This window comes from Achromobacter sp. RW408 (assembly GCF_003184165.1).
GTDB classification, from domain to species: Bacteria; Pseudomonadota; Gammaproteobacteria; order Burkholderiales; family Burkholderiaceae_B; genus Achromobacter; species Achromobacter xylosoxidans.
In genome coordinates this window covers 566,264-613,672 of the sequence record NZ_QHHO01000022.1, presented here as the reverse complement: position 1 = coordinate 613,672, position 47,409 = coordinate 566,264, and the positions used below count along the sequence as shown (strand labels likewise).

42 protein-coding genes are annotated in these 47,409 nt (G+C 68.3%); 18 read left to right on the top strand and 24 right to left on the bottom strand.

What is annotated here, in order from left to right; all coding sequences use genetic code 11:
- On the bottom strand, positions 1-3,134 hold a 3,134-nt coding region (locus tag DK459_RS05095; protein ID WP_233256759.1), incomplete at its 3' end, for a molybdopterin-dependent oxidoreductase.
- A gap of 405 nt (positions 3,135-3,539) precedes the next feature.
- On the opposite strand from DK459_RS05095, the gene nirB reads away from it, so the two are divergent.
- The 3 genes from nirB to DK459_RS05080 are packed head-to-tail and all read left to right on the top strand — an operon-like array spanning position 3,540 to position 7,776.
- Positions 3,540-6,092 (top strand): nitrite reductase large subunit NirB, encoded by a 2,553-nt coding sequence (gene nirB, locus DK459_RS05090; protein ID WP_053498649.1) that lies wholly within the window; start codon positions 3,540-3,542, stop codon positions 6,090-6,092.
- Positions 6,092-6,496 carry a nitrite reductase small subunit NirD gene (gene nirD, locus DK459_RS05085; protein ID WP_024070305.1) on the top strand — a complete coding sequence of 135 codons (405 nt, stop codon included), beginning with the start codon at positions 6,092-6,094 and terminating at the stop codon, positions 6,494-6,496. The genes nirB and nirD overlap by 1 nt, the downstream gene beginning before the upstream one ends.
- 11 nt (positions 6,497-6,507) lie before the next feature.
- The gene (locus DK459_RS05080) at positions 6,508-7,776 is read left to right on the top strand and encodes a nitrate- and nitrite sensing domain-containing protein (protein ID WP_053498652.1); all 1,269 of its coding nucleotides are present in this window, start codon (positions 6,508-6,510) and stop codon (positions 7,774-7,776) included.
- Positions 7,777-7,800: 24 nt separating this feature from the next.
- Here the strand turns inward: DK459_RS05080 and DK459_RS05075 are convergent, their stop codons facing one another.
- On the bottom strand, positions 7,801-8,613 hold the full coding sequence (locus DK459_RS05075) for a metallophosphoesterase (RefSeq protein WP_024070303.1): 813 nt from the start codon (positions 8,611-8,613) through the stop codon (positions 7,801-7,803).
- A gap of 71 nt (positions 8,614-8,684) precedes the next feature.
- On the opposite strand from DK459_RS05075, the gene DK459_RS05070 reads away from it, so the two are divergent.
- From DK459_RS05070 to DK459_RS05065, 3 genes are all read left to right on the top strand, one after another.
- The gene (locus tag DK459_RS05070) at positions 8,685-9,662 is read left to right on the top strand and encodes a GNAT family N-acetyltransferase (RefSeq protein ID WP_006387352.1); all 978 of its coding nucleotides are present in this window, start codon (positions 8,685-8,687) and stop codon (positions 9,660-9,662) included.
- Positions 9,663-9,828: 166 nt separating this feature from the next.
- Entirely contained in the window at positions 9,829-9,987 is a 159-nt protein-coding gene (locus DK459_RS30705; protein WP_020926500.1) for a hypothetical protein, read from the top strand.
- Between the two features lie 39 nt (positions 9,988-10,026).
- Positions 10,027-12,270, top strand: coding sequence for a phosphocholine-specific phospholipase C (locus DK459_RS05065; protein ID WP_110134507.1), 2,244 nt, complete (start codon positions 10,027-10,029; stop codon positions 12,268-12,270).
- 136 nt (positions 12,271-12,406) lie between these two features.
- Here DK459_RS05065 and DK459_RS05060 read toward each other — a convergent pair whose 3' ends face one another.
- Positions 12,407-13,108, bottom strand: coding sequence for a pentapeptide repeat-containing protein (locus DK459_RS05060; RefSeq protein ID WP_006387354.1), 702 nt, complete (start codon positions 13,106-13,108; stop codon positions 12,407-12,409).
- Positions 13,109-13,133: 25 nt separating this feature from the next.
- Entirely contained in the window at positions 13,134-13,784 is a 651-nt protein-coding gene (locus tag DK459_RS05055; protein WP_035183054.1) for a response regulator, read from the bottom strand.
- A 423-nt stretch (positions 13,785-14,207) separates the two neighbouring features.
- Between DK459_RS05055 and DK459_RS05050 the strand changes: the two genes are divergently transcribed.
- Positions 14,208-15,005, top strand: coding sequence for a hypothetical protein (locus DK459_RS05050; protein WP_054445762.1), 798 nt, complete (start codon positions 14,208-14,210; stop codon positions 15,003-15,005).
- A gap of 60 nt (positions 15,006-15,065) precedes the next feature.
- Here the strand turns inward: DK459_RS05050 and gvpU are convergent, their stop codons facing one another.
- Positions 15,066-15,509 carry a gas vesicle accessory protein GvpU gene (gvpU, locus tag DK459_RS30700; RefSeq protein WP_006384571.1) on the bottom strand — a complete coding sequence of 148 codons (444 nt, stop codon included), beginning with the start codon at positions 15,507-15,509 and terminating at the stop codon, positions 15,066-15,068.
- 176 nt (positions 15,510-15,685) lie between these two features.
- Here gvpU and DK459_RS05040 point away from each other — a divergent pair, with 176 nt between their 5' ends.
- A complete protein-coding gene (locus DK459_RS05040) occupies positions 15,686-16,051 on the top strand; it encodes a hypothetical protein (RefSeq protein ID WP_020926507.1) in 366 nt (121 codons plus the stop codon).
- 19 nt (positions 16,052-16,070) lie between these two features.
- Here DK459_RS05040 and DK459_RS05035 read toward each other — a convergent pair whose 3' ends face one another.
- Positions 16,071-17,075, bottom strand: a complete 1,005-nt coding sequence (locus DK459_RS05035) for a YafY family protein (RefSeq protein ID WP_054437620.1) — start codon at positions 17,073-17,075, stop codon at positions 16,071-16,073.
- Between the two features lie 117 nt (positions 17,076-17,192).
- On the opposite strand from DK459_RS05035, the gene DK459_RS05030 reads away from it, so the two are divergent.
- On the top strand, positions 17,193-17,801 hold the full coding sequence (locus DK459_RS05030) for a glutathione S-transferase family protein (RefSeq protein ID WP_070541831.1): 609 nt from the start codon (positions 17,193-17,195) through the stop codon (positions 17,799-17,801).
- Between the two features lie 13 nt (positions 17,802-17,814).
- On the opposite strand, the gene DK459_RS05025 is transcribed toward DK459_RS05030, so the two are convergent.
- Positions 17,815-19,140, bottom strand: a complete 1,326-nt coding sequence (locus DK459_RS05025) for a ParB/Srx family N-terminal domain-containing protein (RefSeq protein WP_082406020.1) — start codon at positions 19,138-19,140, stop codon at positions 17,815-17,817.
- 139 nt (positions 19,141-19,279) lie between these two features.
- Between DK459_RS05025 and DK459_RS05020 the strand changes: the two genes are divergently transcribed.
- Positions 19,280-19,978, top strand: coding sequence for a metalloregulator ArsR/SmtB family transcription factor (locus DK459_RS05020; protein ID WP_026384122.1), 699 nt, complete (start codon positions 19,280-19,282; stop codon positions 19,976-19,978).
- Positions 19,979-20,016: 38 nt separating this feature from the next.
- Here the strand turns inward: DK459_RS05020 and DK459_RS05015 are convergent, their stop codons facing one another.
- Positions 20,017-21,183: an MFS transporter gene (locus DK459_RS05015; protein ID WP_053498631.1), complete on the bottom strand. Its 1,167-nt coding sequence runs from the start codon at positions 21,181-21,183 to the stop codon at positions 20,017-20,019.
- A gap of 90 nt (positions 21,184-21,273) precedes the next feature.
- On the opposite strand from DK459_RS05015, the gene DK459_RS05010 reads away from it, so the two are divergent.
- Positions 21,274-22,062 carry a helix-turn-helix transcriptional regulator gene (locus DK459_RS05010; protein ID WP_053498629.1) on the top strand — a complete coding sequence of 263 codons (789 nt, stop codon included), beginning with the start codon at positions 21,274-21,276 and terminating at the stop codon, positions 22,060-22,062.
- On the opposite strand, the gene DK459_RS05005 is transcribed toward DK459_RS05010, so the two are convergent.
- The 8 genes from DK459_RS05005 to cyoA form a co-directional block, all read right to left on the bottom strand.
- Positions 22,059-23,165, bottom strand: a complete 1,107-nt coding sequence (locus DK459_RS05005) for a porin (protein ID WP_020926513.1) — start codon at positions 23,163-23,165, stop codon at positions 22,059-22,061. The two genes, DK459_RS05010 and DK459_RS05005, sit on opposite strands and share 4 nt — an antisense overlap.
- 270 nt (positions 23,166-23,435) lie before the next feature.
- Entirely contained in the window at positions 23,436-24,617 is a 1,182-nt protein-coding gene (locus DK459_RS05000; RefSeq protein ID WP_026384123.1) for a porin, read from the bottom strand.
- A gap of 114 nt (positions 24,618-24,731) precedes the next feature.
- A complete protein-coding gene (locus DK459_RS04995; protein WP_054442823.1) occupies positions 24,732-25,901 on the bottom strand; it encodes a porin in 1,170 nt (389 codons plus the stop codon).
- A 495-nt stretch (positions 25,902-26,396) separates the two neighbouring features.
- Positions 26,397-27,188 carry an SURF1 family protein gene (locus tag DK459_RS04990; RefSeq protein WP_054442982.1) on the bottom strand — a complete coding sequence of 264 codons (792 nt, stop codon included), beginning with the start codon at positions 27,186-27,188 and terminating at the stop codon, positions 26,397-26,399.
- Positions 27,189-27,192: 4 nt separating this feature from the next.
- Entirely contained in the window at positions 27,193-27,591 is a 399-nt protein-coding gene (cyoD, locus tag DK459_RS04985) for a cytochrome o ubiquinol oxidase subunit IV (RefSeq protein ID WP_053498620.1), read from the bottom strand.
- The gene (gene cyoC / locus DK459_RS04980; RefSeq protein ID WP_026384126.1) at positions 27,588-28,229 is read right to left on the bottom strand and encodes a cytochrome o ubiquinol oxidase subunit III; all 642 of its coding nucleotides are present in this window, start codon (positions 28,227-28,229) and stop codon (positions 27,588-27,590) included. The genes cyoD and cyoC overlap by 4 nt, the downstream gene beginning before the upstream one ends.
- Positions 28,222-30,225, bottom strand: coding sequence for a cytochrome o ubiquinol oxidase subunit I (gene cyoB / locus DK459_RS04975; protein ID WP_006387368.1), 2,004 nt, complete (start codon positions 30,223-30,225; stop codon positions 28,222-28,224). Before cyoB ends, cyoC begins: the two co-directional genes overlap by 8 nt.
- Positions 30,226-30,299: 74 nt before the next feature.
- Positions 30,300-31,343, bottom strand: a complete 1,044-nt coding sequence (gene cyoA, locus DK459_RS04970; RefSeq protein ID WP_035183065.1) for a ubiquinol oxidase subunit II — start codon at positions 31,341-31,343, stop codon at positions 30,300-30,302.
- Positions 31,344-31,567: 224 nt separating this feature from the next.
- On the opposite strand from cyoA, the gene DK459_RS04965 reads away from it, so the two are divergent.
- Positions 31,568-32,902, top strand: a complete 1,335-nt coding sequence (locus tag DK459_RS04965) for an MFS transporter (protein WP_045953003.1) — start codon at positions 31,568-31,570, stop codon at positions 32,900-32,902.
- A 56-nt stretch (positions 32,903-32,958) separates the two neighbouring features.
- Here DK459_RS04965 and DK459_RS04960 read toward each other — a convergent pair whose 3' ends face one another.
- Positions 32,959-33,975, bottom strand: coding sequence for an amino acid ABC transporter substrate-binding protein (locus DK459_RS04960; RefSeq protein ID WP_110134506.1), 1,017 nt, complete (start codon positions 33,973-33,975; stop codon positions 32,959-32,961).
- A 44-nt stretch (positions 33,976-34,019) separates the two neighbouring features.
- Complete coding sequence (locus DK459_RS04955) at positions 34,020-35,348, bottom strand: aspartate aminotransferase family protein (RefSeq protein WP_070543197.1); 1,329 nt, start codon at positions 35,346-35,348, stop codon at positions 34,020-34,022.
- A gap of 159 nt (positions 35,349-35,507) precedes the next feature.
- Here DK459_RS04955 and DK459_RS04950 point away from each other — a divergent pair, with 159 nt between their 5' ends.
- Positions 35,508-36,407: a LysR family transcriptional regulator gene (locus DK459_RS04950; RefSeq protein ID WP_006387373.1), complete on the top strand. Its 900-nt coding sequence runs from the start codon at positions 35,508-35,510 to the stop codon at positions 36,405-36,407.
- Here the strand turns inward: DK459_RS04950 and DK459_RS04945 are convergent.
- Positions 36,395-37,438 carry a histone deacetylase family protein gene (locus DK459_RS04945; protein WP_054499136.1) on the bottom strand — a complete coding sequence of 348 codons (1,044 nt, stop codon included), beginning with the start codon at positions 37,436-37,438 and terminating at the stop codon, positions 36,395-36,397. The genes DK459_RS04950 and DK459_RS04945 overlap by 13 nt on opposite strands.
- A 31-nt stretch (positions 37,439-37,469) precedes the next feature.
- Entirely contained in the window at positions 37,470-38,045 is a 576-nt protein-coding gene (locus tag DK459_RS04940; RefSeq protein ID WP_024070289.1) for a YdcF family protein, read from the bottom strand.
- 112 nt (positions 38,046-38,157) lie between these two features.
- On the opposite strand from DK459_RS04940, the gene DK459_RS04935 reads away from it, so the two are divergent.
- From DK459_RS04935 to DK459_RS04925, 3 genes are all read left to right on the top strand, one after another.
- Complete coding sequence (locus DK459_RS04935) at positions 38,158-38,709, top strand: sigma-70 family RNA polymerase sigma factor (protein WP_223308604.1); 552 nt, start codon at positions 38,158-38,160, stop codon at positions 38,707-38,709.
- Positions 38,710-38,749: 40 nt separating this feature from the next.
- Positions 38,750-39,688 carry a FecR family protein gene (locus DK459_RS04930; RefSeq protein ID WP_024070288.1) on the top strand — a complete coding sequence of 313 codons (939 nt, stop codon included), beginning with the start codon at positions 38,750-38,752 and terminating at the stop codon, positions 39,686-39,688.
- Between the two features lie 215 nt (positions 39,689-39,903).
- Complete coding sequence (locus DK459_RS04925; protein WP_024070287.1) at positions 39,904-42,276, top strand: TonB-dependent siderophore receptor; 2,373 nt, start codon at positions 39,904-39,906, stop codon at positions 42,274-42,276.
- Here the strand turns inward: DK459_RS04925 and DK459_RS04920 are convergent.
- Entirely contained in the window at positions 42,254-43,624 is a 1,371-nt protein-coding gene (locus tag DK459_RS04920; protein WP_024070286.1) for a hypothetical protein, read from the bottom strand. The genes DK459_RS04925 and DK459_RS04920 overlap by 23 nt on opposite strands.
- A gap of 116 nt (positions 43,625-43,740) precedes the next feature.
- Here DK459_RS04920 and DK459_RS04915 point away from each other — a divergent pair, with 116 nt between their 5' ends.
- The gene (locus DK459_RS04915) at positions 43,741-44,142 is read left to right on the top strand and encodes a hypothetical protein (protein WP_006387380.1); all 402 of its coding nucleotides are present in this window, start codon (positions 43,741-43,743) and stop codon (positions 44,140-44,142) included.
- Between the two features lie 102 nt (positions 44,143-44,244).
- On the opposite strand, the gene DK459_RS04910 is transcribed toward DK459_RS04915, so the two are convergent.
- From DK459_RS04910 to DK459_RS04900, 3 genes are all read right to left on the bottom strand, one after another.
- Positions 44,245-44,847, bottom strand: a complete 603-nt coding sequence (locus tag DK459_RS04910) for a hypothetical protein (protein ID WP_024070284.1) — start codon at positions 44,845-44,847, stop codon at positions 44,245-44,247.
- Positions 44,848-44,899: 52 nt separating this feature from the next.
- Positions 44,900-45,301: a hypothetical protein gene (locus DK459_RS04905; protein ID WP_006387382.1), complete on the bottom strand. Its 402-nt coding sequence runs from the start codon at positions 45,299-45,301 to the stop codon at positions 44,900-44,902.
- Positions 45,302-45,387: 86 nt separating this feature from the next.
- Positions 45,388-46,281 carry a LysR family transcriptional regulator gene (locus DK459_RS04900; RefSeq protein ID WP_006387383.1) on the bottom strand — a complete coding sequence of 298 codons (894 nt, stop codon included), beginning with the start codon at positions 46,279-46,281 and terminating at the stop codon, positions 45,388-45,390.
- Between the two features lie 106 nt (positions 46,282-46,387).
- On the opposite strand from DK459_RS04900, the gene DK459_RS04895 reads away from it, so the two are divergent.
- Positions 46,388-47,386 carry a TerC family protein gene (locus DK459_RS04895; protein WP_006387384.1) on the top strand — a complete coding sequence of 333 codons (999 nt, stop codon included), beginning with the start codon at positions 46,388-46,390 and terminating at the stop codon, positions 47,384-47,386.
- Positions 47,387-47,409: the final 23 nt, after the last annotated feature.

The window sequence follows — 47,409 nt, the reverse complement described above, 5'->3', positions numbered from 1 at the left end:
GCGAGCGGCTCGGGCGGCGCGACGCGGACCGCCACGGTGGGCGGGGCGTCGGCCGCCAGCGCCGCCGCGATGTCGTCCGGCATCAGGCCAGTGGCCGGATGGCCATGCTGATCGGCCTCGGCCGCATGGATGGTGGCGATGGCATTTTCCAGCCAGGCGTCGGCCGGCGCCTCGTAGTCCGTATCGCAATCGACCCGCGCCAGCAAGGGCTGCGCGCCCAGTTGCGCCAGCCGCTGGTCGAGCCGGCGGCCGTGGCCGCAGAAGGCGTCATAGTTGCTGTCGCCCAGCGCCAGCACCGCATAGCGCAGCGATGCCAGCCGCGGCGCATCGGTGGCCGACAGGGCGCGCCACAGGCCCTGGCCGTTGTCCGGCGCGTCGCCGTCGCCGAAGGTGCTGGTGATCAGCAGCAGGTACTGCGTGCGAGCGAGGGCGTCGATCGCATAGTCGGCCATGCATGCGGTGCGCAACTCGAAGCCGGCCGCGGCCAGCGCGCTGGCGCTGCGTTCAACCAGCGATTCCGCATTGCCGGTCTGCGAGGCCCACAGCAGCGTCACGCGCGGGCGCGGGCCGATGATGCGGACGGTGGCCTCCCCCGCGTCGGCGCCAGGCGTGATCGCCAGCGGCAGCGGTGCGCGGCTGTACAGGCCATGCAGCAGGCCGTTGAGCCACAGGCGGATTGCCTCGTCGAAAGGGGCGTGGACGGGTAGCTCCGGCACGCCGGGGGCGCCGCCGGCCTGCCGCAGGCCGTTGAGAAAGCCCGACAGGTAATGGCGCTGGCGCGCATCCAGCGCGGGCGGCCCGCCGCCATTCGTCAGACCGAGCAGCGCGGCCATGGCCTCGGCGGGGGCGGCGCCGCCGGCCGCCGTCAGCCTCGGAACCGCGTGCGCCCTCAGCAAGCCGGCAACGCTGTCGGCCGCCGTCGCCGCCATGGCCAGCGCGGCTGGTTCCGTGTCGTTCGCCGTCCTGTCCGCGGGCGCCGCCACGCGGCACAGCGCCACCGCGCAGAACTTCAGCTCCGGCTGCTGCGACACCGGGTCGACGGCGTCGCTGGTGACGGCGTTGATGCAGAGTTCATCGCCATACACGTCGTTCCAGTGCATGGGCGCGAAGCAGTTGCCCGGCCGCACCCGGTCGGTGACCACGGCGGGCAGCACCGCGCGGCCGCGGCGCGAGCGGATCTCGACGCCGTCGCCAGCGCCGATGCCCAGCGTTGCCGCGTCGTCCGGGTGAATCTCCACGAATGGCGCGGGATTGAGCTTGTTCAGCATCGGCACCTTGCCGGTCTTGGTCAGCGTATGCCATTGATGCTGCAGCCGCCCCGTGTTGAGCACCATGGGATAGTCGGCGTCGGGCAGTTCGGCCGGATCGACGTGCGGCCGCGCGTGGAACCGCGCGCGGCCGTTGGCGGTGGCGAACGCCAGGCGCGGACGGGCGCCGTCGTCCGCCAGGAGCGATGGCTGGCTGACGCCGTCGTTGAGATAGCGGATCGGGTTGCGGTCCGGCCCGTCGGCGCGCGCGCAGGGCCATTGCAGCGGCGTCTCGCGCAGCCGCGCATGGCTGGCGCCGCGCAGGTCGTAGCCGGTGGCGGGGTTGGCGAAGGCGGCGATCTCGTCGAACACCTCGGCCGCGCTGGCGTACTGGAACGCGTGGCCGTAGCCCATCTCGCAGGCCACGCCGGCGATGATGCGCCAGTCGGGCAGCGCGTCCCCGGGCGGCGGCACGGCCTGTGGCATCAGCGTCAGGGTGCGTTCGGAATTGACCATCACGCCCTCGGCTTCGGCCCACAGCGCGCCCGGCAGCAGGATGTCGGCGTAGCGGTTGGTCTCGGTGTCCAGGTAGGCGTCCTGCGCGATCACCAGTTCCGCCGCCCGCAGCCCCGCCACCACATTGGCGCGGTTGGCCACGCTGGCCACCGGGTTGGTGCAGATGATCCAGCAGGCCTTGACCTCGCCCGCCGCCATGCGCTGGAACAGGTCGATGGTGCCTTGCCCGAGCCGCGTATGCAGCGTGCCGGCCGGCACGCCCCAGCGCGCCTCGACAAAGGCGCGGTCGGCGGCCGACAGCACGCTGCGCTGGCCCGGCAGGCCGGGACCCATGTAGCCCATCTCGCGCCCGCCCATGGCGTTGGGTTGGCCGGTCAGCGAGAACGGGCCGCTGCCGGGCCGGCAGATGCGGCCGGTGGCCAGGTGCAGGTTGCACAGCGCGTTGGTGTTCCAGGTGCCGTGGGTGCTCTGGTTCAGCCCCATGGTCCAGCAGCTCATCCATTCGGGCGCTGCGCCGATCCAGTCGACGGCCTGGCGCAGTTGCGCGGCGGGGATGCCGGTCAGCGCCTCGACCCGCTCGGGCGCGTAGTCGCGCAGGAAGTCCGGCATCGCCTCCCAGCCGTCGGTGTGGGCGGCGATGAAGGCCGCGTCGGTCTTGCCGGCCTGGTGCAGCAGGTGCAGCAGGCCGTTGAGCAGCGCCAGGTCGGTGCCCGGCCGGATCGCCAGGTGCAGGTGCGCCTTCTCGGCGGTGGTGGTGCGGCGCGGGTCGACCACGATCAGGCGCGCGCCGGCCTTGACCCGCTCCATCATGCGCAGGTACAGGATCGGATGGCAATCGGCCATGTTGGCCCCGATCACCAGGAACAGGTCGGCGCGGTCGATGTCCTGGTACGAGCCGGGCGGTCCGTCGGCGCCCAGCGACAGCTTGTAGCCGCTGGCGGCGCTGGCCATGCACAGCCTCGAATTCGATTCAATGTTGTTGGTGCCGATGAAGCCCTTGGCCAGTTTGTTGGCCAGGTATTGGGCCTCGATCGACATCTGCCCCGACACGTACAGCGACACCGCGTCCGGGCCATGCGCATCGATGATGGCGCGCAAGCGCGTGGCGGTGTCGCGCAGGGTGTCCGCCATCGGCCGCGGCGCCAGGTCCTGCCCGCGGCGGGCGCGCACGTAGGCGTGTTCCAGCCGTCCCGACTGGCGCAGGGCGATGTGGGCCGAGGACCCCTTGGTGCAGAGGCGGCCGAAGTTGCTGGGATGGTCGCGGTTGCCGGTGATCTTCACCACCTGTTCCCGTTCCACGTGCAGGGTCATGCCGCAGCCCACGCCACAGTAGGGGCAGACGGTGTCCACGGTGCGCGGCGTGCCGCTCATGCTCGGCTCCAAAAAAGAAGGCGCCCTGCCTGCGCGGCCAGCGGGCCGGGCGGGCAGGGCGCCATTGCCCTGGTTCCCGGCGCGGCCGGGTCGATGTCCTGCCGATGCAAGTTCCATGCCAATCGCTTGCCACGGGCGGGCAGCGGGGCGCGGGGACTGGCGGCGTGCGCGGTGGTGCGCGGCCGCACCGGATTGGTGCGGCGCGGAACCGTTTGGGTGCGCGGCGGGTGCGGCGGCGCCGCGCCGCGCGGGCGTCAACGGGATGGCACGCTTATTGCTTTGATCGCCATACCGGGCCCGTGTCCGGCCAGACAACGCAAGCATTGCAGGCAACGGCGCCCGGACCCAACAGTCCCGGGCGCCGTTTGTCTTTTGAAACCCGAACGGCCCAGCCTGGATAGACCCATGAGCACAGCGACCTCCACGACTTCCATGCAGACCCTGATCGTCATCGGCAACGGCATGGTCGGCCATCACTGCGTCGAGCAACTGATCGAGCGCGGCGCGCTGGCGCGCTACCGCATCCTGGTGTTCGGCGAAGAGAGCCGGCGCGCCTACGATCGCGTGCACCTGTCCGAGTACATGGGCGGGCGTGACGCCGAGTCCATGGCCATGAGCGATGCCGCGTTCTATCAACGGCCCGGCCTGTCGCTGCGGCTGGGCGCGCCGGTGCTGCGCATCGACCGCCACGCGCGCCAGGTGGTGACGGCCGACGGCAGCCATGGCTACGACAAGCTGGTGCTGGCCACCGGCTCCTATCCCTTCGTGCCGCCGATCGCCGGCGCCGAAGGAGCCTCGCGCCTGGTGTACCGCACGCTCGACGACCTGGACCAGATCCGCGCGGCGGCCGATGGCGCCCGGCGCGGCGTGGTGGTGGGCGGCGGCCTGCTGGGCCTGGAGGCCGCCAACGCGCTCAAGTCGCTCGGGCTGGAGGCGCACGTGGTCGAGTTCGCGCCGCGCCTGATGCCGGTGCAGCTGGACGAGGCCGGCGGCGCGGCGCTCAAGGCGCGCATCGAGGCGCTGGGCGTGGGCGTGCACCTGTCGCGCGCCACGCAGGAAATCAAGCAAGGCACGCAATACCGCTACCGCATGCGCTTCGCCGAAGGCGCGCCGCTGGAGACCGACCTGATCGTGTTCTCGGCCGGCATCCGCCCGCGCGACGGCCTGGCGCGCCAGGCGGGCCTGACGGTGGCCGAGCGCGGCGGCGTCGCGGTCGACGGCCACTGCCGCAGCAGCGATGCGTCGATCTACGCCATCGGCGAATGCGCCGCGTTCGACGGCGCCATCTTCGGCCTGGTCGCGCCCGGTTACCAGATGGCGCGCGTGGTCGCCGCCGACCTCTGCGGCGAGGCCGGCGCGCCGTTCGCCGGCGCCGACATGTCGACCAAGCTCAAGCTGCTGGGCGTGGACGTGGGCTCGATCGGCGACGCCCACGGCGCCACGCCGGGCGCGCGCAGCTACCGCTACATCGACGAGGCCGGCGCCTCGTACCGCCGCCTGGTGGTGTCGGCCGACGGCAAGCGCGTGCTGGGCGCGGTGCTGGTGGGCGACAACAGCTACTACGACACCCTGCTGCAATACGCGCAGAACGGCATTGCGCCGCCAGCCGATCCGGCCAGCCTGATCCTGCCCGTTGGCCAGGGCGCGCCCGTACTGGGCGCCGGCGCGCTGCCGGCCAGCGCCACCATCTGTTCGTGCCACAACGTCAGCAAGGCCGCCATCTGTGACGCGCTGGACGGCGGCTGCGCCGACGTCGCCGGCGTCAAGGCCTGCACCAAGGCCGCCACCGGCTGCGGCGGCTGCGCGGCCCTGCTCAAGCAGGTGGTGGAACACGAACTGGCGAGCCGCGGCGTCGCGGTGGACAAGAGCCTGTGCGAGCACTTCGCCTACACCCGCCAGGAGCTCTACGCCATCGTGCGGGTGCAGGGCATCGAATCGTTCGAGGAACTGCTGGCGCGCCACGGCCGCGGCCACGTCGGCTGCGACCTGTGCAAGCCGACCGTGGCGTCGATCCTGGCCTCGTGCTGGAATCGCCCGATCCAGGATCCTCACCTGGTGCCGCTGCAGGACACCAACGACACCTTCATGGCCAACATGCAGAAGAACGGCACCTATTCGGTGGTGCCGCGCATCCCGGGCGGCGAGGTCACGCCCGACGGCCTGATCGCGATCGGCGCCGTGGCCAAGAAGTACAAGCTCTACACCAAGATCACCGGCGGCCAGCGCATCGACCTGTTCGGCGCGCAGCTGCACGAGCTGCCGGACATCTGGGCCGAACTGATCGCCGCCGGCTTCGAGACCGGCCACGCCTACGGCAAGTCGACCCGCACCGTGAAGTCCTGCGTGGGCAGCACCTGGTGCCGCTACGGCGTGCAGGACAGCGTCGCCATGGCGCTGCGCATCGAAGACCGCTACAAGGGCCTGCGCGCCCCGCACAAGCTCAAGTTCGCGGTCTCCGGCTGCACCCGCGAATGCGCCGAGGCGCAAAGCAAGGACATCGGCGTAATCGCCACCGAGAACGGCTGGAACCTGTACGTGTGCGGCAACGGCGGCATGCGGCCGCGCCACGCCGAACTGTTCGCGCAGGACCTGGATGACGCCACCCTGATCCGCTACATCGACCGCCTGCTGATGTTTTATATCCGCACCGCCGACAAGCTGCAACGCACCTCGGTCTGGCGCGAGTCGCTGGAAGGCGGCCTGGCCTACCTGAAGGCCGTGGTCATCGACGACAGCCTGGGCCTGGGCGCCGAGCTGGAGGCGCAGATGCAGCTGGTGGTGGACCGCTATGAATGCGAATGGGCCAACGCCCTGTCCGACCCGGAAAAGCTCAAGCGTTTCCGCACCTTCGTCAACGACGCCGCGGCGGATCCGGATATCCGCTTCGTGCAGGAGCGCGGCCAGCCGCGCCCGGCGCCGGCCGCGCGCGTGATTCCCATCGCCGAGGAGCTTGCCTGATGCGTTCGAATGCCGTGATTGCCCTGCGCCCGGAGACCGCACGTGACGCCACGCCCGACGCCGCGTCTTGGCGCCCCGCCTGCACCCGCCGCGACCTGGTCGCCGATTCCGGCGTGGTGGCGCTGGTGGACGGCCGCCAGGTGGCCCTGTTCTATCTGCCCGCCGTTGCCGGCGAAACGCTCTACGCCCTCGACAACCGCGACCCGAAATCGGGCGCCAACGTCATCGGCCGCGGCATCGTCGGCCACCTGGCCGGCGAGCTGGTGGTGGCCTCGCCGCTGTACAAGCAGCACTTCCGGCTGCGCGACGGCGCCTGTGTCGAATACCCCGAACAATCGCTGCGGGCCTGGCCTGTGCGCTTCAATGGCGACGCCGTTGAAGTCCGGCCGCCCGCCGCGCGGTGAGGATGCCCGCCATGTCCGAACACGCCATGCCCTCGACCCTGCGCTTCCTGCTGGCGGCGCGCCGCAGCGAGCTGCACGGGCTCGAGGCCCTGGCGGCCACCTGCGAACTGGCCACCCTGGTCAGCAAGCTGGTGCACGTGCTGCAGAAGGAACGGGGCTCGTCCAACCTGTATCTGTGCGGCGGCCAGGAAACGCTTCGCCAGACGCTGGCGGGCCTCAGTTCCGACGCCTGCGCGGTCGAGGAAGAAGTGCGCCGCTTCCTCGACCGGCTGGAGCCGGATGCCACCCGCAGCGCCGGCAAGGCGCGCCTGCTCAACTGCATCGCGTACGCGCTGTACCGCCTGGACGAACTGCCGCGCACGCGCCGCGCCATCCGCGACCGCCGCGTGGCGGCGGAAGACGCCGGCGCGGTCTTCACGCGGCTCATCGCCAGCCTGTTCGCGCTGGTGTTCGAAGCCGCCGATTCGTCGCTGGACGCCGGCGTCACGCGCCTGTTGGTGGCGCTGCTCAATTTCATGCAGGGCAAGGAGCTGTGCGGCCAGGAGCGCGCCTATGGCGTCATGGGCTACACCGCCGGCTACTTCACCGAATCGCAAAAGGCCCGCCTGCTGGAACTGGCGGACCTGCAGAAGCGCTGCTTCGACAGCTTCGCGCAGTACGCCGGCGCGGATGCGCTGGCGGCGTGGGAGCGGCTGGAGCAGGGTGGCGGCCCGGTGCTGCGCTTGCGCGACATGGCGCTGCGCACCTCCGAGGCCGAACGCGTCGACGCCGGCCTGGCCGAGCTGTGGTTCGGCCTGTGCACCGAACGCATCGACGCCATGCGCGCGGTCGAGAGCCTGCTGGCCGAGGCCCTGACCCTGCAATGCCATCGCCGCATCGTCGAGACTCGCGCCGAGCTCGACAACCACCGGCTGCTGCTCAGCCGTTTCGCCGACCACGCCAGCGACGCGGCGCCGGCCATGCTGTTCCAGTTGCAGGGCCGTATTCTCGACGTGCCGCCGCAGGATGGCGTGGGCGAGGCCATGGAACGGTCCATCCTCGACCTGATGCGGGAACAGGCGCAGCGGCTGCGGCAGTCGGACGATGCGCTGGCGCTGGCCCGCGGCGCGCTGGAGGAACGGCGCCGCGTCGAGCGCGCCAAGTGGTTGCTGGTCAGCCGCCACGGCCTGAGCGAGCAGGCCGCGCACGATCAATTGCAGCGCGTGGCGATGGACCGGCGGCGCTCGCTCGACGACGTCGCGCGGCAGGTGCTGGCCGAGCTGGACGAGGCCCCGGGCTGAATGGCGGAAAGGCGCGCTGCGCGGCTACGCCGCCGGCACCTCCCACAGCGCGTCGGGCAGGAAGCCGTCCTGTTCGCCCTTCCTGGCGTAGCCCAGCGGATTGGCCACCACGCGGCAGCCGTCCTTCACGTAGTCCAGCGGACAGTGCAGGTGGCCGTGCATCCAGACGTCCGCCAACGGTAGCAGGCCGTCCAGCGCATTGCAGAAGCCGGCCGTGCCCGGCGTGACGCCGTAGCGCGGATCGGCGCTGGCCAGGCTGGGCGCGAAGTGGGTGATGGCCAGCGTCGGGCCGTCGAAGGGCGTGCGCAGCGCCTGTTCCAGCCAGGCCTGGCAGGCCAGGCCCTGTTCGCGCATCTGCTCGGCCATGAAGGGCGCGCCATGGCGCCGCATCTGCGCCTTCTCCAGGTAGAAATCGGCGGCCCGGAAGGCCTTGCCGCGCTTGGCCAGCACCTGCGTCAAGGTGTCGCCGGGCGCGGCCAGCGCGTCGAAATCGGTCCACAGCGTGGTGCCCACCAGGCGCACGCCATCGATGACCCGCGTTTCGCGTTCCAGCCACTGGATTTCCAGTTGTTGGCAAAGCGTTTGCAGGCGTTCATGGGTTTCGTCGAAATCGAGGTTGTCGTATTCATGGTTGCCGGGCACGTAGACCACGGGCGTGGGCCAGCCGTTGCGTGGCGCATAGCGGCCCAGGCCGAAGTCGTCCGTGGTCAGCCGGGACCGCTGCTGGTACGAACCGATGTCGCCGGCCAGCACCAGCAGGTCCGCGCCGGGGATGGGATGGGCGACGAAGCCGGGATCGGACTCCAGGTGCAGATCGGACAGCAATTGAATTTTCATGGGGCGGGGCTTGTTTTGGTTGCGATTCGCAAGTAAATTGGTTGCGACCCGCAACTTCAGGACGCGCCATCATGGATCTTATCGATTTTCCCACCCGATCCCGGGAACAGACCATCCGCGACCTGCGGGAATTCTCGCGCAAGCTGGTGCGCGAACTGGGTTTCATGCGGCCGTCGCTGGCCGGCAGCGACCTGGCGCCCTCGGCGGTGCACGCCATCATCGAGATCGGCCTGCAGCCCGGCATCCAGGCGCGCGACCTGGCGCTGGTGCTGCGGCTGGACAAATCCAACACCAGCCGCCAGGTGGCCAAGCTGGAAGCGGCCGGCCTGGTGGCGCGCGAGAGCGACAGCGGCGACGCGCGCGCCTCGCGCCTGTCGCTCACGCCCGCCGGCCTGGACCTGCGCAACCGCATCGACCAGTTCGCCACCGAGCAAGTCTCGCGTGCGCTGCGGCAACTGGCGCCGCCCGACCAGGAAATCCTGGTGCGCTACCTTTCCTTGTATGCCGACGCCCTGTCGCGCGAGAACCCCAACACCCGCGCCGCGCAGGCCAGCGACGCGATCGAGTCGCAGATCCAGGAAGGCTACGCGTCGGGCTGTATCGGCGATGTGGCCGCGCTGCACGCGCGCTACTACGCCCAGGCCGCCGGCTTCGGCGTGGTGTTCGAGCGCCTGGTGGCCACGGGGTTGGCGGCCTTCGCCGAAAGCCTGCCCGCGCCCGGCAAGAACCTGTGGCGCTACACCGACGGCAACCGCACGCTGGCCTCCATCGCCATCGACAGCGATCTCGCGGCGCGCAGCGCGCACCTGCGCTGGTTCATCGTCGACGAGTCGCTGCGCGGCATGGGCGTGGGGCGGGCCTTGCTGGCGCGCGCCATGGCCTTCGTCGACAAGCTCGATATTGACGAAACGTATCTGTGGACCTTCAAGGGCCTGGACGCCGCGCGCCATCTCTATGAGTCGGCGGGCTTCGTGCTGACGCAGGAAGCCGAGGGCACGCAATGGGGCGGCGTGGTGGTCGAACAGCGCTTCAGCCGCGCGGCGCGCTGACCTCGCGCTGACGCATCTGGACACACACTGAGGCCGCGCGCACGCGCCGCGGCCGGCATTGACGCGCCAGCTTTCACGGCGCTGTCACTTCGCATTTCTAGACTCGCTGGGGTCTTGCCGATGCTTCGCGGCAAGGTCGGTCCTCCTCTTTCCCAAGAACCTCCCCATGCCCTCCACGAGTCTCGCAAGAACCCTTGCCGCGGTCCTGCTCGCCGCCGCCACGCTCGTCGCCTGTGGCGGCGACGACGATTCCTCGGATGATCCCGCGCCGCCGCCGGCCACCGAACAACCCAAGCCCGCGCCGCAACTGCGTTGCGCGCCGTAAGCGGCGGTTGCGCCGACCCCAACGATTCCGAGTACAACGATGACCTCCCGCCGCAATTTCCTCCAGACCGCCGCCGGCGCGGGCTTTGCCGCCGCCGCGCTCGCCGCCTTTCCGCCCAGCATCCGCCGCGCCCTGGCCATCCCCGCCAACAACGCCACCGGCACCATCAAGGATGTCGAGCATGTGATCATCCTGATGCAGGAGAATCGCTCGTTCGACCATTACTTCGGCACGCTCAAGGGCGTGCGCGGCTTCGGCGACCGTTTTCCGATTCCGCTCGCCAATGGCCGCAAGGTCTGGCAGCAGCAGCGCGCCAATGGCGCCGTGCTGACGCCGTTCCACATCGATGGCACCAGCCACAACGCGCAGCGCGCCGCCGGCACGCCGCATAGCTGGGACGACAGCCAACGCGCCTGGGACGGCGGCCGCATGGCGCAATGGCCCACGCACAAGAACGACATCTCGATGGGCTACTTCAAGGAACGCGAGGTCCCGTTCCAGTTCGCGCTCGCCAATGCCTTCACCCTGTGCGACGCCTATCACTGTTCCATGCACACCGGCACCGACGCCAACCGCGCGTTCCACCTGACCGGCACCAACGGCGCGGTGCCCACCAACGCCGCTTTCGTCAACAACGAATGGGACTGGATCGACGGCCTGCCCGCCAACGTCAACACCGGCTACACCTGGATGACCTACGCCGAGCGGCTGGAACAGGCTGGCGTCAGCTGGATCTCGTACCAGAACATGCCCGATGAATGGGGCGACAACATGCTGGGCGCGTTCCGCGCCTTCCGCCAGGCCAACGTGAATTCCGGCTATCCGGTCTCCAGCGGCGGCGAGCCCGGCGTGCCCTACGCCAACACCGGCCAGGCGCTGCCGTACAAGGCGTACGACCCCGCCACCGACAACGCCGCCAATCCGCTCTACAAAGGCATCGCCAACACGCTGCCGGGCACGGCGCCCGAAAACTACCTGGACGCCTTCAAGCGCGATATCCGCGAAGGCAGGCTGCCGCAAGTTTGCTGGATGAACGCGCCCTCGATCTACTGCGAACATCCCGGCCCGTCGAGTCCGGTGCAGGGCGCCTGGTTCCTGCAGGAAGTGCTTGACGCGCTGACCGCCGTGCCCGAGGTCTGGAGCAAGACGGTGCTGCTGGTGAACTTCGACGAGAACGACGGCTACTTCGACCACGTGCCGTCGCCGTCCGCGCCGTCGCGCGATGCCGGCGGCGGCCTGGCCGGCAAGACCACGCTGGCCGACGCCGACATGACGTTCGAGTACTTCACGCACGCCTCGCCCGCCGGCAGCACCACCCAGCCGGCGGCCAAGGACGGCCGCGTCTATGGCCCCGGCCCGCGCGTGCCGATGTACGTGATCTCGCCGTGGAGCCGCGGCGGCTGGGTCAACTCGCAGGTGTTCGACCACACCTCGGTGCTGCGTTTCCTGGAAGCGCGCTTCGGCGTGGCCGAGCCCAACATCAGCCCGTTCCGCCGCGCGGTCTGCGGCGACCTGACCAGCGCCTTCAACTTCAAGACGCCCAACACCGAGGCGCTGCCCACGCTGGCCGGGCGCGCCACGCGTGCCGCGGCCGATCAGTTGCGCACCGCGCAGGAAGCCCTGCCGCAGATGCCGCTGCCCACCGACATGCAGCTGCCGTTGCAGGCCAGCGGCACGCGCCCGTCGCGGGCCCTGCCGTACGAACTGCACACCAGCGCGCGCTGCGCCGCGGCCGGCACGGTGGAACTGCTGTTCGCCAACGGCGGCACGCAGGGCGCGGTGTTCCACGTCTACGACCGCTATCACCTGGACCGGCTGCCGCGCCGCTACATGGTCGAGGCCGGCAAGACGCTGTCCGACACCTGGAACGCGCTGCAGGACAACCTGGGCATGTACGACCTGTGGGTGTTGGGCCCCAATGGCTATCACCGCCACTTCAAGGGCGACACCAACCGCATCGCCGACAGCGGCTCGCTGCCCGAGATCAGGGTCTGTTACGACATCGCCAATGGCGAGGTCTATGCCGAGTTCCTCAACACCGGCGCCCAGGCCTGCACCTTCACCGTCACGCCGCAGGCTTATCGCCAGGACGCGCCGGTGGCGCTGGAGGTGGCGGGCGGCGGCAAGGCCTCCCGCCACTGGACGCTGGCGGCCAGCGGCCAGTGGTACGACTTTGCCGTCACCTGCTCCAGCGACCCGGCGTTCTATCGCCGCTTCGCCGGTCGCGTCGAGACCGGCGCGCACACGGTAAGCGATCCGGCCATGGGCCTGTCCGGCGCCTGACGCAGGGGCGCGCTCAGACGCGGAAGTCCGCCGCCATGTCCTCGTCGGTGCGCATGGGCAGCCGGCCCGGTGGCTTGGCCGGTGGCTGGCCTGTCGGCGGCCAGCCCCCGCCTGGCGCATGCGCAGGGAGCCGGCGTCAGATGACGGTGATGCGCAGTTCCGCCAGCAGCGCCGCCGCCTGGGTCTTGGAGATCACTGCCCCGGCCAGCCTGGCGGCCGCCGACAGGTCGATGCCGCCCAGGTCGGCCTCGCGCAGGTCGGCGCCCTCGAAGCGCACGTTCTTGAGGGTGGCATGGCGCAGGCTGCCGCCGTGGAACACCGTATCGCGCAGGTCGCTGCCGCTCAGGTCGGCATCGGAAAAGTCCAGCTGCCGCAATTCGCTCTTGCGAAACGAGATGCCGCGCACCAGCGCGCCCACCAGCAGGCAGTCCTCTAGCGTCCAGCCCAGGCAGGCGATGCCGTCGAAGTCGGCGCCCGTGAGTTTGCAGCCGGTGTAGCGGGCCGCCGCCAGCCGCGCGCGGCGCCAGCTGGCGTTGTTCAGGTCGCAATGCTCGAAGATCGCGTCGCTGGCATCGGCCGAGGCGAAGACGGCGTGCCCGCCACGGCAGCGCCGCCAGACGGTGTCGGCCAGCGTGGCGCCCTGGAACGAGGCGCCGGCGATGGCGCAGGCGGTGAAGCGGGCGCCGCGCAGGTCCAGCCGGGAAAAGTCGGCTTGCTCGAAATCGCAATCCTCGAAGGCCAGCGGCCTATCCTGCGCCTGGTCGATCATCGCCTGCATGGCCTGGCGGTCCACCGCCAGGCCGCTGACGACGTCCATGGATTGCTGCGTCATGCCCATCTACTCAATCGGGTTGGTCGAACCCTTATTGGAACATGCCGCTTTCGACACAGAAGGCGACCAGTTCCTGGTCGGTCTGCACGTTCAGCTTGCGCATGGCGGAAATCTTCTGGCCGCTGACGGTCTTGACGCTGCGCTTGAGGCTGTCGGCCACCTGCATCATCGATTCGCCGCGGATGAAATGCCGCAGTACCTCGAATTCCTTGGGCGACAGGCTGTTGATGCGCTCGCCGATGAACTTGTGGCGCGCGGCCAGCGAACCCTCGCGCTGGAAACCGGGAGGATAGTATTTGCGGCCCAGCTGCAGCGCGTGCAGCGCGGTGACGATCTCGCCCAGGTCGTCGCGCTTGAACACCACGGCCTCGACGCCGGCGTCGTACAGCGCCGAAATGATCATGGGATTGGACACCATGGTCAGCACGACGATGCGGGCGCCGGGAAAGTGGCGGATCAGGTACTTGACCAGGCGGATGCCGTCGCCGTAGATCTCGTCGCCCGGCATCGAGTAATCGGTGATGACGACTTGCGGCAGATCGCGCTTCATGTGCTCCACCAGCGCGGTGGGGCTGGCCAGCGTCGCCACGACGTCGAAGCTCAGGTCCTTGTTCAGCAGGTCGGTCATGCCCATCAGCACGAGCGGATGGTCATCGGCGATGACGATGCGGAGTCTTTGCATGCGAGGCGCAGTCAGGTTGGCCGGGACGGCATACGGATTATTCTGCACCAGGATCCGGACTTGAACCAAAATGTTTCGAAGCCAGGGCGTAAGACGGAATCGTATCGACGTTTGCGGATTCGGACCATAAGAAGAATCTCAAAAATTGGGGACAATCATTGTCGCTTGATCCGTTCGCTCGGGCGTGAGGCGATCGCCGGGGCCAGCGGTGGCCCCGCCGCTCCCGCGGTGTGCGCGCGCCGCGATTGAGAATTTTCTTGTTCAATCGCCGCTGTGCCTTTGGCAACATCGTCCTCGTACCAGATTCTGTCTTCCGCCCGCCGCGCCGCGGCCGGAATCCCGGCGCCACCGCGCTCACACGAGGTTCCATGATGTTTCCCCCCGCGCGCCGTTCCTGGCCGGCATCCGCGGCCAGGCCGCGCCATGCGTGATGCCGCTCGCCGTTGGCCGCCACGCGAGGAATCCCTGTTCCTGCGGTTCCAGCCCGTGTTCACGGCGCAGGGCCAGGTGCACGAGTACGCCGTCGCGGACAGCATCACGCCGTTGCGCAGCGGCAGCCCGGGCCTCATGGCGCAGCGGGCCCGGCTGCGGGCCGCCGTGGCCTTCGCGGCCGGGCTTCCCGCCCCGCTCGACCTGTCCTTCGAACACGCGTTGACCGTGCCGGACGGCACAGACGTGGCGCGGCGGCTGTGCGCCGATCTCGATATCAGCGTGTCGCGCGATCATATCTGCCTGGGCCCGGCGGCCGGCAACACGCCGCTGCAACTGGCCACCCGGCGCCTGACCTTCAGCGTGCCGCTGTTCCGGCGTCTGCTGCCGCAGGCGCATGTGCTGGCCTGCCACACCGAATTCCGCGCCAGCCTGCGCGCGCGGCTGCTGCCGGCCAGTTGCGGCGGCAAGCCGGTGGCCAGCGGCGTCATGCGCGTGACCGGCCTGACACTGCGCATTCCTCGCGGCCTTGGCGCCGACCGCGCGCTGCAGCGCCGCTTCGACTCCCTCATGGAATGCGCGACGGCCGCCAAGCTGCAGGTGACGATCGACGACATCGAAGACATGCACGATTTCGTCTGGCTGCGGCCGCGGCCCGGCCTGCTGTTCCGCGGCACGGTCCTGTCGGCGCCGATCAGCGCGCAATGCCTGGACGTCTGGTTGCAGGCCGACGGCGATGCCTGGCGAAGCTTCCATGCCTGCACCGCCCGGCCCAGCTGGACCGAGCGCTGACCGGCAGCCCGGCGGGGCGCGGCGGCGTCCTCGGCCCACGCCGGCCCCGGTTGGCACGGCTTATTCGGACTGCAGGCGGCCCAGGATGAAACCGTCCACCGCGCTGCTGCGGCCACGCCAGAGCGTGGGCTGGCCGGCGATCGGCGTGCCGTCGGCGGTGAAGAACAGCGCATCCACCAGGTGGATGTAGTTGGGCAGGGGCTCGGCCGGCTGCGGCAGGCGGAACACGTCGCCCAGTTCCGCCAGCGACGTGCGCACCGATTGGCGCGCCTGTGTGTCCATGTCGGAGAGCGAGTCGGAGAAGGTTTCGGCGAAGCGGTCGAAATACTCCGCGCCCGACACGATCGAACCCGACACCAGCATGCCGCCCATCTGCAGCGTGACGCCGATGCTCTTGAGCTGGCCGCCGTTGTTCACCAGGTTCACCAGGAATTGCAGGAATACGTCGGCGGGCGGGGCGACGGAGGCGGAAGGGAGGGAAGTGGGGTTCGTGTCGAGACTCATGGCGGCGCGCGCTCCGGTATGTGCGTGGGAGTCACAAGATACTCGAACGGCAGCCGGCGCGCACGGGCCGCAATCCACGGATAAGCAACCGGATCGGCCCTCAGTCCGGCGCTTCGGCGGGCCGGCTGGCGGGGTAACTTGCGGACCATCGAGATGACTCGCGCAAAGGTTTCCCCATGATCGCCGTGAATGCCAGTAACGCCGCCAACCGGGCCGGCTTCCGTACGTCTGATGCCGCCAGCGGCGACGCGTTCCGCGCGGCGTTCACCGACGCGCAGCAACGCGGCGCTTCGGCCCTGGCCGGTGGCGTCAAGGGAGCGGCGCCGGTCGCGTCGGCCGCCGAGCGCGAGTTCATGGACTACGCTTCCATGTCGCTGCAGGAAAAGATGTTCTACGCCGCGCTGGCATCGCTCGGCATTTCCAAGGCGGAATACGACGCCATGTCCGCGGCCGACAAGCTCAAGGTCGCGGAAAAGGTATCGTTGGTCCTGCAGCAATTGGCCAAGGCCGAACAGGCCAGGCAGGTCGAGCACGCCGGCTGAGCGCGCCCGGCCCGGGCCGTCAGCCGCCGGCAGGGCCGTCCGGCACGCTGCCCGGCGCGGTCTCCCGCCGTTGCAGCATGCGCGCGACGCGCTCCGCCGCGGTGCGCAGCCGCAACGCCAGCGCGGCGGGCGCCAGCACATCGAACTCCACTTCCAAGGCCATCAGCCAGTACGCCAGCGCATCCAGCGACTGGCCCGGGCAGCGTAGCAGGCAGCGATCGTCGTCCAGGGCGTCGATTTCGCCGACGGCTGCCGGAATGCGCGCGGTCATCGCCGCGCGCGTGGCATGAAGGACGATGCGCGCCTCTTCGCCGTTGGCGGCCTGCCCCACCGATCGCGCCACGTAGGCGCGCAGGTCGCCGCCATCGGGCGGCGGGCGTGGCGCAAAATGCGCGCCCGGGGTCACCGGGCCGGCGATGCGATCGAGCCGGAAGGTGCGCCAGTCCGCGCGCGCCGGATCCCACGCCACCAGATACCAGCGATAGCCCGTGTGGGCCAGCCCCTGCGGCTCGACCTGGCGGCTGGTGGCCTGTCCACGGCCGTCGGTATAGTCGAAATGCACGCGCAGCTGGTCGCGGCAGGCGGCCGCCAGCACGGCCAGCTGGCTGGCATCGATCAGCGGACCGGCGCGCGGCACCGGCACCAGCGCCGTGCGCAGCGCATCGACTTTGTGGCGCAGCCTGGCAGGCATGACCTGTTCCAGTTTCACCAGCGCGCGCAGCGCCGCTTCCTCGGCGCCACCCACCGAACCGGTGGCCGCGGTGCGCAGCGTGATCGCCACCGTCAGCGCCTCGTCGTCATCCAGCAGCAAGGGCGGCAGGGCATTGCCCGCGCGAAACGCATAGCCGCCCGCCACGCCGCTGCTGGCCTGGATCGGGTAGCCCAGTTCGCGCAGCCTGTCGATGTCGCGCCGCAATGTGCGGGGGTGGATTTCCAGCGTCTGCGCCAGTTCGCCGCCGGCCCAGTGGCGGCGGGTCTGCAGCAGGGAAAGCAGGCGCAGGAGTCGATTGCTGGAAGCGAGCATGGCGGTGACGATAAAACGAATCGAGGGCGGAAACTGTCCGCAATGGATTCTACAGTTCACGCCATCGCCAGCGGCCATGGGGCCGCGGCGGAAATCCCCTGAAAACCGGAGTTCTTCATGTCCATCGTCTTCTATTGGCACCCCCAGTCCAGCGCCTCCCCGATCGCCGCCGCCCTGGCCGAGCTGCAAGTCCCGCACGAACGCGTGAAGGTCGACATCCGCGCCGGCGAACAGCGCCGGCCCGAGTTCCTGGCGATCAATCCGAACGGCAAGGTGCCGACGCTGACCGTGGACGGCGCGCCGCTGTTCGAGGCGCTGGCGATCCAGCTGTGGCTGGGCGAGCACTGGGGCGTCGAGCGCGGCCTGTGGCCCGCCGCGGGCACGCCGCAACGGCTGGCCGCCATGTCCTGGTGCGCGTGGTCCTATGTATCGTATGGCGCGGTGCTGTGGCGCCTGTTCCACCTCGGCCATGGCGATGAAGGCCAACGCGATCCGCGCCAGGCGGAGCGGACGCTGGCCGACCTGGATTCGCTGCTGGCGGTGCTGGAGGGCCACCTGGCGCGCCAGCCGTGGATGCTGGGCGCCGAGTATTCGCTGGCCGACCTGGTGGTGGGGGCGGTGATCGGCTACAGCGCGATGCTGGGGGCGCCGATCGCGGCCCACCCCAAGGTGCAGGCCTGGCTGGGCAAGGTGCAGGCGCGGCCGGCCATGCAGGTCGACCGCTGAGGCGGCCCCGCGCCTACCAGCCCCAGCAGGTGCCGGCGGCGGGCTTGCCGCAGGCGCGGTAGTTGACCGCGAACCACAGCTTGCCGGCGCCGCGCGGCGAGCCTTCCGGCGACGCGTCGGCCTTGACGTCGTTGCGCGGCAGTTCTTCGAGCGTATCGCGCGCCTTCTTGGTGGGCGAGCCGCTGGGGGCGCCCGCCACCAGCTGGATGCGGCCCAGGCTGGCGGCCGTGCGGTCCTGGAACACGACGTCGCTGTCGGCCAGCGCGCTCATCTTCAGCGCGGCGTTGCGCACCGCGGCGGCGTAGCCATCGTTGGCGCCGGTGGCGGCCAGCGACGCATTCAGCGTGCTCACGGTCAGGATCTGCGCGGGCGTGGACGGCGCCATCATGGCGTACTGCTCCAGGCCCGGCAATTGGCCGCCGGCCACCTGCCGGCGCAGCCAGTCGCCCCACAGGAATTCCGCGAACTCCGGCAGGTTGCCGTTGCTGTAGGCGATGTCGCGGGTGAAGTACACCAGCGAGCGGTAGCGGTCTTCCTGCATGCCGCCGGCTTCCTGCGCGTTGGCGATACCCAGCCGCGTCGGCAGCTGGTCCACTGTGATGGGCTGGTTCTGGCCGTCGCGCAGCCAGGCCTTGCGTTCGTCGACCATGCGTTGCCAGAATGCCGCGGCGGTGCCGACGCCGCTGTAGTTGGCATCGACCTTGACCCACACCGGCAGCTTGGGCCCGCCATCGGCGATCTCGCGCAGCGACGAGAAGGTGTGGTGGCCGTCGGTCAGGTACAGATTGCCGTCCCAGCCGACCACCACGGTCTTCAGGTTGGCGGGATCGGCGCCCATGGCGGCGGTGCAGCTGAAGGTGGCCGGCTGGTCCAGGCGCGCCGCCTGCAACTGCGCGATCGATGTGAAGGCCTGGGAGGTGGTGGCGCCCATGTCCTCGCAATAGTCGCTGAACTTCTTGCCGACCGTGCGGTTCAGGTAGTCCAGTTGCTTGACCGGGTCGGCCGCCCAGGTGGCGCGATTGAAGTCGCCTTGCCAGCGGCCCAGCTTGTAGTAGATCTGGTCGTAGCCGATCGCGGCCTGCGTCGGCCGCAGTTCCTCGATGCGCACCTGGATCACGTCGCCGGCCTTGGCCGCCAGGTAGGCCTGGTTGCGCGTGTCCGCCGGCGGCGCCGGATTCTGCGCCACCGGGGGGCTGGTGGCCTCGTCGTCATCGTCGTCGCCGCCGCCGTTGCAGGCGGCCAGCAGCAGCGGCAGCGCGGCCAGGGCCAGGATCCGCAGCGCGGGGCGCCAGCGAGCGGTGAACGGACGGAGCAGGTCGGAAGAAGGCATGCGGGACATGGATTTGGAGGATTGGTCCGAGAAGTATCCAATGATGACAGCGCCGTGTTTCGCGTTCATTGCATCGTCACGCCGCGGACATGCCGGGGAGGCGTCCAAGGAGCAGACGGGTGCAGGCGCAATGCTAAGATCGCCGCCAATGACCGCGCCTTCCGTCCAGCCCCCTCTTGCCGCCGAATTGGCCGAACTCGCCCGTACCCTGGGCAATGCCCATCGCCTGATCCTGCTGGAGCATATCGCGCAGGGCGAGCGGCCGGTCGAGCGGCTGGCCGAATTGTCGGGACTGTCGGTGGCCAATGCCTCGCAGCACCTGCAACAGTTGCGCCGCGCCGGCTTCGTCGTGACGCGGCGCGAGGGCAAGCACGTGTACTACCGGCTTGGCTCCGCGCCGATCGCCGGCCTGCTCAACGCCCTGGACGCGGTGGCGCAGCACAATCGCGGCGAGATGCGGCGCCTGGTGGCCGACAGCCAGGACCGGCGCGACGGCCTCGAAGCCATATCGCGCGACGAACTGCTGAGCCGCCTGGGCGAAGGCAGCATGACGCTGCTCGACGTGCGGCCCGCCGACGAATTCGCGCAGGGGCACCTGCCCGGCGCCATCAACATTCCCGCGGACGAACTGCTCAAGCGGCTCGAAGAGCTGCCGGCCGACCATGAGATCGTGGCCTATTGCCGCGGCCCCTTCTGCGTGCTGTCGTCCGATGCCGTGACCGCGCTGCGCGCCCATGGCCTGCGCGCGCGGCGGCTGGACGCCGGTTTTCCCGACTGGCGCGCCGAGGGGCTGGCGGTCGAGGCGCCGCCGGCGCGCAAGGGCCGCCGGCGCCCGCAGACGCCGTAAAGGTTGGCGGCCAAGCGGCGGCCGGCCGCCTGGCCGCGCTAATCGCGTTCGCGCGCCGCCAACAGCCACAATGCGACGGCCAGCCAGGCCGCGCTCAACGGCAGCGGCGTATCGAACGGCAGCCACGACGTGGCCGCCAATCCCAGTCCCAGCAGGCTGTAGTAGGCCAGGCCGAACAATGCGCCGGCGCGGCCCAGGCAATGGCCATAGCGACGCAGCGCCGGTCCCAGCAGATTGGGTATCGCCAGGCCGTAGCCGATGAACACCGGCAAGGCCGCGGCGGCCCACAGCCAGCCGGGCTGCGGCCGCCACGCCATGGCCAGCGCCTGCGCCGCCGCGCCCAGCGCGACGCAGCGCAGGCCATGGCGCACCCGGATCGCGGCGCCCGCAGTCGCGGGCAGGCGGCGGTTGCAGGCCGCGCCCAGGCTGCCGGCCAGCGCCACGCCCAGGCCCACCCAGCCAAAGCCCAGGCCGGGCAGCGAGCCTGTCATGAACGGTCCCGCCGCGTAGAACGAAAATACCAGCAGGTTCAGTCCCGCCACCCGCTGCACCGCCAGGCGCAACGCGCCGTCGGTCAGCATCCGGCGCGCCAGCGCGGCCAGCGGCACGGCGCCGGTCGGCGCCGGCCGGGTTTCGCGCCAGCGCCAGGCGACCGCTCCCAGCAACAGCGCCACCACCACCGCGATCGCGGCCAGCACGCCGCCGTAGCCATGCCCGTCGGCCAGCACCTGGCCCGTCAGCGGCCCGACGGCCGGCGACCACGCCAGCACCGTGCCCAGCGTGACGAAGTAATGGGTCAGCCGTGGGCCGTCCAGGCAATCGCGCAGCACGGTCTGCGTCACCACCGAACACGCCGCCAGCCCCAGCGCCTGCAGGAAACGGCCGGCCAGCAGCCAGGGATAGGCCGGCGCGGCCAGCGCGCACAAGGTGCCCGCCAGCCCCAGTGCCAGGCCGGCCAGCATCGCCGGGCGGCGCCCGCGGGTGTCGGCCAGATGGCCCCACAGCAGCACCCCGGCGGCAAAGCCGACGAAGAAGATGCCCATGACCGGCTGCGTGGCCGCGGCATCCAGGCGCCAGTGGCGCGCCAGGTCGGGCAGCGCGGGCGCGAGTATGGTCTCGGCCACCTGCGGCAGCGCCAGCAGCGCGATGACGAGCCAGGGCGGGGGCAACGCGCGCGCGTCCGATGAGGAGGAGGGGAAAGACATGGTGTCGCCGTCAAGCAAAAAGACGCTAGCGTAGGCGCGCCACGGCGCGCAAAATCACGACATCGCGCCATAAAACATCGCCAATCGGACATGCCCATCTATACGCTTCCCGCCGTCGAGGACCCCGACCTCGTCGCCTGCCCCATCGTGGGCATGGCGATCGACACGCGCGAGCATGCCTCGGACTGGCACGCGCACCAGCGCACCCAATTGCTTTATCAAGCGGAAGGCGGGGTGACGCTGTACCTGGCCGACCGGGTCGGGCAGCTGGCGCCGCTGCAGGCTGCCTGGCTGCCGGCCGGTTGCGTGCATCGCACGGCCATGCAGGGCACGTTCGCCTATCGCAGCCTGTATTTCGATGTGCGCGCCTACCCGGACCTGCCACGGGAGCCGGCGATCCTGGACGTCAATCCGCTCTTGCGCGAACTGATCGTGCGCGTGACGCAATGGCCGTCCGACGCGGCCCTGGATGCGCCGCGCCAGCGTCTGGTGGGCGCGTTGCTGGACGAGCTGGCGGCGGCGCCGACGGCGCCGCTGCATCTGCCGATGCCACGCGACCGGCGGCTGGCGCCCATCGCGCGTGAATTGCTGGAGAATCCGGCCTGCCCGCTGTCGATCGACGAATGGGGCCGGCGGGTGGGGGCCAGCGGCCGCACGCTGGCGCGGGTGTTCCTGGCCGAAACCGGCCTGTCGTTCACCCGCTGGCGCGCGCAATGCCGCCTGTTGATGGCGCGGGCCCGGCTGGCCGAAGGCGCCTCGGTGACCGAGGTGGCGCATGCCGTGGGCTATGCCAGCGACAGCGCCTTCATCGCCATGTACCGGCGCGCCTACGGCGAGCCGCCGGGGCGCCGGCTGCGCCGGCGCGATCCCCCGCCTTAGAACACGTGGCGGATGCCGACGCCGGCCGCGGTGCTCTTGAGGCCATCGATGAACGCGTAGTCCTTGCCGTACGAACCATAGGCATACAGGTTGGTGCGCTTGGACAGGTCGTAGGTGTAGCCCACGCTCCAGACGTTCATGTTGGCGTCGCCGCCGGTCAGGCGATCGTTGGACGGCGACACGTGCTGCCACGACGCGAACAGGCTGCTGGCCCCGCCCACCGGCATCGTCGCGCCCAGCATGTAGGCGTTGGCCTTGAAGCCGTCGACGTAGCGGTTGGTGCCGAACTCGTCGCTGAACGGCGTGCCGGCCGGCAGGTCCTGGCCGACGAACCAGCCGTCGGTGGTGCGTCCATAGGCGGCCGCCAGCTTCACCACTTCCAGGTCGTACGACAGGCCCACCGCGTACTGGCGCGGCGTGGCGTCATGGTCGATCGACGCGCGGTTCGAGCCATTGAGCTGGTCGTAGGTCAGCGTGACGTTGACCGGCCCTTCCACGTAGCGCAGGCCGGCGGTGATGCCACGCGAATTGTCGTTGGTGCGGAAATGGGTTTCGTCGTTGTTGGTATCGTCGACGTTGAACGAATAGCCCGCGGCGAACTGGAAGCCGCTCATCGAGGGGCTGCGGTACATCACCATGTTGTCCCAGCGCATGGTGTTGGCCGCGCTGAAACCCAGGCCCAGGTTCGATTGGGTGTAGCTGGTGTAGAAGGGATCGATGTCGGCCAGGTAGTTCGAGCCGACGGTGGCCTGGCGGCCGAATTCGATCGTGCCCCAGGCGTCGTTGGCCAGTCCGATGGTGGCCTGGCGGCCGAACAGGCGGCCGCTCTGGCCGCGGGTGCCGTTGCCCGAATCGAAACCGCTTTCCAGCGTGAACACGGCGCGCAGGCCATCGCCCAGGTCTTCGGATCCGCGCAGGCCCCAGCGGGAGCCGGCCTGGATGCCGTTGATCATGCCGAGCTTGCTGCCGTCATAGCCATTGCCCTTGATCTTGTTGTAGCCAATGCCGGTGTCGATGACACCATAGAGAGTGACTGACGTTTCTGCCTGAGCGACGCCTGCAAAAGTGGTCAACATTGCGGCTGCGAGCAGCGTCTTTTTCATCCGTGGGACTCCTGTGGTGAAGGGAAAGGAAGAGACAAAAAGAAAGGGAACAGCACGCTGAGCATGACGCCCAGCGGTGTTCCCGGCCGCTATTGTAGGTCAAAAAGTCCTATTTTCTGGCAAAAATCACGAATTTCTGGTTATTTTCGGCGGCGCAACGGGGTTAACCCCGAGTGCGGATGGAGAAAGGGCGCATCCGCATGAAACTGCGCGGATGCGCCCTGGGCGCGGACAAGTTGCCGCGCCGGCCTGGCCGGCGCGGGGAACGGATCAGAACAGGTGACGCACGCCGACGCCGCCTGCGGTGCTCTTGAGGCCGTCGATGAACGCGTAGTTCTTGCCGTATGAGCCATAGGCGTACAGGCTGGTGCGCTTGGACAGGTCGTAGGTGTAGCCCACGCTCCAGATGTTCATCCTGGCATCGTCGCCGGTCAGCAGGGCGTTGGACGGCGAGACGTGCTGCCACGAGCCGAACAAGTTACTGGCGCCGCCCAGGGGAATGGTGGCGCCCAGCATGTAGGAATTGGCCTTGAAGCCGTTGGCGTAGTGGTAGCTGCCCAGCTTGACGTTCGGCAGGTCCTGGCTGACGAACCAGCCGTCGGTGGTGCGGCCGTAGGCGGCAGCCAGCTTCACGACTTCCAGGTCGTACGAGGCCGCTACGGCGTATTGGCGCGGCGTGGCGTCGTGGTCGAATTCGACCGGCTTGCCGCCGCTGACGAGCTGCTCGCCATCGGCGTCGAGCACGCGGGCCTGATTCGAACTGTTGATCTGGTCGTAGGTCAGCGACACGTTCAGCGGACCATTCACATAGCGCAGGCCGGCGGTGATGCCGCGGGCGTTGTCGGCGGTGCGGAAGCCGCTCTGGTTCTTGTCGGTGGTGTCGACATTGAAGGAATACCCCAGCGCGAACTGGAAGCCGTCGGTCCAGGGGCTGCGGTACATGATCATGTTGTCCCAGCGCATGGTGTTGGCCGCGCTGAAGCTCGTGCCGATGTTGGCCTGCGTGAAGCTGGTGTAGAACGGATCGATTTCAGCCAGGAAGGTGCCGCCGACGGTGGTCTGCCGGCCGAACTCCACCGAGCCCCAGGCGTCGTTGGCCAGGCCGACGGTGGCCTGGCGATTGAACAGGCGGTTCTGCTGCTGCGTGCCGTCGCCCGAATCGAAGCCGCTTTCGACCGTGAACATGGCGCGCAGGCCATCGCCCAGGTCTTCGGAGCCTTTCAGACCCCAGCGCGAACCGGCCTGCACGCCGTTGATCATGCCGATCCTGCTGCCGCTGACATCGACGGCCTGGGTTTTGCCGGTCGCCTGGTCGATGACAGGTACCGTGCCGGAAACCTTGTTGTAGCCGATACCGGTATCAATGATGCCGTAGAGCGTGACTGACGTTTCCGCCTGGGCGACGCCGGCGAAAGTGGCCAGCATGGCGGCTGCGAGCAATGTCTTTTTCATGTGGAAGATTCCTGAAGGGAAGAGGGAAGAAAGGGAGTCGCGCCGTGGGCACGGGACCCCGCGATGCGTCGACTCCGAAAGGGGTCGGGACTTCTATTTCCTGGGGCGAGCCTGCTAGAACCGGTGTTGGATACCGACGCCGCCCGCTGTGCTCTTGAGGCCTTCGATGAACGCATAGTTCTTGCCATACGAGCCGTAGACATACAGGTTGGTGCGCTTGGACAGGTCGTAGGTGTAGCCCAGGCTCCAGATATCCATGTTGGCGTCATCGCCGGTCAGGGCGTCGCTGGAGGCCGAGGCGTGTTGCCACGCGCCGAACACGCTGCCGCCGCCGCCAAGCGGGACGGTGGCGCCCAGCATGTAGGAGTTGGCCCTGAAGCCTTCCTCGTAGCGATTGGTGCCGAACAGCTTTTCACTGCGCCGCATGGCGCCGGCGGCTTGCTTGCCGCGCACGCCCGCCGGCAGATCCTGGCCGACGAACCAGCCATCGGTGGTGCGCCCATAGGCCGCAGCCAGCTTGACCACTTCCAGGTCGTAGGACATGCCCACGGCGTACTGGCGCGGCGTGGCGTTGTGATCGACCGGATCGCCAAAGGCGTCTACGCTGGCCAGATTGGAGCCATTGAGCTGGTCGAAGGTGAGCACGATGTTCAGCGGGCCATTCGCATAGCGCAGGCCGGCGGTGATGCCGCGGGCGTTGTCGGCGGTGCGGAAACCGCTCTGCTCCTTGTCGGTGCCGTCGACATTGAAGGAGTAGCCCACGGCGAACTGGAAGCCGTCCGTCCAGGGGCTGCGGTACAGGACCATGTTGTCCCAGCGCATGGTGTTGGCGGCGCTGAAGGTCGTGCCGATGCTGGCCTGCGTGAAAGTGGTGCGGAACGGGTTGATGTCTGCGAGAAGGAGGGAGCCGACGGACGTCTGGCGGCCGAAATCCACGGAACCCCAGGCGTCGTCGGCGAGGCCGATGGTGGCCTGGCGACCGAACATCCGGCCTTGTTGCAGGCGGCTGCCGTCGGCCGAGTTGAAGCCATTTTCCAGGCGGAACACGGCGCGCAGGCCGTCGCCCAGATCCTCGGTGCCGCGCAGGCCCCACCGCGAGCCCGCCTGCACGCCATTGATCATGCCGATGCGGCTGCCAGAGTAGTCAGCGCCGTTTACGTCGCCCGTGATCCTGTTGTAGCCAATGCCGGTGTCGATCAGGCCGTAGAGCGTTACGGACGTCGCCGCCTGGGCGACGCTGGCCAGGGTCGTCAACACCGCGGCCGCGAGCAGCTTTTTTTTCATTGTGAGAGTTCCTAGGGTGGGCAATGGGGAAGAACCATCGACGGGCAGGGGAGCGAACTCCCCGGGAATGCCTGTCTTGATTGCATGGGCCCATTCTCGGGTAAGTTCGGCCAAGTGCCGGCTATCCTGAGGTGTTCTAAGACCGATCTGAGACGAGTTCGCCACAACGGTTAGTGCCGGACGCGCGATGACCTGCCGGCCGGGAAAGCGCGCGGCCAGCGTGGGGCAATGCGTGGGCAATCGGCGCGGCGACTGGCCGACAGCCGACGCGCGGACGTGAGAGGTAAGTAGCGGACTGCCGAAGCGAGAGGCGCCGCGCTCGAGAAATGGGGCGGGCGGCGCTGCGCTTTAGAAACGTGGCGGGAGGCGCGCCGTTGACGGGCTGGCGGCCGCGAGACCGCGGCCGGGATACGCCCGCTCAGGCGGGTGGCGGCGGTCGGGTATTCACTGCCAGGCCCTGGTCCGATCCGGCATGCGCGCCGGATCGGGCATGGATCACTGGCGCGCGCGCAGCCGCCGTTCTTCGCGCGCCACGATGCCGGCGCCGAGGACGATCATGGCGGCCAGGGCGTACCAGGTGATGGCGTAGACCAGGTGGTTGTTGGGGAAGGTCAGCGTCGTCAGGCCGCCCACCGGCGCCTGGGTTGGATCGCGGCCCGCGCCCGGCGCGGCGTCGGCATCGATGAAGTAGGGCGCCACGTCGCCCAGGCCGCGCGCGCTGGCGATGGCCGGCAGGTCGCGCGAATACCAGAGGTTGGCGGCCGGATCGTTGTTGCGCAGGAAGCCGTTGCCCGGTTCGCCCATGCGCAGCAGGCCGTCGACCTTGACCGGGCCGGCGTTGGCCTCGGCCTGGCCGGCGGCCTGGCGCTTGCGCCATTCGGGCAGCACGAAGCCGCGGTTGACCAGCACTGTGCCGCCGCCGTCCGCCAGTTGCAGCGGCGTCATGACCCAGTAGCCGCTGCCCAGTTCGGTGGCGGCCTGGACCAGCGTCTGCTTGTCATATTGGTAGGCGCCGCTGGCGGACACGCGGCGGTATTCGGCATTGTCCGCGGTCAGCCCGGGCCAGTCGGCGCGCGCGGGAGCGGGGGTGGCCGGGGCATGGGCCCGCTGTTCCACCTGCGCGATCAGGTTCTGCTTCCAGGCCAGGCGGTGCACCTGCCAGGTACCGAGGGCGCACAGCCCCGCGAACAGCGCGACCGCAACTACGCCCAGGACGGCCAGGGTGGTTGCGCTGCGGGGATTGCGGGGGGTGTCGCCGGAATGCGTAGAGTCTTTTGTTGCCGCCATCACGTCAGGGCATATTCCGCATGTCGTGGACCGACATGGGCATCATGTTGGAGTTCAAGTGGTACATGATCCAGATGGATCCGCTGAGCGTGATCACGACCAGCACCAGCGTGAATATTAACGCCAACATGTTCCAGCCGCTTTCGGACTTGGTATCCATGTGCAGGAAGTAGATGATGTGCACCACGATCTGCACCACCGCGAACGCCAGGATCACCAGCGCCGTGGTGCGCGAGCTGTCGAACACCCGGTCCATCACCAGCCAGAACGGGATCGCGGTCAGGATGGCCGCCAGCACGAAGCCGGTGACGTAGCTTTTCAGGGTGCCATGGGCGGCGCCGTCGTCATCGTCGTGATGGCCGTGATCGTGGCCGTGGCCGGCATGGTCGGCATGCGCGTTCATGGCAGCACTCCCATCAGGTAGACAAAGGTGAACACGCCGACCCAGATCAGGTCCAGGAAGTGCCAGAACATCGACAGGCACATCAGCCGGCGGCGGTTCTCGGGGATCAGGCCGTGCATGCGCACCTGCACCATCATCGTCACCAGCCAGACGATGCCGAACGTGACGTGCAGCCCGTGCGTGCCCACCAGGGTGAAGAAAGACGACAGGAAGGCGCTGCGCTGCGGCCCGGCGCCGATGTGGATCAGGTGCGCGAACTCATACAGTTCCAGCGACAGGAAGCCCAGCCCCAGCACGCCGGTGACCGCCAGCCAGCCCTGCGTGGCGCCGACCCGGTTGCGCCGCATCTCCAGCATGGCGAAGCCATAGGTGATGGACGACAGCAGCAGCAGCGAGGTGTTGACCGCCACCAGCGGCAGGTCGAACAGGTCGGCGCCGGACGGGCCGGCGGCGTAGTTGCGCCCCAGCACGCCGTAGGTGGCGAACAGGCAGGCGAAGATGAGGCAGTCGCTCATCAGGTACACCCAGAAGCCCAGCAGCGTGCCGTTCTTCGGGTGGTGTTCGCCGGCCACGTGGAACACGGGCTCGGCGGGCGGCGCGCTGCCGCCGGGCAGGGTGGGGGCCAGGGTATCAGACATGTTTCGCCAACAGGTGGGTGCGGGCGTCCTCCGTGCGCACGACCTCGTCGGCCGGCACGTAGTACTCGCGCTTGTAGTTGAAGGTGTGGACGATGGACACGATGATCAGCGCGGCGAACGACAGCACCGCCAGCGGCCACATGTGCCAGATCAGCGCGAAGCCCATCACCACGCTGATCGCCGCCAGCACGATGCCGGCCCAGGTGTTCTTGGGCATGTGGATGGGGATGAAGCCGGCCTGCGGGCGCTGGTAGCCGTGCTGCTTCATCTGCCACCAGGCATCCTGGTCATGGATGCGCGGCGTGAAGGCGAAGTTGTAGTTGGGCGGCGGCGACGACGTCGACCATTCCAGCGTGCGGCCGTCCCATGGGTCGCCGCTGAAGTCGCGCAGCGATTCGCGGCGGCGGTAGCTCACCACCAGCTGGATCAGGAAGCAGGCGATGCCGATGGCGATCAGGAAGGCGCCGAACGCGGCCACCTGGAACCAGATCTGCAGCGACATGTCCTCGAAGTGGTTGACGCGCCGCGTCACGCCCATCAGCCCCAGCACGTACAGCGGCATGAAGGCGAAGTAGAAGCCCACCAGCCAGAACCAGAACGAACACTTGCCCCAGAACGGATCGAGCTTGTAGCCGAAGGCCTTGGGGAACCAGTAGGTGATGCCGGCCATCAGGCCGAACAGCACGCCGCCGATGATGACGTTGTGGAAGTGGGCGATCAGGAACAGGCTGTTGTGCAGGGCGAAGTCGGCGGGCGGCACCGCCAGCAGCACGCCCGTCATGCCGCCGATCACGAAGGTGACCATGAAGCCCAGCGTCCACAGCATCGGCACCTCGAAGCGGATGCGGCCGCGGTACATGGTGAACAGCCAGTTGAAGATCTTGGCCCCGGTGGGGATCGAGATGATCATCGTGGTGATCCCGAAAAACGAGTTCACGCTGGCCCCGGACCCCATGGTGAAGAAGTGGTGCAGCCATACCAGGTACGACAGCACCGTGATCACCACCGTGGCGTATACCATCGATGCGTAGCCGAACAGGCGCTTGCGGCAGAAGGTGGCGACCACCTCCGAGAAGATGCCGAAGGCCGGCAGGATCAGGATGTAGACCTCGGGGTGACCCCAGATCCAGATCAGGTTCACGTACATCATGGCGTTGCCGCCGAAGTCGGCCGTGAAGAAGTTGGTGCCGACGTAGCGGTCCATCGACAGCAGCGCCAGCACCGCGGTCAGTACCGGGAACGCCGCCACGATCAGCACGTTGGTGCACAGCGCGGTCCAGGTGAAGATCGGCATGCGCATCAGCGACATGCCGGGCGCGCGCATCTTGACGATGGTGACCAGCAGGTTCACGCCTGACAGCAGTGTGCCGACCCCCGCTATCTGCAAGGCCCATATGTAGTAGTCGACCCCCACGTCCGGACTGTGCGCGATGCCCGATAACGGGGGATACGCCAGCCAGCCCGTGCGGGCGAATTCGCCCACGAACAGCGACATCATCACCAGCACCACGCCGCCGGTGGTCATCCAGAAGCTGAAGTTGTTCAGGAACGGAAAGGCCACGTCGCGCGCGCCGATCTGCAGCGGCACCACGTAGTTCATCAGCCCCGTGACCAGCGGCATGGCCACGAAGAAGATCATGATGACGCCGTGCGCGGTGAAGATCTGGTCGTAGTGGTGCGGCGGCAGGTAGCCCGTGGAATCACCGAAGGCCACGGCCTGCTGCAGGCGCATCATGATGGCGTCGGCGAAGCCGCGCAGCAGCATCACCAGCCCCAGGATCATGTACATGATGCCGATCTTCTTGTGGTCGATGCTGGTGAACCACTCGTGCCACAGGTAGCCCCACTTGCGGTAATAGGTGATGGCGCCCAGCAGCGCGATGCCGCCGATCGCCACCATGGCGAAGGTGGCCAGCAGGATGGGCTCGTGCAAGGGAATGGCGTCCCAGGTCAGGCGACCGAAGATCAGCTTGGTGAGGTCTGGTTGATCAGTCATCTCGGTTTCCAGGGCTCGGTTTCCAGGGGGAATACCTTGATTTCACGCGATGCGCCGTGGCGGCGGCGCGGCCGCTACAGCGCCAGTTCCGCCGCTGACGTGCACATGGCGCCGACATACTTGCGCACGGGCGCATCGGCCAGGCCCAGGCGTTCGCGCGTGGCCTCGTCCAGGCTGGCGATGTTGCGCGCGCCGGGAATGCCCATGCCGCCGCCGGCGTCGATCGCCATGGCGTCCTTCATGCACATGCGGTTCGGCTCGACGCAGCGGTTGACGATGGCGTCGAACAGGCCGGGCGCGACGCTGGCGTAGCGCTGCACCGGGTTGCGTTCGCTGGGTTGTTCCAGTTTCAGGTAGGTGTCGCGGCCGAGCGTGGCGCCGGAGGCGCGGGCATCGGCGATCCACTTGTCAAAGCCCTGCTGGTCCAGGCCGTGGAAGCGAAAGCGCATGCCGGAAAAGCCCGCGCCGCTGTAGTTGGCCGACAGGCCCTCGTATTCGCCTGGGTGGTTGATGACCGCGTGCAGCGTGGTCTGCATGCCCGGCATGGCATAGATCTGGCCGGCCAGCGCCGGGATGAAGAACGAGTTCATCACCGTGGACGAGGTGATCTTGAACTGGATCGGGCGGTCGACCGGCGCGGCCATTTCATTGACCGCCGCCACGCCTTGTTCGGGATAGAGGAACAGCCACTTCCAGTCCAGCGCCACCACTTCGACCACCAGAGGCTTGGTGCCGGGAGGAACCTCGCGGCCTTCGGACAGGCGCGCCAGCGGCCGGTAGGGATCGAGCTGGTGGGTGCTGACCCAGGTGAGCGCGCCCAGCGCGATGATGATCAGCAGCGGCGCCGCCCAGATCAGCAGCTCCAGCATGGTGGAGTGGTTCCAGTCGGGGTCGTAGTGCGCGTCGCGGTTGCTGGCGCGATAGCGCCACGCGAACAGGAAAGTCAGGAAGATCACCGGCACGATGATCAGCAGCATCAGGCCGGTGGAGATGATGATCAGGTTGCGCTGCTGCAGCGCGATGTCACCGGATGGCGAGAGCAATACCGCATTGCATCCGGAGAGCAACGGCAGGGCGGCGAACAGCAACAATCCGCGGAGCCTTGGGAAAGACGGCATGGCCATACCCCGAAACGTAACCGTGGGAGTTAAACGCAACACTACGCTGGAAGCCGCGAAAAATCTAGGGTAAAAAGAGCAAAAGTACGCACGCGAAGGTGTGCGGGGCAGGGCCTGCCGCCATGGCGCCGCGGCCCGCGGGTCCCGGATGCATGTGCGTACGAGTGTGTTGCAAAAAAGCGTAGACAAGGCGTTTTTCAAACCTCCTTTCAGCGAGCACTCACATGGCGACCACCACGCAGTACCCTGGCCACGCGTCTCCTTTGCCGAGCCCGGGCGCGGCAGGCGCAACGGGCAGTCACGCCAAGGTGGCGCCCGGCGAGATCGCGGTGGGCGTCGTGATCGGCCGCGCTTCCGAGTACTTCGACTTCTTCGTCTTCGGCATTGCCTGCGTGCTGGTGTTTCCGCGCGTGTTCTTTCCCTTCGAGCCGCAACTGGAAGGCACGCTGTGGGCCTTCGTGATTTTCTCGTTCGCGTTCATCGCGCGTCCCATCGGTACCGCGGTGTCGATGGCGATCCAGCGGCGCTGGGGGCGGGGCACCAAGCTCACCATTGCGCTGTTCCTGCTTGGCACCGCCACGGTGGGGATGGCGTTCCTGCCGGGCTATGACGTCATCGGCGCGCACGCCATCGTGCTGCTGGCGGTGTTCCGCTGCCTGCAGGGGCTGGCGTTTGGCGGCTCCTGGGACGGCCTGCCGTCGCTGCTGGCGCTGAATGCCCCGCCCAAGCGGCGCGGCTGGTACGCGATGCTGGGACAGCTGGGCGCGCCCATCGGCTTCATGATCGCCAGCGCCTTGTTCCTGTTCCTGCACGTGACGCTGACCGAGGCCGACTTCATCGAGTGGGGGTGGCGCTATCCGTTCTTCGTGGCCTTCGCCATCAACGTGGTGGCCCTGTTCGCGCGGCTGCGGCTGGTGGTGACGGAGGAATACACCCAGCTGATGGAAGAAGGCGAGCTGGAGCCCATCAGCACCGGGCAGATGGTGCGCGAGCAGGGCTACAACCTGTTCCTGGGCGCGTTCGCGGCGCTGGCCAGCTATGCGCTGTTCCATCTGGTGACGGTGTTTCCGCTATCGTGGATCGCGGTCAGCGCGACGCAGCAGATTCCCGACGTGCTGATCGTGCAGATCATCGGCGCGGGGCTGGGCATCCTGGGCACCATCGCCTCGGGCTGGATCGCCGATCGCATCGGCCGGCGCACCACGCTCGGCCTGCTGGCCGCGCTGATCGGCGTGTTCGCGTTGTTCACGCCGTGGCTGCTGGGCGGCAGCCCCAAGGCGCAGGACGCCTTCATCCTGATCGGCTTCGCGCTGCTGGGATTGTCGTACGGCCAGGCGTCCGGCACGGTGACGGCCAACTTCAGCAAGCGTTTCCGCTACACCGGGGCGGCGCTGACCACCGACATGGCCTGGCTGGTGGGCGCGGCCTTCGCGCCGCTGGTGGCGCTGGGGCTGTCGGCGCGCTTCGGGCTGGTGGCGGTCAGTATCTATCTGCTGTCCGGCACGGCCTGCACGCTGCTGGCGTTGCGGATCAACAAGGCGCTGGAAACGCGCGACTGAAAAAAAAGCCGCGGGTCCGGGGTTCGGAGCCCGGCCCGCGGCGTGGCATGCGCGCGTCAGCGCACCGGCCAACCATACATCTGGCCGCCGTCGCGCCATTGCGCGTTCAGGCCGCGCGGCAGCTTCATGGCGCTGGCCATGCCCAGGTTGCGTTCATAGCTCTCGCCATAATTGCCGACCTGCTTGACGATGTTGTAGGCCCACTTGTCTTCCACCCCCAGGTTCTTGCCCATGCCCGGCGTCACGCCCAGGATGCGCTGCACGTTGGGATTGGTGCTCTTGAGCTGGCTATCGACGTTGGCCGAGGTCACGCCGAATTCCTCCGCTTCCAGCATGGCGTTGAGCGTCCAGCGCACCACGTTGAACCAGTTGTCGTCGCCCTGGCGCACCATCGGCCCGAGCGGACTCTTGGCGATGTTCTCGTCCAGGATCACGTAGTTGTCAGGGTGCTCCAGCGTGGTGCGCGAGGCGGCCAGCTGCGATTTGTCGGAGGTGAAGGCGTCGCAGCGGCCGGCCGAGAAGGCGCGCACGATCTCGTCGTACTTGTCGATCACCACCGGCTTGAATTTCAGGCCGTTGGCGCGGAACCAGTCGGCCAGGTCGAGTTCTGTCACGGTGCCGGGCTGCACGCAGATGGTGGCGCCGTCCAGTTCCTTGAGTTTCCTGACGCCGAGCCTGGCGGACACCATCACGCCCTGGCTGTCGTAGTAGTTCACGCCGGTGCTGATCAGCCCCAGCGTGGTGTCGCGCGCCATCGTCGGCGTGACGTTGCGCGTCAGCACGTCGACCTCGCCCGATTGCAGCGCGGTGAAGCGCGCTTGCGTCGTCAACGGCGTCAGGCGGAACTTGCTGGCGTCGTTGAAGACGGTGGCGGCGATGGCGCGGCACATGTCCACGTCCAGTCCCTGCCAGTTGCCCTTGCTGTCCGGCGAGGAAAAGCCCTGGATGCCGGTGGACACGCCGCACTGCACGTAGCCGCGCTTCTTCACGGTATCGAGGGTGGGGCCGGCGTGGGCCAGGCCGGTGACGGTGGCCAGCGCCAGGGCGCCGGCCGCGGTTCGGAATATCGGCATTGCATTCTCCGGCCGGGCCCGGCCCGGCGCCAGGGTGGGACGGCTCAGGCGCTCAGCGCGCGGGGCTTGGCGATCTGGTCCAGGCTTTCGGCCAGGGCCTGGTCGAGGATGGCGATGGCGCGGTCGATCTCGTCGTTGCTGACGGTCAGCGGTGGCGCGATGCGCCAGACCGAGCCGCGTTCGGGGCGGCGGCGGATGTTCATCGACAGTCCCAGTTCGAAGCAGCGCTGCGTGGTCAGGGCGCCTAGCGCGTGATAGGGCTCGCGCGTGTCGCGGTCCTGCACCAGTTCCACGCCCAGCAGCAGGCCCAGGCCGCGCACGTCGCCGATGGCTTCGTGGCGCTGCTGCAGTTCCAGCAGGCCGCGGCGCAGGTAGTCGCCCTGCCGGCCGGCGCGTTCGAGCAGTTGTTCACGTTGCAAGGTTTCCAGCACGGCCAGGCCGACGGTGGCGGGCAGCGGGTCCGAGACGTGGCTGGTGTAGAAGGTGAAGCCCTTTTCGTGCACGTCCTGCTCGATGGCGGGCGTGGTGATGGTGGCCGCCAGCGGCAGGCCGCCGCCCAGGGTCTTGGAGACGCTGATGATGTCGGGCGTGACGCCGAAGTGTTCCGAGCCGGTGCGGCAGCCCAGGCGGCCGAAGGCGGTCTGCGCCTCGTCGAAGATCAGCAGCATGCCGCGCGCGTCGGCGGCACGGCGCAGCGCCTGCATGTACGACTTGGGCGGCACCAGCACGCCGCCGGCGCTGATCACCGGTTCGACGATGATGGCCGCGGGCCGGCCGGCCGAGGCCATGTCGAACATCTTCAGGCCGATCTCCAGGCAGGCCAGCGCCGACTGCTCGGCGTCCAGGCCGGCGATGTAGGGGCGATACGAGTTCGGCTCGGGCATGACGAACACGCCGGCCGGCGGCACGCCATAACCCTTGCGGTCGCTCGCGTAAGAGACCGAGCCGGCGCCGCTGGTGACGCCATGCCACGAGCCGCCCACCGCCAGGATCTCGAAGCCGCTCTTGTGCATCTTGGCCATGCGCAGCGCGATTTCGTTGCTCTCGGAACCGGTGTTCACGAAGATCGACTTGGTCATGCCCGCCGGCATCCAGTCGCGCGCCATCGTCGCGGCCAGTTGCGCGACGGCTTCCGGGATCATGCCGCTGAAGAAGTGGAAGGCGGTTTCGCCGGCGCGGCGCACCGCGTCGACGATGGCCGGGTGGTTGTGGCCGATGGTGGCGCACATCTGGCCCGAGGTGAAGTCCAGTATCTCGCGGCCGGTGTCGTCGCGCACCACCGTGCCCTTGGCCGACTTGAACAGGTTCGGGAAGGTGTCGCCGCCGTAGCGGATGAGGTATTCGCGGGCCGCCGCACGCAGGGTTTGATCCATGTTTACACTCCGGCAAAAGGCAGGTTTCAATGCGGGCAGGTTCCAATGCGGAACCGGCGGACACAGTGTCCGGGGGCGCGGCGCGGACGTCCAATGCGAAGTACGCATGCGCCGCCATGCATGGCGCGCATGACCCATGCGAATCGCGCAAGGAGTGGTATGGATACCCGGTGGCTGCAGGACTTCATCACCTTGTCGGAGCTGCGCAATTTCACGCGCGCGGCCGAGGCCCGCAATCTGTCGCAGGCGGCGTTCAGCCGCCGCATCCAGAGCCTGGAGAACTGGGCGGGCGCGCGGCTGATCGACCGTTCGGCGTTTCCGACCCAGCTGACCGAGGCGGGCGAGCGCTTCCGCGTCGCGGCGATCGAACTGGTCAACCAGCTGGTCGAGGCGCGCGCGGGCATCGCCGCGGTGCCCGCGCGCAACCAGCTGCGCTTGGCGACCTCCTATGCCTTGGCCACGACCCACCTGCCGGGTTGGTGGCGCGACTGGAGCGCGGGGCAGCAACTCAGCTGCAGCCTGCAGACCGGTAATGTGCACGACACGGTATCGGCCTTCACCTCGGGCGCGGCCGACCTGCTGATCTGTTTCCACCAGGTGGCGCAGCCGCTGCCGCTGGACCTGTCGCGCTACGACTGCCTGACGCTGGGGCGCGAGCTGATCCGGCCGTACGCGGCGCGCGGCCTGGTCGAGCGCGACGGACTGGACCTGCCGGGCGCCATGGACAGGCCGGTACCGTTGTTGATGTATTCCCCCAGCGTCTATTTCGCGCGCCTGATCGATGCGGCGATCGAGAGCGGGCCGGAGCCCCTGCACGGGGTGCGCCTGTTCGAAGCCGAGATGTCGGACGTGCTGGGCGATATGGCCGCGCAGGGCCTGGGCGTGGCCTGGCTGGCGGACAGCGCGCTGCGGCGCCTGGGGGCCGCCGACCTCGCGCCGCTGGCCAACCGCGCCTGGGACATCGAGGTATCGATCCTGGCGTTCAAGGACCGCAGCGACGCGCGCGCCGCGGTCGAGGCCGTGTGGCGGCGGATGGCGGCCGGCGCTCAGCCGGCGTAGCCTTCCAGCACGTTGGCCACGTTGGTGCCGACCTCGGCCACGGCGTAGCCGCCTTCCATGGTGAACACCGCGGGCAGGCCCAGCCGCGCCAGCCGCGCGCCTACTTGCAGGTAGTCGGCGCTGCGCAGCTTGAATCTCGAGATCGGGTCGCCTTCGTAGGTATCCACGCCCAGCGCGATCACCAGCGCGTCCGGCTTGAAGCGGCCGATGGCGGCCAGGCCCTGTTCGAGCGCCTCGTTCCAGCCAGCGAAGTCGGCGCCCGCCGCCAGCGGCAGGTTCAGGTTGGCGCCCACGCCCGCGCCCCAGCCGGATTCGTCGGCGTAGCCGAGGAAGAAGGGATATTCGGTGGTCGGATCGCCATGCACCGACACGGTCAGCACGTCGCCGCGTTCGTAGAAGATGCTTTGCGTGCCGTTGCCGTGGTGGTAGTCGATGTCCAGCACCGCCACGCGTTCGGCGCCGGCCTCGCGCAGCGCCTGCGCCGCCAGGGCCGCGTTGTTCAGGAAGCAATAGCCGCCGAAGAAGTCGGCGCCGGCGTGATGGCCGGGCGGACGCGTCAGCGCCATGGCGGCGCGGGAGCCGTTGCCGCGGGAGACCGCGCGCGCCGCGTCGATGGCGCAGGCCGCGCCCGCGACGGCGGCTTCCCAGGTGCCCGCCGTCAGCGGGCTGCCGCTGTCGAACGAGAACAGGCCGACGCGCGCGGCGAAGTTGGTGGGCGAGATGTCGTGGCGGAAACCGCGCACCGGCCATACCGACGGCAGGATGTCGAGCTCGGCATTGGCCGGATCCAGCGCGATCCAGTCGGCCCACGCGCCTTGCAGGAAGTCAACGTAGCGCGGGCTGTGCACGCGCCGGATCAGGTCCAGGTCGGGCGCGGCCGGCGTCTGCAGCGTGCCGATGCCGCGCTGGCGCAGGGCGTCCAGCACGTACTCCAGACGCGCCGGGGTCTCGTGACAGGGCACGAGCCTGCCGCGGAACATTTCGTGGCGGCCATCGTGTCTGCCGTGGACGGGGTTGTGGAAGATATGCACGGTAGCGTCTGTGGAAAGAGAGGAAGGGAAACTATAGCGGCCGCAGCGCGTACCAGGCGATGGCCGGCAGTTCGCGCAGGATCGAATACAGGTCGCGCGCCTCGACGTAGCGCGGCGAGGCGCCGCCGACCTGCGGCACGCCATGGCGCCTGAGCGCCAGCATGGTGCGCGGCACGTGAAAGTACTGAGTGATGGCCGTGGCGCTGGCGTAGCCGTGCTCGCGCATGTAGGCGCTGGCGTGGCGGGCGGTGGCCCAGGAGTCGTTGCCGAGGCGGTCCGCGACCACCCGGTCGGCCGGCACGCCGCGCGCGATCAGGTAGTCGCGCATCACCGCCGCTTCGTCGCGGCCGGCCGGATCGACGCCGCCGCTGACGAACAGCACGCGGCAGCGCGCGGCGGCGTAGCAGTCGTAGGCGCGGTCGAGCCGGGCGGCCAGGCGCGGCGAGGGTTTGCCGTCGGGCGCGACCGTGTTGCCCAGCACCACGGCGACGTCGGCGGCGGGGGCTGGGGCGGCAAGGCCGGCGGCCACGAGCGTGCCGGCGGCCGCCAATGCCAGGCAGGCGAGCGCGGCAAGACTGCGCTGGAATAGTGTCTTTGGAATTGGCATAGGGGGGATGGCTGTTGCGGCAAGAGCTTAAGCCAGAATGGCCTGGGGCGCCGCGCCAGTGGGGCAGGCGCCGGCGCGGCTGTGCCGCGGACGGTTTGTCGTAATGAGAATCATGATTGATAATGCGCGGCTTCTTTCTTTCCCTGTCCATGTCGCCATGTCCCGCCGTCCGCCGTCCGAAAAGGGTTGGCTCGCGCATTACCGCGAGCTGATCGGGACGTGGACGCGCCGCAGCGGCAGCCGCCATGACGCCGAGGACGCCGCGCATGACGTGGTGGCCAACATGCTGCGCAACGGTGACGGCGCGGTGCTGGATCCCAAGGCCTACCTCTACGGCGCCAGCCAGAACCGGCTCAACGGAGAAGTGCGGCGCCAATTGCGGCGTGAGGTGATCGCGCTGGACGAGTTGCCGGATGCCGATCATCCCGCGCACGAAGATCCCGATTCGGCGTTGCGCGCGAGGCAGCTGGCCGATGCCTTGAAAGCGGCCCTGGCCGAGCTGCCTTTGAAGTGCCAGCAGGTATTCCTGTGGAACAAGCTGGAAGGCTATACGCAGGCCGAAATCGCGGGGAAACTGGGGCTGACGCAAAGTACCGTTGAAAAACACATGAAGCGCGCACTCGGCCATATACAGAAACGGTTGCAAGATCATGCCCCGCACTGAGCGCTCTCCTCGGGCCGCTGAGGCGCTTCAGGCGCAGGCCGTGCATTGGTTCACGCGCGAGCGATTGGGCACGCTGGACGACGCCGCGCGGGCGCAACGTGACGCGTGGCTGGCCGCGGACCCCGAGCACGCTCGTCTGTATCGTGCCGTCCAGGCGACGTGGTCGGTGGCTGACCTGTTGCCGCAGGACGAGATGCGGGCCATCCTGGCGCGCACCGACGATGCGCCGCGCGCCTCGTCGCGCCGGCGCCTGGCGCTGGGACTGGGCGCCGCCTGTGGGTTGGCGTTGGTGGCGGGCGTGACGGGGCCCAGGCTGTGGGCGCCGGCGGCGCAATTCAGTGCGTCGCTGTCCACCGCCCAGGGGGAGCGCGGCAGGCACACGCTGCCCGATGGCTCGTTGCTGGAATTGAATACCGGCACACGGGTCGAAGTGGCGCTCTACTCCGATCGCCGCGAGGTCGAGCTGACGGCGGGCGAGGCCTTGTTCACCGTCAGTCCGGACGCCGCGCGGCCGTTTTTCGTGGCCGCGGGCCAGGCCCGCTTGTGGGTGACAGGCACGCGCTTCAATGTCCGCCGCGAAGGCGATGGCGTGACGCTGGCGGTGGAAGAGGGCAGTGTCGAGTTTTCCGCGGGGCCGTGGTGGAGCCGACATACGCACCGGCTCACGGCAGGATATGTCGCGCACTATGCGCCTGGCGGCGGGCTGGAAGCGCCGCGCCAGGAGAACGTAGCGGCCATCACGGCATGGCAGCGCGGCCGGCTGGTGTTTCGCGACGCGCCGCTGCAGCAGGTGGTGGTCGAACTGAACCGCTATCTGCGCGAGCCGCTGCGAATCGACGATGCCGCGTTGGCACGCTTGCGCGTGGCGGGCACGCTGCCGATCGATGACCCGGAAGCCGTGCTCGACGTGCTGCCGCGGATCGCGCCGGTGATCGTGCTGTATCCGGCGGGCGGTGGCCGGGTGCTGGCGCCGCGCTGACGCGCGGGGCGATTGGCCCGCAATACCAAGCTCTCGGTGTTTGAAATTTTTTGTTTCAAATATTTTATCGAGACGCATTCCGGTTTTTTCCCGATCGTGGCGTCTATCCCTTGAAGGGGTGCGTGCTCGCCAGCTGATCTCGACCCTGGAAGCGACCTTTGGCCAAGGGTGTCGGGCGCAACATGCGCCGGTAGTTGTACTGGAATGTTCTATTCATGGTGGACAAGCAAGTGAGTCGGCGCGCGGTGCAAGCGCGCAAGAAAACCCGGCAGCAAGGGCGCGCGCAATGTGGCGCGCTGGCCGTGGCGCTGGCACTGGCCTGCGCAACGATGCCATTGGCGGCGCAGGCGCAATCGGCGCCGGTGGCGATCAGCATCCCCGCCCAGCCCTTGGGGGATGCGTTGATTGAGTTGGGCGAACAGGCATCGCTCGTGATTTTTTATCTGCCGGAAACCGTGCGGGGGCGCAACGCGCCCGCGCTGTCGGGGCGGTTGACGCCCGACGAGGCGTTGCGCGGCCTGCTGGCCGGCACGGGCATCACCTTCCACCGCGACGGCCGCAATGTATCGTTGGCGCAGCCGTCCAGCGGCACGGCGCAACTGGAGCCGGTGACGGTGCGCGGCGTCGCCGTAGGCACGGCCGACGGCTATGTCGCGCTGAACTCCGCGAGCGGCAAGCTGGACGTACCGTTGATCGAGACGCCACGCTCCGTGTCCATCGTGACGCAGGAGCAGATCAAGATGCAGGCGCCGCGCAGCCTGGAAGGGGCATTGGCCTACACCCCGGGGGTGCAGACGGAAGTGTCGGGATCGAGCGATGCGCGCATGGTCGGCGCGGTGATCCGGGGTTTCAGCGACGGCAGCGCCTACTACAAGGACGGTCTGAAGCAGTTGTCCAGCGGCACGTACGCGTCGTGGAACGACAACCTGGAAGACTTGGACAGCATCGAGGTGCTGAAAGGGCCGGCGTCCGTGCTGTACGGCCAGGGACGTCCTGGCGGCGTGATCAACGTGGTGTCCAAGCGGCCCACGCCCGGCCAGGTCAATAGCGTGGGCCTGAGCTACGGCACCTATGACCGGCGCCAGGCCACGGCCGACCTGGGCGGCGCGTTCGACCAGGACCAGAAGGTGCTGTATCGCTTGAACGTGACAGGCCGCAAGAGCGACGGGCGCACCGACGGCTCGCGCGATGACCGCCTGTCGGTGGCGCCGTCGGTGTTGTGGAACATCAGCAACCAGACACGATTGACGGTCTTGGGTACGTACTCGAAAGAACGGGCCACGCCCAAGAGCTGGTGGCCCAACCTGTTCACCTATCCCGCGATCAAGGACCTGCCCTTGAATCGCACCGCCGGTGATCCGGATTTCGATCGTTTCGACCGCACCACCAAGTCCATTGGCTATGCGTTCGAGCACGACACCGACAACGGATGGCGCTTGCGCCAGAACCTGCGCTATTCGGAAATCGACATCGACTACCGCCACATCTACGCGATGGATCTGCTGGCCGACCAGCGTACCGTCACGCGCGGCAGCCTTGCCCAGCGGACCAACGGCAAGACGCTGGCCGTGGACAGCCGCGCCACGCGCGATTTCCAATGGGGCGGCCTGACCCATACCTTCGCGGTGGGCGTGGATTATCTGCGCTACAAGGAGCATGACGGATTAGGGTTTGGCTGGGATGTGCCGAACCTGGACATCTACGCGCCGGTATATGGGCAACCGGTGGCGTATCCCGAATTGGACTACAGCCGCACCGATTTGAAGCAGACCGGCATCTACACCCTGAACCAGCTGAAGTGGAATCGCTGGATCGGCAACGTCAGCCTGCGCCGTGACATCGTGCGGACCACCCAGAGCAGCGTGACGCAACCACGGATCAACGACGAGGCCACGACTGGCAGTGTGGGCCTGCTGTACCTGTTCGACAGCGGCTTTGCGCCGTATGTCAGCTATGCCACGGCGTTCGATCCGATCACCGGGCAGCAGTTCGACGGCAGTTCGTTCAAGCCGCGCGAAGGCAAGCAGTACGAAGCCGGGCTGAAGTACCAGCCACCCGGGTCCGACGCGTTGTTGACGGCGGCGGTGTTCGACATCCGCCAGACGAACGTGGCCACGCAGGATCCCGACCATCCGCGCTTCAATGTGCAGACGGGCGAGGTTCGTTCGACGGGTCTGGAGCTCGAGGCCAAGTTGCCGCTGACACGCGAACTCAGCCTGATGGCGGGCTACACCTATCTGGATCCGCGCACCACCCGCAGCAACCGGCCGGCCGAGGTGGGCCGCCAGACGGTACAGACCGCCAGGCAGACGGCCAGCCTGTGGCTGGATTATCGGCCGCGGCAGGTACAGGGCCTGATCCTGGGGGGCGGGGTGCGCTATCGGGGCAAATCGCCGGTCAATGTGGCGGCGGACGGTTCGACCAACTACAACCCCGCCTTTACGCTGGCGGATGTCGCGGTGGCCTATGAAACGCCGCGCTATCGCATCGCGTTGAACGTCAACAACGTCTTCGACAAGCGCTACTACACCTACACGTTCCGCGGCATGGAACGCGAGACGATGCTCAGCGTGAATTACTACTGGTAGCGGCGGGTGGTTGCTTCCGGAACGGGTAGTCGACTTCGATTTCGTTCGAATAGACCGGTTGTTCCAGGCCTGGGTCGGTCAATACGACGGCCAGGCGGTAGCGGCCCGCCGCCAGGTCGGGAAAGAACGCTACGTACTGGCCGTTGCCTTCGTTGACCTGGTACTGCATCTTGCCGTCTTCGCCCGCGCGCCAGACGACCGGGTCGTCGGCCCAGTCCGCCACGTGGCGGGGCGCGGCCGCGGGCGGCGGCGCGGCGCGGTCTTCGCCTTGTGACGGATACGGATCGGCCGCTGGCGCCGGGGGCGGCGTGGGCGGACCCAGCGTGACCGCGGGGCGTTGGTACAAGGGCTGCAAGGTGCGGCGCCCCTGCGCATCCGTGAACAGCAGCCAGATGCGCGGCGACGCCAGTGTCGCGGCGTCCGGGCCAAGGTTCGTCACATGCAGCGTGAAGCGGCCGCCGGCTTCGTAGAGCTGCGTGCCCAGGTGGCCGCGCACCGACAACGACAGTCCGCGCATGGGCATGCGCTGTTGCGGCGCGTAGGCATATTTGTCGATTTTCAGGTCCGCGTAGCGCACCCACTTCAGGGGCGCGTCCGCCCCGCCCGCCGGGTAGCGCACCTGCAACCATTGCGGGCGCAGCGCGACCACGTCGAGACGATCACCGGCCTTGGCGGTTTGGGTCGATAACGCCTTCACGTCGGGCGCGTCGTACAGGTCGATCCGGTCGAAGGGCACCCGGCTGTCTCCGTCCAGCGGCGAGCCTTCGCCATCGATCTGGATGTGCGCAACCGTACCGTCTTCGTTGAAGCCGTAGCTCAACTCGAACGGCTTGTCTTCCAGGTCGAACAGCGCCTGCGTGGTCCAGCGTTCCGGCCGCGCCGTTCCGTTGGCGCGCAACACGTATTCCTCGGTGCCCATGCTGTCGGCGCCGTAGCGGCACCCGACCGAGAACGCGGCACGCTGCGCGTCGAACACCGGGTTGACGAACCGGTGGCAGGGGCTGGCCTCGGGCGCCGGATGCTGGATTTCCTGGAAACGGCGTTCCTGGGGACGATACAGGAAGAGGCGGGCATGGACCTGGCCGCCACCGCCGCTCTGGCCGATCGCCAGGTCGCGATAGCCGTCGTGGTCGATGTCCGGGGTTTCGAAATAGTCGATCGCTTCGTCATCCAGGCGGGCGATCTCTTGCGCCGCGCCCTTGCCGACGCGCACGCTGACGCGCTGTTCGGTCGTGCCCTCGATGGTCGCCACCGCCCGCAACCCGGATTTGATGGCGTATGCATGATCGCGCGCGTGCACGTTGGCGCTGACGCCGATCAGCAAGGCCGCGAGCAGGATCGTCTTCAAGGCACCGTCTCCGAGGTTTCGTCTCGGCGCATTATGCCCGACCGCGCCGGCGATTCAATCGCGGCAGCGGCCCGTTCCTGGGTAGAATCGATGGATAGCATTGCGATGCGCGTCCCATGAATCTCCCGTTCCCCATCCGCCAGGAATGCCCGCCGGGCGCCTGTATGTGCGACCGCGATCGGCTGTTGGCCGACCCCGCGGCGGACGTGCGCATCCTGCGGCTCACCAAGGAAGAGGAAAAGCGCCTGGTGGCGCGGCTCGAGAACATCACCAGCCTGGAAGACCTGCGCGCGATGCAGGGCCGCATGCAGGCGCAACTGGGCATCGTGGTGCGCATCGTTCCCAGCGACAACGAGGTCCGTACCTCGCGCGGCATCGCCATCCAGCTCGATGAACAGCCCGGCCTGTGCCGCAAGACGCGCTCGTCGATTCCGGCCGCCATCCGCCGCGGCTTCGACAACAAACCCGAGATCGTCTATGCGCTGCTGAACGAGCGCGATCTGCTGAACGGCACCTGATGCCGGGGCGAGGCTTCTTGCTGTGTGGTTCGGCCCTGGGCGGGGGGCGCGCCTGGACGCCGGCGCGTCCCGGCCGCCGGGCCGCGGCCTTGGCCCGAGGCGCTATCGGCCGCGCGGCACCACGCAAGGCTTGAGCGGCGTGACTTCGGTCGGGCTGCGGCCCGCCTCAGGCCGGCTGTCGACCGTTTTGCCGCCGCGAGCGGGATAGGCCAGCAGCACGGCGCTGCCCGGCTCCAGCCGGGGCGCGTTGGCGCCACCGTAGGCCACCGTCCAGCCGCGCAGGGCGAGCGGCGCCAGCGTGTACTGGAGCGCCGAGCCGGGCGATACGTGAGCGACCTTGCCGGCGAACAATTCCTGTTGGCGGGTTTCGACGCCATCGACGACGCGGTAGGTGGCAATGCTGACGAGCGCGGCCGATTCCCCGTGGCGAGCCAGAATGGCGGTTTCGTATCTGCCGGGGGGGATGGCGGTCAGGCTCACCGCGATGTCGCCCTGCGCCCGGCCCGCGGCGTCCAGCCGCACGCCGGTGATGTCGGCGCGCGCCAGTGGCGCCGAGCCGGTATTGCGCACCCGCACGCTGTACTGGCCCGAGGTGCCGCTCAACGTGCAGACGTCGATGCCATATGGCGCCGTGCCCGCATGGGCGGGCGCCAGCGCCGCGAAGGCGGCGGGCAGGATGGCGGCGCGAAGGAATCGGGACGGCACGGTACGCTCCTGTAAGGAGGCAGCGCGCCGGGATGCCGCGTTGCCCGCCTTATTACACCACTTGGCGGCCGGAGCCGTCGCCCTGCGGGCGCTTGCCCGCCAGCCAGTGCAGGATCAGCGCCAGGATGAGCAGCGCGGCCATGATGAAGCCCCAGAACAGCCAGCCCAGCACCGAGATCCAGGTGCCAAGGCTGCCCGCGGCGGGCAGGATCTGGTTCAGCAGGTCCACCAGCCACACCAGGCCGGACTGCAGCGACTGGATCAGGCCGGCGTCGACCCAGGGCGCGGCCCAGGCGGGCGCTTCCCACTGCGCCGAGCCGATGGCCGTGGCGCCCGGCACCTGGGTCGAGGCGATGGTCGCCAGCACCCAGTCCGCCAGTTGCAGCGTGATGGCGACCAGCCCGGTCCATAGCGCCGCCAGCACGGCGAAAGCGATCCAGATGATTTTCTTCATTGCGGTGGTACTCCGGTGATTCACGAAAGAAACGCCACGATAGAGCGGAAACAGCTTCTGAAAAACCAGCGTCTTTGTGACAATAATTAAGAAAAAACCGAAGTCTTGGCATGCGCCAGGATGCGTTGCACCAGGGGGTGGTGCTGCCCGCGGCGGTTGCGGATGCCGTGGATTTCCTCGTGCACGCTGTCGCAGCGCGCCAGCGGCCGCAGGCCGCGCAGCAGGCCGACGTCGCCGCCGCCCAGGCGGCTGAGCGGAAAGACGCCCAACCCGCGCGCCGCGAATACCGACATGAGCGCGCTGTCCTCGAATTCCCCGACCACGTTGGGACGCACGCCCTGCTCATTGAACCAGCGGTCGAGCGTCTGGCGCAACACCGAATGACCGGTGGGCAACAGGACGGGAAGGCGCTCCAGGCAGCGCGGAAAGTCCAGCGTATCGGCCTTGCGCACCAGCCGCGCCGGGCCGTACCAGTCCACCGGCGAGGACACCAGGCGGTCGCTGGTCAGGCGCAGGTTGGGGTTGGCGGGCGCGCCCTGGCCGGCCAGCACCAGGTCCAGGTGGTGGCGCGCCAGTTCGCCCAGCAGTTCCTCGACCTCGCCCTCGTGGCAGGTCAGGCGCAGGTCCGGGGTGTCGAGCACCGGCCCCAGCAAGGCGTGGGCGGCCAGTTTGGAAATGCCGTCCGACAGGCCCACCGACAACCGTATCACCGGCTTGGTGGCGGCGGCGCGGACCTCCTGGGGCAGTTCCTGGCCGATCTGGAAGATCTCTTCGGCGCGGGCGAAGGCGGCCTGGCCGGCATCGGTCAAGGCCACGCCGCGCCCGGCCGGGCGCAGCAACTGGTGCCCCAGGTTCTTTTCCAGCTCGCGCACCTGGGCGCTGATGGTCTGGATGGCCATGTCGAGCCGCTCGGCGGCGCGCGAGAAGCCGCCTTCCTTGGCGACCATCCAGAAGTAGTACAGATGGCGGTAATTGAGCATGATGGTTTCACTTCGGTTTTTTCGAACCATAACTCACTTTCAGGCTGATTTCTCCGTTTGCCCGGTATCCGGATCATGAGGGCCTTCACATACAAGCGGGAACATCATGGAAGCCTTGCTCTCATTTCTACAAGCCGACTTCGCCGGCACGCCGGCCTGGAGCTGGCTGCTGTTCATCGGCATCGTCATCTCCCTGCTGGTCTTCGACCTGGGCGTGCTGCACAAGGAAGACCGCGAGATCGGCGTGCGCGAAAGCCTGCTGCTGTCGGCCGGCTACATTTCCGCCGCGCTGCTGTTCGGCGGCTGGGTCTGGTGGCAGATGGGCCCGGCCAGCGGCATGGCCTACTACACGGGCTTCCTGATCGAGAAATCGCTGTCGCTGGACAACGTGTTCGTGATCGCGCTGATCTTCAGCTTCTTCGCCATCCCGCGCCAGTTCCAGCACCGCGTGCTGTTCTGGGGCATCCTGGGGGTGATCGTGCTGCGCGCCATCATGATCGGCCTGGGCGCCGCGCTGGTCAGCAACTTCGGCTGGTTGATGTATCTGTTCGGCGCTTTCCTGGTGTTCACCGGCATCAAGATGTGGATGATCGCCGACCAGGAGCCGGACATTGCCACCAACCCGATCCTGAAGTTCCTCAAGCGCCGCATGCGCGTGACCGATGGGCTGCGCGGCAATGCCTTCTGGGTGCGCGAGCCGGATGCGGCCACGGGCAAGACGGTGCGCTGGGCCACGCCGCTGTTCCTGGCCCTGGTGCTGATCGAGTTCGTGGACCTGTTGTTCGCGGTGGACTCGGTGCCGGCGATCTTCGCCATCACCACCGACCCGTTCATCGTGTACACCAGCAACATCTTCGCGATCCTGGGCCTGCGCGCGCTGTACTTCGCGCTGGCGGCGATGATCCACCGCTTCCACTACCTGAAGTACGCGCTGTCGCTTGTACTGGTGTTCATCGGCACGAAGATCTTCCTGGTCGGCTTCATCGGCAAGATTCCCGCCGTGGTGTCGCTGTCGGTGACCTTCGGCCTGATCGGCGGCGGGGTGTTGTTCTCGCTGTGGAAGACCCGCTCGGGGGCGTCGCAGCCTGAGCTGAAGACGGAGTAAGCCCGGCACGAGCAAGAGGGCCC

What these genes read in the sequence shown, in the direction of transcription:
- nirB (WP_053498649.1), top strand. Translation starts at nt 3,540, where the DNA reads ATGAGCACAGCGACCTCCACGACTTCCATGCAGACCCTGATCGTCATC.
- nirD (WP_024070305.1), top strand. Translation starts at nt 6,092, where the DNA reads ATGCGTTCGAATGCCGTGATTGCCCTGCGCCCGGAGACCGCACGTGAC.
- DK459_RS05080 (WP_053498652.1), top strand. Translation starts at nt 6,508, where the DNA reads ATGTCCGAACACGCCATGCCCTCGACCCTGCGCTTCCTGCTGGCGGCG.
- DK459_RS05075 (WP_024070303.1), bottom strand. Translation starts at nt 8,613, where the DNA reads ATGAAAATTCAATTGCTGTCCGATCTGCACCTGGAGTCCGATCCCGGC.
- DK459_RS05070 (WP_006387352.1), top strand. Translation starts at nt 8,685, where the DNA reads ATGGATCTTATCGATTTTCCCACCCGATCCCGGGAACAGACCATCCGC.
- DK459_RS30705 (WP_020926500.1), top strand. Translation starts at nt 9,829, where the DNA reads ATGCCCTCCACGAGTCTCGCAAGAACCCTTGCCGCGGTCCTGCTCGCC.
- DK459_RS05065 (WP_110134507.1), top strand. Translation starts at nt 10,027, where the DNA reads ATGACCTCCCGCCGCAATTTCCTCCAGACCGCCGCCGGCGCGGGCTTT.
- DK459_RS05060 (WP_006387354.1), bottom strand. Translation starts at nt 13,108, where the DNA reads ATGGGCATGACGCAGCAATCCATGGACGTCGTCAGCGGCCTGGCGGTG.
- DK459_RS05055 (WP_035183054.1), bottom strand. Translation starts at nt 13,784, where the DNA reads ATGCAAAGACTCCGCATCGTCATCGCCGATGACCATCCGCTCGTGCTG.
- DK459_RS05050 (WP_054445762.1), top strand. Translation starts at nt 14,208, where the DNA reads ATGCGTGATGCCGCTCGCCGTTGGCCGCCACGCGAGGAATCCCTGTTC.
- gvpU (WP_006384571.1), bottom strand. Translation starts at nt 15,509, where the DNA reads ATGAGTCTCGACACGAACCCCACTTCCCTCCCTTCCGCCTCCGTCGCC.
- DK459_RS05040 (WP_020926507.1), top strand. Translation starts at nt 15,686, where the DNA reads ATGATCGCCGTGAATGCCAGTAACGCCGCCAACCGGGCCGGCTTCCGT.
- DK459_RS05035 (WP_054437620.1), bottom strand. Translation starts at nt 17,075, where the DNA reads ATGCTCGCTTCCAGCAATCGACTCCTGCGCCTGCTTTCCCTGCTGCAG.
- DK459_RS05030 (WP_070541831.1), top strand. Translation starts at nt 17,193, where the DNA reads ATGTCCATCGTCTTCTATTGGCACCCCCAGTCCAGCGCCTCCCCGATC.
- DK459_RS05025 (WP_082406020.1), bottom strand. Translation starts at nt 19,140, where the DNA reads ATGTCCCGCATGCCTTCTTCCGACCTGCTCCGTCCGTTCACCGCTCGC.
- DK459_RS05020 (WP_026384122.1), top strand. Translation starts at nt 19,280, where the DNA reads ATGACCGCGCCTTCCGTCCAGCCCCCTCTTGCCGCCGAATTGGCCGAA.
- DK459_RS05015 (WP_053498631.1), bottom strand. Translation starts at nt 21,183, where the DNA reads ATGTCTTTCCCCTCCTCCTCATCGGACGCGCGCGCGTTGCCCCCGCCC.
- DK459_RS05010 (WP_053498629.1), top strand. Translation starts at nt 21,274, where the DNA reads ATGCCCATCTATACGCTTCCCGCCGTCGAGGACCCCGACCTCGTCGCC.
- DK459_RS05005 (WP_020926513.1), bottom strand. Translation starts at nt 23,165, where the DNA reads ATGAAAAAGACGCTGCTCGCAGCCGCAATGTTGACCACTTTTGCAGGC.
- DK459_RS05000 (WP_026384123.1), bottom strand. Translation starts at nt 24,617, where the DNA reads ATGAAAAAGACATTGCTCGCAGCCGCCATGCTGGCCACTTTCGCCGGC.
- DK459_RS04995 (WP_054442823.1), bottom strand. Translation starts at nt 25,901, where the DNA reads ATGAAAAAAAAGCTGCTCGCGGCCGCGGTGTTGACGACCCTGGCCAGC.
- DK459_RS04990 (WP_054442982.1), bottom strand. Translation starts at nt 27,188, where the DNA reads ATGGCGGCAACAAAAGACTCTACGCATTCCGGCGACACCCCCCGCAAT.
- cyoD (WP_053498620.1), bottom strand. Translation starts at nt 27,591, where the DNA reads ATGAACGCGCATGCCGACCATGCCGGCCACGGCCACGATCACGGCCAT.
- cyoC (WP_026384126.1), bottom strand. Translation starts at nt 28,229, where the DNA reads ATGTCTGATACCCTGGCCCCCACCCTGCCCGGCGGCAGCGCGCCGCCC.
- cyoB (WP_006387368.1), bottom strand. Translation starts at nt 30,225, where the DNA reads ATGACTGATCAACCAGACCTCACCAAGCTGATCTTCGGTCGCCTGACC.
- cyoA (WP_035183065.1), bottom strand. Translation starts at nt 31,343, where the DNA reads ATGCCGTCTTTCCCAAGGCTCCGCGGATTGTTGCTGTTCGCCGCCCTG.
- DK459_RS04965 (WP_045953003.1), top strand. Translation starts at nt 31,568, where the DNA reads ATGGCGACCACCACGCAGTACCCTGGCCACGCGTCTCCTTTGCCGAGC.
- DK459_RS04960 (WP_110134506.1), bottom strand. Translation starts at nt 33,975, where the DNA reads ATGCCGATATTCCGAACCGCGGCCGGCGCCCTGGCGCTGGCCACCGTC.
- DK459_RS04955 (WP_070543197.1), bottom strand. Translation starts at nt 35,348, where the DNA reads ATGGATCAAACCCTGCGTGCGGCGGCCCGCGAATACCTCATCCGCTAC.
- DK459_RS04950 (WP_006387373.1), top strand. Translation starts at nt 35,508, where the DNA reads ATGGATACCCGGTGGCTGCAGGACTTCATCACCTTGTCGGAGCTGCGC.
- DK459_RS04940 (WP_024070289.1), bottom strand. Translation starts at nt 38,045, where the DNA reads ATGCCAATTCCAAAGACACTATTCCAGCGCAGTCTTGCCGCGCTCGCC.
- DK459_RS04935 (WP_223308604.1), top strand. Translation starts at nt 38,158, where the DNA reads ATGATTGATAATGCGCGGCTTCTTTCTTTCCCTGTCCATGTCGCCATG.
- DK459_RS04925 (WP_024070287.1), top strand. Translation starts at nt 39,904, where the DNA reads ATGGTGGACAAGCAAGTGAGTCGGCGCGCGGTGCAAGCGCGCAAGAAA.
- DK459_RS04915 (WP_006387380.1), top strand. Translation starts at nt 43,741, where the DNA reads ATGAATCTCCCGTTCCCCATCCGCCAGGAATGCCCGCCGGGCGCCTGT.
- DK459_RS04905 (WP_006387382.1), bottom strand. Translation starts at nt 45,301, where the DNA reads ATGAAGAAAATCATCTGGATCGCTTTCGCCGTGCTGGCGGCGCTATGG.
- DK459_RS04900 (WP_006387383.1), bottom strand. Translation starts at nt 46,281, where the DNA reads ATGCTCAATTACCGCCATCTGTACTACTTCTGGATGGTCGCCAAGGAA.
- DK459_RS04895 (WP_006387384.1), top strand. Translation starts at nt 46,388, where the DNA reads ATGGAAGCCTTGCTCTCATTTCTACAAGCCGACTTCGCCGGCACGCCG.